The sequence below is a fragment of the Microcoleus sp. F4-D5 genome, assembly GCF_036704885.1.
Classification (GTDB): domain Bacteria; phylum Cyanobacteriota; class Cyanobacteriia; order Cyanobacteriales; family Microcoleaceae; genus Microcoleus.
Genome location: NZ_JAUBSX010000015.1, coordinates 58,423 through 114,733, shown reverse-complemented (window position 1 = coordinate 114,733; position 56,311 = coordinate 58,423). Strand labels below are relative to the sequence as shown.

The 56,311-nt window shown below is 46.5% G+C and carries 55 protein-coding genes, 1 tRNA gene, 1 other RNA gene and 1 pseudogene (1 of these 58 cut by a window edge); 24 read left to right on the top strand and 34 right to left on the bottom strand.

Annotated features, from left to right (window positions below; translation table 11 throughout):
* A pseudogene (locus tag QUA80_RS10160) lies at window positions 1-241 on the top strand (hypothetical protein); the annotation flags it as partial.
* Window positions 242-265: 24 nt separating this feature from the next.
* Window positions 266-706, top strand: a complete 441-nt coding sequence (locus QUA80_RS10155) for a hypothetical protein (RefSeq protein WP_333423762.1) — start codon at window positions 266-268, stop codon at window positions 704-706.
* A gap of 109 nt (window positions 707-815) precedes the next feature.
* Here QUA80_RS10155 and glnA read toward each other — a convergent pair whose 3' ends face one another.
* The gene (gene glnA, locus QUA80_RS10150) at window positions 816-2,237 is read right to left on the bottom strand and encodes a type I glutamate--ammonia ligase (protein WP_333423760.1); all 1,422 of its coding nucleotides are present in this window, start codon (window positions 2,235-2,237) and stop codon (window positions 816-818) included.
* A 340-nt stretch (window positions 2,238-2,577) separates the two neighbouring features.
* On the opposite strand from glnA, the gene apcB reads away from it, so the two are divergent.
* Window positions 2,578-3,087 carry an allophycocyanin subunit beta gene (apcB, locus tag QUA80_RS10145; RefSeq protein ID WP_333242076.1) on the top strand — a complete coding sequence of 170 codons (510 nt, stop codon included), beginning with the start codon at window positions 2,578-2,580 and terminating at the stop codon, window positions 3,085-3,087.
* Between the two features lie 252 nt (window positions 3,088-3,339).
* Here the strand turns inward: apcB and QUA80_RS10140 are convergent, their stop codons facing one another.
* Window positions 3,340-3,537: a hypothetical protein gene (locus QUA80_RS10140; RefSeq protein ID WP_333423758.1), complete on the bottom strand. Its 198-nt coding sequence runs from the start codon at window positions 3,535-3,537 to the stop codon at window positions 3,340-3,342.
* Window positions 3,538-3,801: 264 nt separating this feature from the next.
* Here QUA80_RS10140 and QUA80_RS10135 point away from each other — a divergent pair, with 264 nt between their 5' ends.
* On the top strand, window positions 3,802-4,644 hold the full coding sequence (locus QUA80_RS10135) for a TlyA family RNA methyltransferase (protein ID WP_333423756.1): 843 nt from the start codon (window positions 3,802-3,804) through the stop codon (window positions 4,642-4,644).
* 136 nt (window positions 4,645-4,780) lie between these two features.
* The gene (locus QUA80_RS10130) at window positions 4,781-5,470 is read left to right on the top strand and encodes a hypothetical protein (RefSeq protein ID WP_333423754.1); all 690 of its coding nucleotides are present in this window, start codon (window positions 4,781-4,783) and stop codon (window positions 5,468-5,470) included.
* A gap of 220 nt (window positions 5,471-5,690) precedes the next feature.
* On the opposite strand, the gene QUA80_RS10125 is transcribed toward QUA80_RS10130, so the two are convergent.
* From QUA80_RS10125 to QUA80_RS10100, 6 genes are all read right to left on the bottom strand, one after another.
* Window positions 5,691-6,338, bottom strand: coding sequence for a type I restriction endonuclease subunit R (locus QUA80_RS10125; RefSeq protein ID WP_333423752.1), 648 nt, complete (start codon window positions 6,336-6,338; stop codon window positions 5,691-5,693).
* Entirely contained in the window at window positions 6,335-7,783 is a 1,449-nt protein-coding gene (locus QUA80_RS10120; protein ID WP_333423751.1) for a GTP-binding protein, read from the bottom strand. Before QUA80_RS10120 ends, QUA80_RS10125 begins: the two co-directional genes overlap by 4 nt.
* Window positions 7,784-7,924: 141 nt before the next feature.
* Window positions 7,925-8,632, bottom strand: coding sequence for a PEP-CTERM sorting domain-containing protein (locus QUA80_RS10115; RefSeq protein ID WP_333423749.1), 708 nt, complete (start codon window positions 8,630-8,632; stop codon window positions 7,925-7,927).
* Window positions 8,633-9,069: 437 nt separating this feature from the next.
* On the bottom strand, window positions 9,070-10,518 hold the full coding sequence (locus QUA80_RS10110) for a slr1306 family protein (RefSeq protein ID WP_333423747.1): 1,449 nt from the start codon (window positions 10,516-10,518) through the stop codon (window positions 9,070-9,072).
* 258 nt (window positions 10,519-10,776) lie between these two features.
* Window positions 10,777-11,859: an ATP-dependent 6-phosphofructokinase gene (locus QUA80_RS10105; RefSeq protein ID WP_333423745.1), complete on the bottom strand. Its 1,083-nt coding sequence runs from the start codon at window positions 11,857-11,859 to the stop codon at window positions 10,777-10,779.
* 484 nt (window positions 11,860-12,343) lie between these two features.
* Window positions 12,344-12,586: a hypothetical protein gene (locus QUA80_RS10100; RefSeq protein ID WP_333242109.1), complete on the bottom strand. Its 243-nt coding sequence runs from the start codon at window positions 12,584-12,586 to the stop codon at window positions 12,344-12,346.
* 136 nt (window positions 12,587-12,722) lie between these two features.
* On the opposite strand from QUA80_RS10100, the gene QUA80_RS10095 reads away from it, so the two are divergent.
* Together QUA80_RS10095 and QUA80_RS10090 are read left to right on the top strand one after the other, a co-directional pair.
* Window positions 12,723-13,229 (top strand): hypothetical protein, encoded by a 507-nt coding sequence (locus QUA80_RS10095; protein ID WP_333423743.1) that lies wholly within the window; start codon window positions 12,723-12,725, stop codon window positions 13,227-13,229.
* Window positions 13,230-13,333: 104 nt separating this feature from the next.
* Entirely contained in the window at window positions 13,334-14,152 is an 819-nt protein-coding gene (locus tag QUA80_RS10090) for an FkbM family methyltransferase (protein WP_333423741.1), read from the top strand.
* Between the two features lie 463 nt (window positions 14,153-14,615).
* On the opposite strand, the gene QUA80_RS10085 is transcribed toward QUA80_RS10090, so the two are convergent.
* The 9 genes from QUA80_RS10085 to QUA80_RS10045 all read right to left on the bottom strand — a co-directional run bounded on the left by QUA80_RS10085 (window position 14,616) and on the right by QUA80_RS10045 (window position 25,741).
* Window positions 14,616-16,196, bottom strand: coding sequence for a glycosyltransferase (locus QUA80_RS10085; RefSeq protein WP_333423739.1), 1,581 nt, complete (start codon window positions 16,194-16,196; stop codon window positions 14,616-14,618).
* A gap of 133 nt (window positions 16,197-16,329) precedes the next feature.
* Window positions 16,330-17,772 carry a xylulokinase gene (gene xylB, locus QUA80_RS10080; RefSeq protein WP_333423738.1) on the bottom strand — a complete coding sequence of 481 codons (1,443 nt, stop codon included), beginning with the start codon at window positions 17,770-17,772 and terminating at the stop codon, window positions 16,330-16,332.
* 120 nt (window positions 17,773-17,892) lie between these two features.
* Entirely contained in the window at window positions 17,893-18,723 is an 831-nt protein-coding gene (locus QUA80_RS10075; RefSeq protein ID WP_333423736.1) for an alpha/beta hydrolase, read from the bottom strand.
* A 174-nt stretch (window positions 18,724-18,897) separates the two neighbouring features.
* Complete coding sequence (locus QUA80_RS10070) at window positions 18,898-20,403, bottom strand: mannitol dehydrogenase family protein (protein ID WP_333423734.1); 1,506 nt, start codon at window positions 20,401-20,403, stop codon at window positions 18,898-18,900.
* Between the two features lie 181 nt (window positions 20,404-20,584).
* The gene (locus QUA80_RS10065; RefSeq protein WP_333242102.1) at window positions 20,585-21,316 is read right to left on the bottom strand and encodes an HAD family phosphatase; all 732 of its coding nucleotides are present in this window, start codon (window positions 21,314-21,316) and stop codon (window positions 20,585-20,587) included.
* Window positions 21,297-22,802, bottom strand: coding sequence for a mannitol dehydrogenase family protein (locus QUA80_RS10060; protein WP_333423732.1), 1,506 nt, complete (start codon window positions 22,800-22,802; stop codon window positions 21,297-21,299). The genes QUA80_RS10065 and QUA80_RS10060 overlap by 20 nt, the downstream gene beginning before the upstream one ends.
* Before the next feature lie 1,060 nt (window positions 22,803-23,862).
* Entirely contained in the window at window positions 23,863-24,912 is a 1,050-nt protein-coding gene (gene ygfZ / locus QUA80_RS10055; RefSeq protein WP_333423767.1) for a CAF17-like 4Fe-4S cluster assembly/insertion protein YgfZ, read from the bottom strand.
* A 181-nt stretch (window positions 24,913-25,093) separates the two neighbouring features.
* Window positions 25,094-25,477 carry a hypothetical protein gene (locus QUA80_RS10050; protein ID WP_333423730.1) on the bottom strand — a complete coding sequence of 128 codons (384 nt, stop codon included), beginning with the start codon at window positions 25,475-25,477 and terminating at the stop codon, window positions 25,094-25,096.
* Between the two features lie 192 nt (window positions 25,478-25,669).
* Window positions 25,670-25,741: transfer RNA gene (locus QUA80_RS10045), tRNA-Val, on the bottom strand.
* Window positions 25,742-25,813: 72 nt separating this feature from the next.
* Between QUA80_RS10045 and QUA80_RS10040 the strand changes: the two genes are divergently transcribed.
* Both QUA80_RS10040 and mazG read left to right on the top strand, forming a co-directional pair.
* Window positions 25,814-26,443 (top strand): metal-binding protein, encoded by a 630-nt coding sequence (locus QUA80_RS10040; protein WP_333423728.1) that lies wholly within the window; start codon window positions 25,814-25,816, stop codon window positions 26,441-26,443.
* Between the two features lie 176 nt (window positions 26,444-26,619).
* Window positions 26,620-27,447 carry a nucleoside triphosphate pyrophosphohydrolase gene (gene mazG / locus QUA80_RS10035; RefSeq protein WP_333423726.1) on the top strand — a complete coding sequence of 276 codons (828 nt, stop codon included), beginning with the start codon at window positions 26,620-26,622 and terminating at the stop codon, window positions 27,445-27,447.
* Between the two features lie 127 nt (window positions 27,448-27,574).
* On the opposite strand, the gene QUA80_RS10030 is transcribed toward mazG, so the two are convergent.
* Window positions 27,575-27,976, bottom strand: a complete 402-nt coding sequence (locus QUA80_RS10030) for a helix-turn-helix domain-containing protein (protein ID WP_172192721.1) — start codon at window positions 27,974-27,976, stop codon at window positions 27,575-27,577.
* A 324-nt stretch (window positions 27,977-28,300) separates the two neighbouring features.
* Between QUA80_RS10030 and QUA80_RS10025 the strand changes: the two genes are divergently transcribed.
* Entirely contained in the window at window positions 28,301-28,585 is a 285-nt protein-coding gene (locus QUA80_RS10025) for a hypothetical protein (protein ID WP_333423725.1), read from the top strand.
* A 127-nt stretch (window positions 28,586-28,712) separates the two neighbouring features.
* On the opposite strand, the gene QUA80_RS10020 is transcribed toward QUA80_RS10025, so the two are convergent.
* Both QUA80_RS10020 and QUA80_RS10015 read right to left on the bottom strand, forming a co-directional pair.
* Window positions 28,713-29,198 (bottom strand): allophycocyanin subunit alpha-B, encoded by a 486-nt coding sequence (locus QUA80_RS10020; RefSeq protein ID WP_333423723.1) that lies wholly within the window; start codon window positions 29,196-29,198, stop codon window positions 28,713-28,715.
* 83 nt (window positions 29,199-29,281) lie between these two features.
* Entirely contained in the window at window positions 29,282-29,647 is a 366-nt protein-coding gene (locus QUA80_RS10015) for a hypothetical protein (RefSeq protein WP_333423721.1), read from the bottom strand.
* 23 nt (window positions 29,648-29,670) lie between these two features.
* Between QUA80_RS10015 and rlmD the strand changes: the two genes are divergently transcribed.
* The 6 genes from rlmD (at window position 29,671) to QUA80_RS09985 (ending at window position 35,528) form a co-directional block, all read left to right on the top strand.
* Complete coding sequence (gene rlmD / locus QUA80_RS10010) at window positions 29,671-31,083, top strand: 23S rRNA (uracil(1939)-C(5))-methyltransferase RlmD (protein ID WP_333423719.1); 1,413 nt, start codon at window positions 29,671-29,673, stop codon at window positions 31,081-31,083.
* 153 nt (window positions 31,084-31,236) lie between these two features.
* Window positions 31,237-31,407: a GNAT family N-acetyltransferase gene (locus QUA80_RS10005; RefSeq protein WP_333423717.1), complete on the top strand. Its 171-nt coding sequence runs from the start codon at window positions 31,237-31,239 to the stop codon at window positions 31,405-31,407.
* A complete protein-coding gene (locus QUA80_RS10000) occupies window positions 31,389-32,657 on the top strand; it encodes an SPFH domain-containing protein (RefSeq protein WP_333423715.1) in 1,269 nt (422 codons plus the stop codon). Before QUA80_RS10005 ends, QUA80_RS10000 begins: the two co-directional genes overlap by 19 nt.
* Window positions 32,658-33,079: 422 nt before the next feature.
* Window positions 33,080-33,397 (top strand): YkvA family protein, encoded by a 318-nt coding sequence (locus tag QUA80_RS09995; protein ID WP_332978828.1) that lies wholly within the window; start codon window positions 33,080-33,082, stop codon window positions 33,395-33,397.
* 142 nt (window positions 33,398-33,539) lie between these two features.
* The gene (gene lpxD, locus QUA80_RS09990; RefSeq protein ID WP_333423713.1) at window positions 33,540-34,580 is read left to right on the top strand and encodes a UDP-3-O-(3-hydroxymyristoyl)glucosamine N-acyltransferase; all 1,041 of its coding nucleotides are present in this window, start codon (window positions 33,540-33,542) and stop codon (window positions 34,578-34,580) included.
* Between the two features lie 78 nt (window positions 34,581-34,658).
* A complete protein-coding gene (locus QUA80_RS09985; RefSeq protein WP_333423711.1) occupies window positions 34,659-35,528 on the top strand; it encodes a CPBP family glutamic-type intramembrane protease in 870 nt (289 codons plus the stop codon).
* A gap of 167 nt (window positions 35,529-35,695) precedes the next feature.
* On the opposite strand, the gene cbiE is transcribed toward QUA80_RS09985, so the two are convergent.
* Together cbiE and QUA80_RS09975 are read right to left on the bottom strand one after the other, a co-directional pair.
* Entirely contained in the window at window positions 35,696-37,012 is a 1,317-nt protein-coding gene (gene cbiE / locus QUA80_RS09980) for a precorrin-6y C5,15-methyltransferase (decarboxylating) subunit CbiE (RefSeq protein ID WP_333423710.1), read from the bottom strand.
* A 261-nt stretch (window positions 37,013-37,273) separates the two neighbouring features.
* Window positions 37,274-38,014, bottom strand: coding sequence for a DUF1868 domain-containing protein (locus QUA80_RS09975; protein WP_333423766.1), 741 nt, complete (start codon window positions 38,012-38,014; stop codon window positions 37,274-37,276).
* Window positions 38,015-38,190: 176 nt separating this feature from the next.
* Here QUA80_RS09975 and holA point away from each other — a divergent pair, with 176 nt between their 5' ends.
* The gene (gene holA, locus QUA80_RS09970) at window positions 38,191-39,168 is read left to right on the top strand and encodes a DNA polymerase III subunit delta (protein WP_333423708.1); all 978 of its coding nucleotides are present in this window, start codon (window positions 38,191-38,193) and stop codon (window positions 39,166-39,168) included.
* A gap of 326 nt (window positions 39,169-39,494) precedes the next feature.
* A complete protein-coding gene (locus QUA80_RS09965) occupies window positions 39,495-40,535 on the top strand; it encodes a hypothetical protein (RefSeq protein WP_333423706.1) in 1,041 nt (346 codons plus the stop codon).
* Window positions 40,536-40,806: 271 nt separating this feature from the next.
* On the opposite strand, the gene QUA80_RS09960 is transcribed toward QUA80_RS09965, so the two are convergent.
* The 6 genes from QUA80_RS09960 to rpmI all read right to left on the bottom strand — a co-directional run bounded on the left by QUA80_RS09960 (window position 40,807) and on the right by rpmI (window position 45,592).
* On the bottom strand, window positions 40,807-43,002 hold the full coding sequence (locus QUA80_RS09960) for a diguanylate cyclase domain-containing protein (RefSeq protein WP_333423704.1): 2,196 nt from the start codon (window positions 43,000-43,002) through the stop codon (window positions 40,807-40,809).
* The gene (locus QUA80_RS09955; RefSeq protein WP_333239774.1) at window positions 42,999-43,607 is read right to left on the bottom strand and encodes a chemotaxis protein CheC; all 609 of its coding nucleotides are present in this window, start codon (window positions 43,605-43,607) and stop codon (window positions 42,999-43,001) included. Before QUA80_RS09955 ends, QUA80_RS09960 begins: the two co-directional genes overlap by 4 nt.
* Window positions 43,604-43,981 carry a response regulator gene (locus tag QUA80_RS09950; protein ID WP_333335224.1) on the bottom strand — a complete coding sequence of 126 codons (378 nt, stop codon included), beginning with the start codon at window positions 43,979-43,981 and terminating at the stop codon, window positions 43,604-43,606. Before QUA80_RS09950 ends, QUA80_RS09955 begins: the two co-directional genes overlap by 4 nt.
* Window positions 43,982-44,219: 238 nt before the next feature.
* Window positions 44,220-44,750 carry a tetratricopeptide repeat protein gene (locus QUA80_RS09945; RefSeq protein WP_333239778.1) on the bottom strand — a complete coding sequence of 177 codons (531 nt, stop codon included), beginning with the start codon at window positions 44,748-44,750 and terminating at the stop codon, window positions 44,220-44,222.
* Between the two features lie 268 nt (window positions 44,751-45,018).
* Window positions 45,019-45,375 carry a 50S ribosomal protein L20 gene (gene rplT, locus QUA80_RS09940; protein ID WP_006634165.1) on the bottom strand — a complete coding sequence of 119 codons (357 nt, stop codon included), beginning with the start codon at window positions 45,373-45,375 and terminating at the stop codon, window positions 45,019-45,021.
* 19 nt (window positions 45,376-45,394) lie between these two features.
* Window positions 45,395-45,592, bottom strand: a complete 198-nt coding sequence (gene rpmI, locus QUA80_RS09935; RefSeq protein ID WP_006634164.1) for a 50S ribosomal protein L35 — start codon at window positions 45,590-45,592, stop codon at window positions 45,395-45,397.
* Between the two features lie 431 nt (window positions 45,593-46,023).
* On the opposite strand from rpmI, the gene QUA80_RS09930 reads away from it, so the two are divergent.
* A complete protein-coding gene (locus QUA80_RS09930) occupies window positions 46,024-46,173 on the top strand; it encodes a BrnT family toxin (RefSeq protein WP_333423702.1) in 150 nt (49 codons plus the stop codon).
* Complete coding sequence (locus QUA80_RS09925) at window positions 46,154-46,396, top strand: hypothetical protein (protein WP_333423700.1); 243 nt, start codon at window positions 46,154-46,156, stop codon at window positions 46,394-46,396. The genes QUA80_RS09930 and QUA80_RS09925 overlap by 20 nt, the downstream gene beginning before the upstream one ends.
* Window positions 46,397-46,587: 191 nt before the next feature.
* On the opposite strand, the gene QUA80_RS09920 is transcribed toward QUA80_RS09925, so the two are convergent.
* The 4 genes from QUA80_RS09920 to QUA80_RS09905 form a co-directional block, all read right to left on the bottom strand.
* Window positions 46,588-47,367: a glutathione S-transferase family protein gene (locus tag QUA80_RS09920; protein WP_333423698.1), complete on the bottom strand. Its 780-nt coding sequence runs from the start codon at window positions 47,365-47,367 to the stop codon at window positions 46,588-46,590.
* Window positions 47,368-47,491: 124 nt separating this feature from the next.
* Window positions 47,492-47,917 carry a thioesterase family protein gene (locus QUA80_RS09915; RefSeq protein WP_333423696.1) on the bottom strand — a complete coding sequence of 142 codons (426 nt, stop codon included), beginning with the start codon at window positions 47,915-47,917 and terminating at the stop codon, window positions 47,492-47,494.
* Window positions 47,918-48,055: 138 nt separating this feature from the next.
* Window positions 48,056-48,475: a hypothetical protein gene (locus QUA80_RS09910; protein ID WP_333423694.1), complete on the bottom strand. Its 420-nt coding sequence runs from the start codon at window positions 48,473-48,475 to the stop codon at window positions 48,056-48,058.
* An 85-nt stretch (window positions 48,476-48,560) separates the two neighbouring features.
* Window positions 48,561-49,148, bottom strand: a complete 588-nt coding sequence (locus tag QUA80_RS09905) for a TetR/AcrR family transcriptional regulator (RefSeq protein ID WP_333423692.1) — start codon at window positions 49,146-49,148, stop codon at window positions 48,561-48,563.
* A 295-nt stretch (window positions 49,149-49,443) separates the two neighbouring features.
* On the opposite strand from QUA80_RS09905, the gene QUA80_RS09900 reads away from it, so the two are divergent.
* Window positions 49,444-50,631 (top strand): RNA-guided endonuclease TnpB family protein, encoded by a 1,188-nt coding sequence (locus tag QUA80_RS09900; RefSeq protein ID WP_333423690.1) that lies wholly within the window; start codon window positions 49,444-49,446, stop codon window positions 50,629-50,631.
* Window positions 50,632-50,666: 35 nt separating this feature from the next.
* Window positions 50,667-51,305: an MrcB family domain-containing protein gene (locus QUA80_RS09895; RefSeq protein ID WP_333423688.1), complete on the top strand. Its 639-nt coding sequence runs from the start codon at window positions 50,667-50,669 to the stop codon at window positions 51,303-51,305.
* Between the two features lie 364 nt (window positions 51,306-51,669).
* Here QUA80_RS09895 and ssrS read toward each other — a convergent pair.
* Together ssrS and QUA80_RS09885 are read right to left on the bottom strand one after the other, a co-directional pair.
* Window positions 51,670-51,857: non-coding RNA, 6S RNA (gene ssrS, locus QUA80_RS09890), on the bottom strand.
* A gap of 50 nt (window positions 51,858-51,907) precedes the next feature.
* A complete protein-coding gene (locus tag QUA80_RS09885; RefSeq protein WP_333423686.1) occupies window positions 51,908-53,170 on the bottom strand; it encodes a 5-(carboxyamino)imidazole ribonucleotide synthase in 1,263 nt (420 codons plus the stop codon).
* A 337-nt stretch (window positions 53,171-53,507) separates the two neighbouring features.
* Between QUA80_RS09885 and purD the strand changes: the two genes are divergently transcribed.
* Entirely contained in the window at window positions 53,508-54,791 is a 1,284-nt protein-coding gene (purD, locus tag QUA80_RS09880; protein WP_333423684.1) for a phosphoribosylamine--glycine ligase, read from the top strand.
* A gap of 172 nt (window positions 54,792-54,963) precedes the next feature.
* A protein-coding gene (locus tag QUA80_RS09875; RefSeq protein ID WP_333423682.1) for an ATP-binding protein crosses the window boundary here: on the top strand, window positions 54,964-56,311 show its 5' portion. It continues 821 nt past the right edge of the window; 1,348 of the gene's 2,169 nt are visible here — the first part of the coding sequence; it begins with the start codon at window positions 54,964-54,966; its stop codon lies beyond the right edge, outside the window.

Here is a 56,311-nt window from a genome sequence, read left to right as displayed (position 1 = left end):
TATCGCTCATATTTCTGTCTCAAAAAAGATATCTGATGTTCTTTTACCACAAAATGTTACTATTTTGGAGATGTCTATTCAACCTTTTACTTTATTTAATCTCATCTACCCTTGGTTAACAGTTTTCCCTATACCTCAATTAACTGTGGGTTTTTCTAAACTTCAATCTATTATTTATTATTTCACAGATTCAATTTCTCTATTCCTGACTCACCCTGATTTATACTTTTCCTCTGCCTAAAGTGACAAAACAGGGATAAATACGGTGAATCATTTCAATATTTTGGTAATTTTGACTGTTAGTGCAGCGGTTCTCGGTTTGGGAAAAAGTGGGGCGCTAGCTGCTGTCTTGAATATCTCTGAGACTAACTCTGGTTTGCAGCTTCACAGCCTGCAAATAGCAGAAAAGAGCGATCGCAATTTAACCAACTCAAAAGGTACCTTAAAAGAAGGTAGTGCCATCTCTATCGATCCTGATGAAGTTACGGGCATACCAAAAGCTGAGGCGCGGCAGCGTTTCATTCTGAATAAGATATATCGGGTTCAGGAAGGCACTACCCCTGACGATTTGTTTATTGTTGATGAGAAAGCAAATAAATGGGCTGTAGAGGATGTCTCTGAGGCTACAATGGGTGCTACTACTAACAGCGTTGCCCAGATAGTCTCGGGTAACGGGAGAGTCTGGGCGTTGATCCAGCAGTTCTAAACTCCAAAAAAACGCCGCTTTTAAGGGCGGCGTTCTTAGTAATTAAAAATCCTCGGTTAAAAATGGTAATTATACCATTTTTAACTTTTAATTTTTAATTATTAATTTTCTAACAGTCGTAGTAGAGAGCAAACTCGTAGGGGTGAGGACGCAGCCGCATCGGGTTGACTTCATTGTCGAGTTTGTAGGAAATCCAGGTTTGGATGAAGTCTTCGGTAAATACACCGCTTTCAGTTAAGAAACTGTGGTCTTTTTCTAACGCTTCTAAAGCGCCTTCCAAGGAACCGGGAGTCGAAGGAATTTTGCTCAATTCTTCCGGCGAAAGGTCGTAGATATCCACGTCCAAAGGTTCGCCCGGATCGATTTGATTCTTGATGCCGTCAATGCCGGCGCACAGCATGGCTGCAAATGCTAAATACGGGTTGGATGTGGCATCGGGACAGCGGAATTCTAACCGCTTGGCTTTGGGGTTGGTTCCCGACAACGGAATCCGCACTGATGCCGATCGGTTTCCTTGAGAGTAAGCTAAGTTTACAGGTGCTTCAAAGCCCGGAACCAATCGCTTGTAGGAATTGGTCGTGGGGTTGGTGATTGCCAAAAGTGCCGGTGCGTGCTTGAGAATGCCGCCGATGTAATGCAGTCCCATTTGACTGAAACCTGCATATTGATCCCCTGCAAATAGAGGTTGGCCGTCTTTCCAAATCGACTGGTGAACGTGCATCCCGGAACCGTTGTCGTTAAACAGCGGTTTGGGCATGAAGGTGATGGTTTTGCCGTATTTTTTGCCGACGTTTTTGATGACGTATTTGTAAGTCAGCAAGTAGTCGGCTGCTTGTACTAAAGTGGCAAAGCGGAAACCGAGTTCGCACTGACCGCCGGTGGCGACTTCGTGGTGGTGCTTTTCGATGGGTACGCCGCATTTTGCCATTGTCAGCAGCATTTCCGTTCTCATGTCTTGTGAGGTGTCGGTTGGTGCTACTGGGAAATAACCTTCTTTGTAACGCGGTTTGTAGCCGAGGTTGCCGCCTGCTTCTTCTTTGCCGGAATTCCAGCGACCTTCGATCGAATCTACGTAGTAGTAGCCGGCATTTTGGGTTTGGTCGAAGCGAACGTCGTCAAAAATGAAGAATTCTGCTTCCGGGCCAAAGAATGCTGTATCGCCGAGACCGGTTGAAAGCAAGTAGTCTATGGCTTTTTGGGCAATGGTGCGGGGACAGCGACTGTAAGGTTCGCCGGTGCGGGGTTCTTTGATGCTGCAAATGAAGCTGATGGTCGGTTCTGCCATGAACGGGTCCATCCAAGCTGTGGTCGGATCGATGACCATCGTCATGTCTGATTCGTTGATGGCTTTCCAGCCCCGAATGCTGGAACCGTCGAAGGGTACGCCGTCTGTGAATGCGCTTTCGTCGATTTGGTCGTGGTACAGGGAAAGGTGTTGCCAGATCCCCGGCATATCGATGAACTTTAGGTCAACGATCTGGATTTGATTTTCTTTTATGTAGTTTAAGGCTTCTTGGGGTGTCTGGAACATGACTTACTCCTGATATTGGTTGTGTCTTGGCGATCGGCCGATTTCAGACTGTTTGGGCGATCGTAGGCCTTCAGTATCCACTATTTTGTAGCCGTAGATACAAAATTTTGAAATTGGGGCCCAGTGTGGCCGGGCAGTTAGTGATTCTTGCCCTGTCGATTTTTCGGCTGCTGAAGATACAAGGCAAACGGCTGAATTTTTCGCCCGTTTGCCGGGGATAGACTACCCTTCGTGAAAATCCCATCTCAAATCTTAATCAAACGCCGATTTGTAGTAGTCTACAATAGGCGGTCTGTCTCAGATAGCAAAGTATTGATAAAGATTTTTGGGAGAGAAACTTATGCGCGATGCAGTGACGAGCCTGATTGAAAATTATGATGTTGCTGGTAGGTATTTAGACCGAGATGGTATCGATCGGTTGAAATCTTATTTTGCAACGGGCACGGCACGGGTACAGGCGGCGGCGGCGATTAACAGCAATGCTGCGACAATTGTCAAGCAAGCTGGTATTCAGCTATTTGCCGAACAGCCTGAATTGATCCGTCCGGGCGGAAATGCCTACACGACTCGCCGCTACGCGGCTTGTCTGCGCGATATGGACTACTACTTGCGCTATGCCACTTACGCTTTGGTGGCTGGAAGTACCGACGTACTAGACGAGCGCGTGCTGCAGGGTTTGCGCGAAACTTACAATTCTCTAAGCGTTCCCATTGGCCCGACGGTGATGGGGATTGGCATTATGAAGGAGATGGTTAAGGCTCAGGTGGAAGCTGCTGGCTTGTCTGTGGGGCCTTTTTTGGAGCAGCCTTTTGATTACTTGATTCGCGAATTGAGCGAACAAGATATTTAAGTCAATTTGCTACTTCTTTTAACAGCAAATTGCTTTTCTAGCTTGCAGTTAGCAACAGTTGGATCGATCGCTTTTTTGGCTTCGCAGCCTCAAGCGATCTTTTTTTATGGGTTATGACATTTGAGATTAAAGATTTGAGATTAAAAATTTTATATTTTAAATTTTATATTTAAAGGATTGAACAATTGGGAATGACTGATGAATTAAGGGTTTGGAGCTTCCCTACAGTTGCATTCTTTCTTGAAACTGGTGTTAAAAATCGCCAACACGTCCCCAAACGAGGCATTTGTCTAGGGAATTTTTGGTTTGGTGCCGCTCGACTTGTTCGGCGGTTCTTGCTTCTACTTCCCCGTTGGGGTAAACAATGTGGATGATGTCACCGCTGAGGAAAGCCCAGGTATTTTCTTGACAATGAGCCGGATTTCTGATAGGAAAGTTAATTGTTTTCATGGTCGATCGCCCTAATAGTATTTGTAGCGCTTTTAGCTGCATCTAAAATCATCCGCTAGTCGCCAAAGTTTTTGTGTGATTCTACGGATATTTATCTGTGATTGAAATACACAATCAGAGCGATCTCAGTCACATAATGTGAGGTGGGGCGATCGCCCCGCGACGATCGCAAAACCAAAATGCTCGCCAAAAATCAGCAGTCGGGCTTGTGCGTAAGTGCTAATCTGGTACAGTCCTTAACCCTATTCGTACAGATTAAAGACCTTGGCTAAACAGCGACTAGACACACTATTGGTCAGCCTAGATTTGTGCAGTTCCAGACAGCAAGCTCAGGCATTGATTCGGACGGGAAAAGTATCTATCAACCAACAGGTAGTTGACAAACCGGGCACTGAGGTTGACATTGCAGCCCAAATTCAGATAAAAGAGCGATCGCGCTATGTTTCTAGAGGCGGCGACAAATTAGCCAAAGCTTTAGAAGTTTTTGCGATCCCGGTAGCAGGCAGAATTTGTCTCGACGGCGGCATCTCCACAGGCGGTTTTACTGACTGTTTGCTGCAAGCCGGCGCCGCCCTAGTCTACGGCGTAGATGTTGGCTACGGTCAAGCAGATTGGGGCTTGCGCAACGATCCGAGAGTAATTTTGAAAGAACGCACCAATTTGCGGTACATGACTGCTACTGAGCTTTACGGCGACTCTGCGCGAGCAGATTTGGGGGTAGTAGATGTGTCGTTTATTTCCCTGGATAAGATTTTACCGTCGCTGTGGGAATTGTTGGCACCGCCGCGAGAAGCGGTGTTGCTGGTAAAGCCGCAGTTTGAGGTAGGGCGCGAGAGAGTCGGAAAAAAAGGCGTAGTGAGAGACTCAGCAACTCAAGCTGATGCGATTTTTCAAGTGTGGAAGGCAGCCGCAGCTTTAGGATGGCAGGAACGCGGCTTAACGTGGTCGCCTTTACTTGGCCCGGCGGGTAATATCGAGTATCTTTTATGGTTGGGGATCGATCGCGAACTGGAATCAGACCAGAGGGCGATCGAAGATGGTGTTGTGAAGGAACGGATCGCACAAGTCACAAAAGCGGCCGCCCGGGAACTTGTCGATCGATTGTAGATTGTAGATTTTAGATTGATTTCAAGATGTCAAGCTAATCAATTTTAAAAGTCAAATTTGGAACTCCAGATTGCTCTAAAATTTCAAGTTTTTTTGTCAATCGGACTCCTCAACTTTCACAAGAGTGAATAATTCCATGCAATCATTCAAACAAGCCGGTTCGATTTTACTGTACGTTCTAGGTGCCATCGGGTATGTGGCGATTGTAGCTACTATTGTAGGCGTTTCAATTCTGATCAAATGGGCGGCTCTGCTACTGGCAGACAAATTATTATATACAATTCTGATTATCGGCGATTTGTTGAGAGGCATCGAAATTATAGAACTGTTAAATATATTGGTATTTGCTTTTATCGGTATGGGAGTGGGTGTGGCGACAAGGCTTCTACCCCCTCAATACGGTCGTAAAATTAGTGCGGCTTTCTTGATAGTTATAGTTCCCTTAGTTTTCATGATTACGCCAGCCATCAGATATAATTCTTGGCTGGAAAAAGTAGAGGAATCGGATAACTTATCCCCTTCAGAAACTGCAACATTAACTAACTCATTTTTGAAGAGAAAGGTAGGAGTACCGAGTTTTATCGGTTATTACGTATATACTGGTCAGTTTCCGGTTATTCCGACCAAACAATCTGAGATGAAAGACCTCGACAGTTTTGAAAAAAAAGTTAATTCCCGATTTGTACAGTTCACAGGTATTGCTCCGACTATTGTTTCTTGGTCAATGCGGATTTGTTTTTGGCTGATTAGAATATTTTACTTTTCTATAGCGGTAATTGCGACGATCGCTCATTTTAGGGAAGGTGTTATCATCGCGAGACGGTAATACGATTTTCGATTTTCGATAGATCCTAGCTCTTCGATTCTTAAGAAATAACGCTCTTCTGACCGAAAGCATCCAGGATAGAATCTCCCGGATTCATCCGTCCAGAAATAAAAAACCTGTATCCGATAAAGGAGCCCCTGAATTTCTCTGCGGGGTCAATGCTTCAATCTAAAATCTAAAATCGCGCAATCGATTGACGCACCCTAGTAAACTGCGATTTTTATGGCTGAACAATCAGTTGACCAATTTTTATCAAGACTTGAAGAACCGTATAAAGTTCATTCATTAGAGGAACAGGTGAAAAAATTCTTGATAAGTCATATTTAGGCGGATTCTGAAAGTCTAGCTTGACGAATACAATTTCACTGCCATTTGTCATCGCCGCAAAACTCGGTCTATCCTTACGGGGATTGGCGGTCATGTATGCTAGTGTTTGGGGAAGTGCAGACATTACTGAAATTGTGGTGCGCTTCGACTCTAAGAGTGTCACCCAAAACTGATTTTGCATCACTAAAACATCAATCCGTCCCTTGAGAGTTTCTACTTCATCATCCTCGTCATCTAAAACAATTTGTACAGATTTTTCAGCCATCCTTTTAAAAGGTGGATCGTAAAAATCCGCTCGTTCCAATAGAGGCGAACCCATGATTAGCGTAACGGTTCCTTCTGTAAGGCTTCCATCATTTAAATGATAGAGATATCGCCGCCGAATTAAATTGAGGGCAGCTTTATCGACTTCTGTAATTTCGGGTAAATCTGCATACCATTCTGGGAAAAATCCCTCCGATTCAGTTCGCGTAATATTGAATCGAGATTCAACATCTGCTAAAGTTTGGATAATTTCAGTAATGGCTGTTGTTTGTGTCATATTTTAAACTCTTGCTGCAAGCGATCGATAATTGTATTTCGCTCGATGGTGGCGAGAATTTCTTGAATTACCGTATCTTGTCCCAGCGGGCCCCAGGTGCAGCCTTTTTCTAAATAAACTTGGGCGGCGCGACCGACAGCGTAGGTTCCGTAAGCTGCTAAACTAGCTTGAGTGACAGCGACTCCGGCGAAAGTAGAAAAGCCGATTTGCGGGGCCGCAACGGCCGCACTTTTGCCGAATCCCAAGAGGAAACTGCTGCCCAATTCTCCCAAAAGTACGCCGCCAGCGCTGGAGAAAATAGTCTGCCAAAGTTTCCCCGCTTCGTAACCAGTCATTGGTAAGCCGTAAAGTCTGGATAAAGAGCGAATTAAGGCTAAATCTGCGACAGTTGCTCCCATTACATCCAAGAATGCGACTGGATTTAAACCAACAGCCAAAGCTTTATATTTTGCAAATTGCCAGATTAAATCTTCGGCTTCTGTTTGTCGCAATTTGAGAACTTGACGGGCAATATTTGCTTCGGCATCTCTAGCTTCAACTAAAGCATTTAGAGCGAGGAGCGATCGACCTTCTCTGTTAAGAATTGTGAGAATTTTATGTTTGAGTTCGTCTATCTGCGCGGGCGGCGACTCCCATTCGTTAGTTACTCTTCCGTCTGACCATTCCACCCGCACTTGCACCGGCGCAGGTTCGGCGGCTACCATGACTATTTCTAAAGATTTGGCAGTTTTAGGCGGTGATTTTGCAGTAGATTTATGAGATGGGTGGTTGGGGTCGGACAAATTTTCGCTATCTGTTTCATCTGTTGCCACAGCGGCTGCTAACTGTTCAGAATTTCCCAGCGCTTGCAAACTTTGGTAAATAGCTTTTCTGTCTAATTCTGGATAAAGGTCAGTTTTATTAAAAACTAAAATCACCGGTTTTTGAGCTGTTTGCAATTCGCACAGTGCTTGATATTCAGTGCGGGTGATATCGCCTGCAACGACAAACAAAATTAAGTCAGCTTGGCGAGTTACTTGTTTGGCCATTTCGCCGCGCACTTCGCCGCCAACTTCATCAATTCCCGGAGTATCAATTAATTCTACTTGGATTTTTTCTCTGTCTTCTGTGGCGGGAAGATAAGGGATAGTCCAGCGCACGGAACGCGGCCACTGGGTTACGCCGTTGAGAGGGCCTGTTTGCAGGATTTTTTGACCTAACAGCGCGTTTAATACGGCTGATTTGCCGCGGCTGACTAGGCCGAAAGTAGCAATGCGAATGACGTTGTAGTCGAGTTTTTCTGAGGTGGAAGTTAATATATCTAACTGCTTTTGCAGGGTTGCTTCTAATTCTGTATTATTCGAGTTTTTTTTGCCTTGGCGCAGGTGGGAATAGCGCGCCAGGGATTGGCGCAAACTGGCGCGGGCTAGGGATAAGCGATTTTCTTGAATGGAATTGTCAGCCATTGGCGATCGGCTTTTTTAAGCAGGTATAATTGATCGTCGAATTATAAGTCCTATGTATCCGCTCAATAATCCGGGGTAAAGCGCTCAACGATGCACCTCAAATGACGCAAAATCGTTCCTGAGTGGGTACTCCGCCTCGAATTATTGAGCGGATACTATTTTGTCGTACTTGATTTTTTTTTTTCGTTTCAACCATCCTGCTACACCCAAGGCTATAGCTGAACCAAAGATTGTGGTCGGTTCAGGCACAGGCTCTGCAACGTCCGCGGTTTCAATTATCAGCCGGGCCTCGGTAAGGTTGGCCTTACCCAACGAGTTTGTGGCCCGAATGCCAAACCCCGCAAAAGCATCCTTGTTGTTAATTAGCTCACTAATAAACGGAGCCACATAATAGGTAAAAATTTGCGATTGTGAGGATTGTGAGTTAGTCGTCGTAACGTCTGGGATATATTTTCTTAAGTATATTCCAGCCTCAAAATCGGATGCGTCGGCTTCTCCGTTTCCTCTATAACCGAATAGTTCCGCCCAAAAATAACGATGCCTTACCGTGATAGGATTAGCCCTAACCTGAAGAACAGCCTGGGTAATAATTGTATTAGAGGTAAGAGATAAATTGGCAATATTAAATTCGTATAAAGCTCTAAATTCCGCAAACTCCCCTATTTCCAGAAGATTATCTAAACTATCATGAGAAAAGTCTCCTAGCCCGTCACGATTATAATCAGCAGCGGAATATCCATTGCCTACCAAGGTAATTGTAGCTGCTTTAGCTTCGGGGCTTGCTCCCAAGGCAAAGCCTAAAGCGGTGCAAACAGAGGCAAATGCGATTGTGTGGTAGAGGTTTTTCATAAAAACTCAATTTCCTTTTATAATAAAAAGTCTGGCTAGAAAGTATCCGCTCAATAACTCGGGGCGGACTACCCACTCAGGAACGATTTTGCGTCATTTGAGGTGCATCATTGAGCGATTTACCCCGGATTATTGAGCGGATACAATCCTATTTCTTATTTTAATACAATTTTTCATAAATTTATAATTTTTTATTGTGAATTAGGTAGGGACACGGCACTGCCGTGTCCCTACGGATATCCTGGGCCACCGACCGGATTTAATATCAGATATCCTGGGCGATTGATAGGATTTAATATCAGATGCTGGACTAATTTTAATTGACCCCTGAATTAACGGTTTCTTAATCGGCTGCGGCTAGGACACGGCACTGCCGTGTCCCTACGGATATCATGGGCAATCGACCCAATTTAACAACATCAGATGCTGGACTACTTCTAATTGACCGCCGACTTAACGGTTTCCGGCCCAGATACCTGAGATGAAAGGCGACTCGCCACTTGATTGATGAAAGATTGCAAGAAGGAAACTTGCTGATTTTGCGTAAATACTGCTTGCAAAGTTTTAGTCAAGTGGTCGATATTTAAAATGCCTTTTGCAGCATTTTCCAGCTCTCGACTTTGGAAATATTCAATTAAACTCAGTCCCGCTATTCTGGTAAAATATGCTGCACTAATTCCCTGCACCGCGCCTCCTGCTACATAGGTGACGGCATTGCTTTTCAGCAGTCCAGTAATAGTTTGAGTAGACAGTTCTACTAATCCCAGTTTGAACATTTGATTGGCCAAAGTTGCTGCTACTGTCTTAGCTTGGTCTAAGGAAAACTTTTGCTGGTAGATAGCGCCGAGGTCGATTACGAGTTGGGTGCTGATGGCGGTTGTTGCTAGCAAGTCTAAAGCGGGAACCGGGTTAGTAAAGACGGCGGCGGCGGCGATGTACTGATATTGTTCGATAATGGGAATTGCCCGATCGCGCCTGACTGCATTTAAGAAGGTTTTCGCTTCTAATTTGATACTTGCAGCTTCGCGCACTGCACTCGCCCAGACTAACTGTTGCCGTTCTTCAGTTAAGATTTTAGTCAATCTTTCCGTCAGCGCGTCGAGTTGAGAGACTTGATTTTCAATGCGTTCTTGAACAGTGCCGTCAGCTTGGTGCTGCCGCACTTTAATAGACTTGGGAGAAGCTGCGATCGCAATTATATCTTCTGTCCGCAATATTCCTTGCATTTTCTGCTGCAAAGAATGCAAAACCTGCGACTGCTGTTCTGGCAAATATTGGTCTAGTTTGTTCCAGACTAGCAACACCCGCTGACCTGCTGAAGCTAGCTGAGATAATGTTTTAAATTCGGAATCTGTGATGTCGCCCGCTATCACAAACAACACTAAATCACCGCCGATTTTGGCATCGGTATTTGTATTAGCAAACAGCGGTGCTGTTTCTGGGAAACTCAACTTTTGCGGGTGTTGAGATACCCAATTGGAATTTAAAACTTGAATTAAGGCAGTTTTGCCGACAGCTTTGCCCCCAGTGACCGTAATCCGCAAATCTTGTCTGTCTAATTCGGTTCTGAGCCGATCGAGCTTTGCTGTTAGATTAGCAGGATGTGCGGAGTTTGGAGCTTCTGAAGCCAGCAAATTAATTGCGGCTTCCGAAGCCGCGATCGCTTTTTCGGCTGCTTCCCGGTCTGCCAGGGGTTGCGGGAGTGCGAGTTCGAGTTTGGGGGATTGTTGCTTCCACCACCAATACCCCACACCGGCAGCCGCCAAGCCGATGAGTGCCGTTTCGCCCATTTCTGAACCCGAATGCTGTAGACTTTCCAGCAGCCACAGCGCTGCTGAAAGTCCTATTCCGCCTATTAAAATCGGTCGCCGCAAGTTAAGTGTCATTTTTTCCTTCCTGTGGGTATTGTCACCAAGCTTAACCTTTGCGGGCTTGGCCTCCCTCCCTATATTCCATCGTACCTCTGCCGCATCCAAACTGGCAGGCGGGCGATCGGGATTTTGGGCGAATTACACCCTAAACATTTTTCACAAGTGCAAAATGTTTGTAGTAAGGAAGTCCGTCCTTGCTGTTGAGTTGGGAAAGAAAGGAGTTTATTCCTCACTACAAACTGTTAATCTTTGAGAAATCGGACGGGTAATTGTTTAGTCTCCCAGACAAATTCCCAAACCGCGGGCAGTTTTAACCAGAGTACCATTGAAGTCTACAGGACTGTATCTGGCGATCGCCTTTTCCAGGGGAACGCTCACAACTTCCCGCTTTTGCCAAGATACCATGCAGTCGTATTTCTCTTCGGCAATTAAGTCAACTGCTGCGACGCCAAAAGCAGAAGCAATTAATCTGTCTAGCGGTGAAGGAGTTCCTCCGCGTTGAATATGTCCCAAAACGGTGACGCGAGTTTCTGCACCGCTGCAGTCAGAAATTCTATCAGCTAAATACTGACCAATTCCGCCTAATCGACTTTGACTTAAGCGATTTGTGTGCATTACTAATTCGCCTGCTTCCGTGCGAACTGCCTCCGCTACTATAATTAAACAGTAGTTTTTTCCCCGGTCTTGGCGTTCTTGGATTTGGGCACAGATTTGGGCAATTGTGTAAGGGATTTCGGGAATTAGAATTATATCAGCTCCCCCAGAAATTCCGGCACTAATCGCAATATGTCCAGCGTCGCGTCCCATGACTTCAACAATCATGACGCGACTGTGACTGGCCGCAGTAAAATGCAAGCGGTCGAGTGCTTCAGTGGCAATATTGACAGCCGTATCAAAACCGATGGAACGCTCGGTAATTCCAACATCATTATCTATAGTTTTAGGAATAGCAACTAAATTCAAATTGCCGTGTTGAGCAATCTTCCTGAGAATGGCGAGACTGCCGTCGCCACCAATGCCAATTAAGGCATCCAGACCTAGTTGATGATAGCCTTCGATAATGTCGCCAGAACGATCGTGTAGAGTCCCATCCGGCATCGGGAAAGCAAAAGGGTCGCCCTTATTTGTCGTGCCTAGCATCGTACCGCCAATGGTGAGCCACGAGTCTACTTTCTCAATATCCAAGGGAATTGCTTCAGGGGGACGACTCATCAATCCGTTGGTGGCTTGACGAATCCCCATCACTTTCCAATTGTAAGTTCCCGTTGCGCGGTAGACAACGGCTCGAATAACTGCATTTAAGCCTGCACAGTCACCTCCGCTGGTGAGGATACCGATACATTTTTGTTCTTCCATAATAGACCTCTTGCAAAATAATTTTGTGCTATTATGAAAAGTTTAGCCAATTTTATAATCTAGCCGGCCCGGCAAGTTTAAGGAGATGCCAATCCACCCAAGAATTCCAAGTTTGACCTAAACTCGAGCAAACTTTTAAGGATAAGACATATTTTTTTTGCAAGAGGTCTAATTAATCCCCGACTTTTGTTACTCCGAATATGAGTTTATCTTTTTATATCCCGATCGTCCAATCCTAATTTTCGACAAAAATAGGTAGGAGAAAATAAACTTTACTCCGTTACAGAATGTAAAGCTATTATAACTTTTGTGATTGCTTTCATAAGATATCGCTCCTTTGGGGAGCGTTTCACTCGTTTTTGACTACTTATGTATTTTCAAGCTTCATCCACCTAATTGAGCGGCTCATCCGTGACGCACCCCACAAGTTCGATCGCTAACTTGCGTACCATCGCCCATCACCGTCTCCAACAAAACATCAATTTTACTTCTGATTGAGACGTTTAGAAACTTGGTTAATTATACCGCTGAGAATAGCACCGCCCATGAGAATTCCGAGGGCGGGATTAAATACGGGCTGCCACAGGCTGTACCACAAATCAAAACCTAGATTCACCCCGGTCGAGCGACCCGCTACTGCGATCGCAAACCAGCCAAAAATGGCAAACACGAAAAATACATCAGCTACTAGAATAAAGTTGAGCAAGTTGAGAAGTTTATCTTTCATATCGAGCGTTCCTTTTGAGTGCATATCTGTAAACTTTTGGCAAGCGGTTGGTAATGGAGCGGATTGATAGCTGCAACTGGCGATCGAATAAAGATAAAATATCATTCAATTGTTGTCGCGCACAGGCTGTCAAAATATGGTTCGCTATACACTTCCTCAAAGCCCCGAAATTATTTTAACTGTCAAAGGGAAAGATTCAGGCAAAGCCCGCGAAGAAGCTATGGATCGGCTGATGGAGCTCATGGATGATGGTAAGCTGCCTACGCAACTCCTGGAGGGATTTGGGCCCAAGCAGTTTGTTGAAGTTAAGGATATCGAAGATGCTGCGTCTGACGGCGAGGACGCGATTACTGAAGCAGTACAGATTTTGAGCAATTTGGCAAGTCTCAAATTGAAAGTCATGGAATCCCGCGAAGAAGCACTTAAAATCCGGGCGGCGATCGACATTCTGTTTACCGATGAGGCTGTGACTGCCGAGGAAATTGGTCGCTTGAAAGATGGTTTCAAGGTTCTCAAAAACTTTGCTCAAGCTAACGTCCGTTATCGAGAAGCTAGAAGTAAAGCCGAAGAAGCGCGCGCAATTCTCGACGAAGCTTTGCAATCTGTGGAACCCGAAAACAAGGTGCAGAAGTCTGCGAAATAAGGACAACAATAACGCACCTATTCTATCTGTAGGGTGTGCAATGCACACCTTACCTGCACAGGTATCTCAACCACTATCGCCTGATTCAAATCAGGATAAATATCATGAGCCAAGAACAAACAGGAATTCTCAGAAATACCATGTCAGGCAGCTTGTTGCTGGCGAAAAAGTTAGGTTTTGAACCAAAAACTGTGATTGATGTCGGCGCAGCATTGGGAACTTTTACCCTTTACGAAACTTTCCCCAATGCGCGACATTTGCTAATTGAGCCGATCGCCGAAAATGAACCTTATCTCGCCAAAATTTGCCGCAAGCTCAAAAGTGCAGAATACATTATTGCTGCTGCCACCAAAAAATCGGGAGTTTTCACCCTCAACGTCAGTCCCGATATGCTACATTCTTCGATTTCTGAAAATCGCGTTACTGATAGCAGCAATCCTTATTTGAGAAACATACCAGCAATTACCCTGGATGAAATATGCCGGGAAAGAAATTTGTCAGGCCCGTATTTAATTAAAGTTGATGTAGACGGACAAGAAGTAGATGTTTTAGCGGGAGCAACTGAGATTTTGCAGCAAACTGAATATGTAATTGTAGAAGTTACTTTGTTCGGTCAGATGTATGATGTAATGAGTTTTATGAAGTCCCAAGGATTCGCAGCTTACGATATTGTTGATTTGGGATATCGCCCGACTGATGAAGCTTTGTGGCAAGTTGACATGGCTTTTGTTAAGGAATCTGGTCAATTTAGAAGATATAGCAGTTTCGCAACCGGACAGCAGGATATCGCAGCCATTAACTCGTATCTCAAAGTTTACCGGGAAAGTTTCATGAAATACATTGACACTCATTACAACGACCCTGTAGAGCCAGAACCAGAGGTCAGTAAAGCTGTTGTGGGCGAGGATTATGTCATCATTTAACTCAAGTTGCTTCCATATAATACTAAATCAAGGTCGCACTTCGCACGCTTATTTAATTCATCCTCAACATCTAAAAAACAGGTTTTCTAAATGCTGCTATTGTTGTCTATAAGCTTGCAATCTCCTGTAAATTGGCTTTCATTGGATATCAAAAAGTAGGAATGCCCTAATGCGGGCCTCACTATGATAGAAATATCAATGCAACTAACTAAAAACATTAGAGATCGAGGTTTACGAATTTGAGACGTAGGGCATACCTCAGTAGCTTCTGGAAATAGAGTAAGACCAAGTAAAGGCACTGCTTTTACTTGGCATCAAACTGTCAAGGAAGAATTCCGCGTCAAGCTACGCTGTGACCGGGTAGTATCAACTACCACAATTAATCCCAAGGCGATTTTGTTGTGAATCGTTGAGTTGCTGGCGGTCGAAGCTGTCAACCGTCAACCAAAGGAGGCTTTCAATTCTAGTTCTTTAGCCCAAGGTATTGCTGCCAAAATATAGTAGATGTAATTTCCTGTGAAGCACTTTTCCACTGTGTACTTACTGATGACCATTCACTGCGACTTTGAGCCGCAACTTTAAACCACCTCGTCAAAAGCTTAAGACCAGCTAATTTATCTACTTCCTTTTGATTGCTATAGCTTTTACTCAGCTTGATAATGCTTGGGTGAAAGGTTTCTGGGTCAGTATTTTTGAGAAAATCTGGGCCTTTCATATAGTCTTCAAAAGCTTGTACGGCCACCAGTGCGCGATCGCAATCAAATGTTGCTAAAGCCTGAATAATGACTTTTGTAAGATGCTTTACTGCATCCGTATATCTGAGGGAATAGTGGATAGCATAAGCTATAAGATCGTTGCGAGTAAAATAATAATTTTCCCAATTTACGTTTTTGGCAGAAGCTGGTAGATGCCACACCGCCAGTGAGGGAAAAGCTACAATGTTTTTGCCCAGGTCTTTTATTCTTAAACCAAACTCTACATCATCTATTTTGATAAAGAAAGGCAGCGGCAATTTAATTTCTTCAACAAGTTCCTTAGAAAAAGAGAAAAACCAAAATCCGCCATAGTCTATATCTTCTTCCGTGAGCAAACTGTTGAGATAATTAGCATCTCGTAAATCGAGGTTATTATTTACAGGAGTTAATGAGCCAGGTCCAAATCCTCTATTTTTAGAATAGGCGTTGTACAATGCTCCTGCTTCATACAACATATGCTTGTTCTGTAAATCAAGCAGTGCGCCAGCTACTGCAAAATCAGTCTTGGCGTACTCGTACAAAGAAATTAACCTATAAATACATCCACTTTCTAACTCTATATCATCATCCATCAGCAAAAAATGAGAGTAGACGTTCTCCTCTAGAGATTCAACTAGCCCTCTGGTAAAACCACCACTTCCACCCGCGTTTATATTGGGAACCAGTTTCAGCTTTGGCTTGTTGAAATCCGCTTCGTCCAAAGTTCTACCATTATCAACAACAAATAATTTGAAGTTCTTAGTTTCTAGTAATTTATCTTGAAAAATCGCAGCCAATGTATTTTTTATATAAGTCTCTTTTTTGAAGGTGCAAATGGTAATTGCTAACGATACTTCTCTGGTTTTATTTTCATCAGTTGCTATCCACCCCTCTTTAAAGGCACCCCGTTCACTAGAACAGGTTATTTCAAAATAGATTCTGCCAGCATTTTCGCTTTGAAGGAGATTTATTGGTGAGATTTTTACAGGCTCTGAGAATTGACAGTTCTCAAAGTTTTGTTCAGAAATAATTTCTCTGTTGTTTTCTCCGTTAACTTCTCTATAAACAGAAACTTTAAAATCTCCTTCAAGTTTCAGCGAATAGTATATAGAGCTAAGAGTTGTATATTTAGTATAAAACTTTTCATAAAAGGAATTAAAGTAAGAATTTGAGGATACAATACCACCCTGACTTAACACAACTTTTTTTTCATCTTCCTGATAGTTGATAGATGCAGATTGATTACACTGTATGTATAAATCAGAAGCCTCGGCTGATTTGGGGAGATTTATTCCACTTACTATATTCATATAATATCTACCTACTATCTAGCTAAAATGTTCGTAATTTTTTTTTCTTTTATTTGACTGATATTAAGCAGTCTTAGCTTAAGAATAATTTGTAGATAGCTTTTAGCACGTCCTCCTTGAGGCATAACTCCTATCAAGTTTTTTTAAGTCGTGGATAAAGCGCTTGATATCGCATCCAAGCCTCTTCTAGGCTGGGATCGACTGATTGCGGAGTTGCAGCAAGCGTTGGTGTGGCTGCCAGTTTGATGGTGTCATTAGCATCTGCGTATATGCCAATTCCTATACCTGCCAGTAGAGCTGCACCACGCGCGGAAGCAGCAGCAACTGTAGTTGCATAGAGGGGTATTCTCAATACATCGGTCAGTAATTGTTTCCAAGGCATTTCTGCCGTTCCACCGCCTGCTAAACGCAGTTGTGTCGCTTTAAAACCTGTTGCCTCAAGTGCCTCAAAACCTTGTCGCAAGGCAAAAGCAACTCCCTCTAAAGCTGCCCGCATCAAGTGGGCCCGTGTGTGATGAAGTCCCAGCCCTACCCATGCGCCGCGTACATAAGGGTCAAGGTGCGGAGTTCGCTCACCTGTGAGGTATGGCAAAAATGTCAACCCTTCACATCCTGGGGGAACAGAAAACGCTTGAGTGTAGACCTCCTGCCAGCTCAAGCCGAGGATACCTCGCACCCATTCCAGCGCTAACCCAGCATTTTGCATTGCTGCAAGGGCGTACCACTGGTTAGGTACGGCGGCCCGATAGAGATGTGTACGACCGTGACGATCGATAATGGGTTGCGATCGAGGTGTAATGATTTGAGCGCCTGTGCCGATGGTTAGTTGAACCAAACCAGGCTCTAGTAGTCCGTTGCCAAGTGCCGCCGCTGCGGTATCCGCAGCACCAGCGATAACGGGTAAGCCAACTCTCAAGCCAAGATGTTCTGAAGCAATAGTTGTTAGGTAGCCTGCGATCGCACTAGAGGGGATAATTTTTGGCAACCAATCACCGCGTAGATTCAGCGCCCAGATCGCATCCTCTGCCCAGTTGTCCGACACAACATCGTAAAGCAAAGTACCGCTAGCATCAGATGGTTCGGTTGCGACTTCTCCAGTCATCCGCAACCGCAGCCAATCTTTTGGCTGGAGTGCCCAACGCGCTTCGGTGCAAACAGCAGCCTCGTGTTCTCGCAGCCACAACAAAGTGGGGCCGGCCATTCCAGCCGTAACCGGGTTGCCCAATCGCTCTAGAATAACGCCATCGATCGCATGATAAGTGTTAAGCGCGGCACTAGAGCGAGTATCTGCCCAGAGGATAGCAGGACGCAGGGGCTGACCCGACTCCGCAGCTAGGACAACACCGTGCATTTGCCCTGAAAGTGCGATCGCCTGTACCTCTTGAGCGTGATTTCCTACAGCCTTCCTCACAGCCGAGGCAACAGCTAACCACCAATCTTCTGGTTCCGACTCAGCCCATCCGGGGTGGGGTGCACGAACAGGATAAGAGCTTGACGCTTCACCCATAACGGTTCCGTCTGTCGCTAGGAACAATGCCTTAGCAGAGCCTGTTCCTAAATCTATGCCAAGCAACATTAGGTTATCCTCAAATACTTAAAAGTCAAGCCGAGAATTTCTATCTGCGGTTGAACTCAGGCGAATAGCCGGGCAGATAGACAATTTGGGCACCATCCGCTTCCAGCAACAGGGCAGTAGTTATTCCTGTGTGGATCTTAGGATGCGTTGTCTGTGCTTCGCCAGAAAATCAAGCATGACCTTCGCTACAGTATCCGCCGACTCTACCACAAAGGCGTGACCGCCTTGCTCGAGGATAGTTAGTTCAGCATTGGGAATACCTTGAGCTAATTGCTCCGAAAATTTGACCGGAGTAAGAAGGTCTTCTTTGCCAACCGTAACGAGTGTAGGGCAATGAATGTTTGCAAGCCGATCGCTGGTATCACTGCCAAGAATAGCTCGGCTTTGGTGATACAGTCCATGAGGTGTCGGCGCAAATGGTTGATTCTCAATCCAGGTGATGAGTTGTTCCATTACCTCTGGAATCGAGTAAAACGCATCGGTAAACAGCCAAGGCAAGATAACCCTCTGATAAAGCGTTCCCTCTAATTTCTGTGTCAAGTCGCCAAACAATTTGATGAGTGAATTAAACTTTTCATCTCCCTTTGCCCAAGATGAGAGAAGTATCAAACTTTGGATTTTTTCTGGATATGCCAAAGCCAGTTCTTGAGCAATCTGTCCACCCATTGAATGACCTGCCACATGGACTTGAGAAATGCTCAAGTAATCCAACAGCGCGGCTGCATCAGCCGCCATTTGTTTGATGCTGTAAGGACTGTCTGGCGCTGCACTTTGCCCAACTCCTCGGTTATCAAAGCGAAGCACCTGATACTGCTTAACTAGCGATCGCATCATGGCAGCCCAAGTTGAACTGTCACTGTCAAACCCCGCTATCAGCAGTAATGGCTCGTTTTCGCTAGAACCTTGAATGTTGTAGTACAAATCAATTCCGTTGACCTGAATTACTGACACAGACTTTTCTGGAGACTACAGACTTCAATTGCTTGCATCGCTTTCTGGTCCAAGTGATAACTGTAAGGTTTTGCCATGACAGGTTGCTGTGAGACTGCTACTGTATAGTTTATGTCTTAATGAAACTGGCAACAGCTATAAAGCTAAAAATCGCAGCTTAAGTTGATAATGCCATTACTGTGCCTGCGAGGATCGGACAAGCGTTCCTTTAGCACCAAACTCATGCAAACTCCTCAACTTGTCAGCAACAGTCTCGACGAAACGCGGCGACTCTACTAAATCGCCAAAAACCTCAAATATGCTGAGCAAGGGTCTGGGATCTGTTTTACCTGAGCGGACTTGTTCGGTGAGGATATCAGCTAAGGGGTCATCAATGGAGATAGGACGGTTCTGGTCGTCATAACCATTGAGATAGCGACACCAAGCAGCAATCGTCAAACTTAGGTAATCGATCGCACCTCCAAGTTGTAATTTATCGCGGATCGATCCTAAAACAAACTTAGGAATTTTGGCCGATCCATTCAGGCACAGCCGCGGAAGCCGATCGCAAATTTTAGGATTAGAAAACCGTTCAATTAGAGTCTTTTTATAATCGTCTAAATCAATCCCAGGAACCGGTTGAAGCGTTGGTGTCACCTCATCCATCAGGTTAGCGACTGCTTGCTGAAACAAGGGATCGGCCATGACTTCATAAACGTAGGTATAACCTGCCAGAGAGCCGAGATAGCCAATCAACATATGGCTGGCATTGAGCAGCCGAATTTTCATCATTTCGTAGGGATGAACATCATTAGCCATCTGTACGCCAACGGATTCCCAATCGGGTCTGCCCGCACAAAAGGTATCTTCAATTACCCACTGGGTGAAAGGCTCCGCGACGCATGGAAACGCATCATCTATACCAAACTGTTGGGCCACCATGTTGATATCTGCTGGGGTTGTCAGCGGAGTAATGCGATCGACCATGCAGTTGGGAAACGCAACGTGTTCAGCAATCCAATTTCCTAAATCTCGATCGCGCATTTCGGCAAATGTCGTTAGCATTTTCCGCACCATGTTGCCGTTGCCCTGGATATTGTCGCAGGACAAGACTGTAAAGGGTGCCAACCCCTGTTTGCGCCGCTTTTCGAGTGCTGCTGTCAAAAAACCGTATGTCCCGATTGGTTGGTCGGGATGTTGCAAATCGTGCTGCATTGTCGGGTGGTTTACATCGAAATTGCCACTTCCTTCAATGTAGTAGTAGCCGCTTTCAGTGACAGTTAGAGTAACAATTCGGCATTTGGGATCTGCTAATGCTTCAATAACTGCTTGACGATTGTCTGGTGCAAACAGGTATCGAGTTATTGAACCGATGATTCGAGCGCGATCGCCTTCTTGCGATCGCTCAACTAAGGTATACAAACAATCTTGGGATTGAAGCGCATCCCGCATTCGCCTGTCGCAGTCGTAGTCGAGCAATCCAACACCGCAGATTCCCCAATCACTAGCAGGATGCTGATGGAAATAATCATCGAGATAAAGCGCTTGGTGCGATCGATGAAATCCGCCAACCCCAATATGCACAATGCCATTAGTAATTTGATGGCGATCGTAATTGGGTACGCGCACGTTTCCAGGTAAACGAAACAGAGATGCTTCATTCAGCTTGATTGTTGAGCCGGTGCCGGTATTGCTGTTCATCTTAATTTATGACCTTGTGATGACGGCTTATTCTCAGTATTGCAAAATGGGTAAAAAAGGTGCAGTCAATTTTGGCGAGTCTGCATGGCAAGTCGATCGCCAAACGCAAAACCGATCCCCGACGAAGTTGTCGCCCAAGCTATTCTTGGCAAAAGCTGATTTTTCACCCCTCCTTTTACGGTCATTTCAATAGCTCAATCAGATCGTGCATCCGCTCAATAACTTGCTCGGCACCAGCCGACTTAAGAGCTTCTGCACGGCTTTTTCGTTCGTCCTCGCTTACATGAGTTCCCCCTACATAACCGATAATCCGCCCAATTCCAGCAGCAACGGCAGCCCTGATCCCACTGATAGAATCTTCAACTGCCGCGCAACCCGAAACTTCAGCGTCCAGACACTTCACTGCGTGTAGATAGATGTCAGGAAGCGGCTTGGGTCGCGGAACCGGGAGAGAGTCGTGAGCGCTAAATATCTGCTCGCTGGGGAAATAGTCAGTCACGGCTGCAGAAGTAAGGCAAGCACTCAGCCGCTGTAAGCTGCTGTTACTTACTAGCGCATATTTAAATCCGTCATCGCGCAGGTAAGACAGCACTTCGGGCGTTCCTTCAGTAGCTTTGGCCTCTACACTAAGCCGTTCAATCGCTCTCTTTTCTTCCTCAGCCACTAGCCTGTCAATATCTCGCTCATTAAGAGTAGTTAATGAGTCTGGATATATCTTCTTGAGTATTTCTCTGTAAGGTTTCCCGGCGAAGCTTTTAACAAACTCCTCAAGCTCATAGTGTTGAGCGCCAGGGAACTCGCGAGCCACTTCATTTGTCAGCCTCCATGCGCTCTCAAGTGCTATGGTTTCACTATCAACGACAGTTCCGTCATGATCGAAAAGCACCACCAAATCATGCTGAAACGGTTTCATTCAAAACGCCTCCCTCACTGTAATTCTTAAGCGCAGCCAATAGTCCGTGGGTCTGGATATCTCGCAAAGCTTGTTGGCATTCATTATCTACGACCTCTGTCTGTTGGCAATTCTCCAATCCCAGAATCCCGCTAATTACTGCGCCTTCTTGAATCGCTGTAATTGCGCTTTGGCTATCCTTGGCATGATAGGGTTGACCAGACTCGCACGCCTCTTCTCTGACTGCAAGCAGCCACGCAGCAACGGGAAGTATAATCCGCTTCATGCTGACCTTGAGGTTATAAGCATCCTGAAGTATCGGGAATATATACTTGCCTACTTTCCTGCTGGTTTCTGAAGAGATTCTCTCAGTAGTATCGGGAAGATCCTCGTTACTCAGCCTGAGTAATACCTGCTCCGTATATTGTTCGCACATCTCGCGAGGCACTGGTGTTGCTGCCGCTATATCTTCCATGAGAAGCCGAGTAAACAACTCGAATTCCGGTAGGGCGATCGCCTCGTGCATGTACTTTATACCTGCTCTTACAGCTAAGCAGGCTATGAAAGAGTGTACTGCATTCAAGAATCTCGACTTCATATACAAAAAAGGAGTGATGTCGCCAGTCATAATCACCCCCGTATCTTCCCACTTGGGTCGATCGCCTGTGAAGTTGTCTTCCACGACAAACTGCCAAAATGGTTCCGTTACAATAGGTGCGCGATCGCGAACTTGCAACAGTCTGCTGGGGTAGTTATAGTCGGATTCCTGCTCTTGAGGCACAATCCTGTCTACCACTGAATTAGGGAACGTGGCGTTATCCCTGATGTATTCTGCAAGCTGAGGATCGATCTCTTCAGCGTAAGCTAGCACTGCTTTTCGCAGGATTTCCCCGTTTCTTGGGAGGTTGTCGCAAGAAAGGGTGGTGAACGGTGTCATTGAGCGATCGCGTCGTCGCCGTAGCGCCTCTACTATAAAGCCAATTGCAGTTGTTGGAGCGGAAGGATTTCGCAGATCGTGCGCGATGTCTTCATTCGCTGTGTCGAGGTTAAAATTCTTGTCTAGATGGTAGCCTCCTTGAGTAATTGTCAGAGTCACCAGATGCACAGAGGGAGACGCCATCTTTTCAAGCACATACTCGCACTTGTCTCTACCATTAACGATTTCCCTGATAGAACCGATCGCTTCGGCTTCCTCGCGATTTTGAGCGCAACTAGAGTGTTTGGTCAAAGTGTAAAGGAATCTCTGCGGTTTCAACCTAGCAATGGTTTGTTGACTCTTGAGGCTAACCCCGCAAATCCCCCATCTCTGCTCTTGAAACCCCTTCTGTGCAAGATAGTTATGTATTATGCAGGCGAGGTGGCCCCTAAAAAAACGACCAGGCCCGAAATGGACGATACCAGTCTTAAGCGCCCTCCTGTCGTAAAGAGACTGTTGCCTCCACAAACCAGTTACAGTACCGAAGCGAGAACTTGAAGAAACACTGGGCGGTCTGAGTAAGTTAATCATGAGAATTCTTAAATAAGTTTGATAAGGTAAAATGAAAAATGGTCAGTCTGGGTATACCCAATGACCTACAAGCAACACAAATTTCTCAAACTGCGAAAATTTCGGATATCCTTTGCGCCATCTACAAAGAAGCGTATTACCAGATGGTAATTAGGGTGTGACAGATAGAGCAGAGAAACAAAAAATCAGGTAAACCTAATTAAGAATCAAAGCTCTATTGGTCATTAACCTGAAGTAAGGCACGAGAGTAAGCGACCTACTGCAACTTTGTTCAACTTGGGCAAGTGCGTAAGCCGAATGTATGTCCTATAAGGCGCAAATAGAGTGCTTTTAATTCAGGCTTGAGATTCCCCAAGAACTCTGTAGGATTTGATGTTATTTCCCTTGGTCGCTGCTATCCTCCGCCTTCAGGAGAATCTACAAACAATTATTTAGAGGGATTTATAACAACAGGGTAAATAGAGTCTGACAGGTAGAACAGAGAAACAAGAAATTAGGTAAACTTAATTAAGTATCAAATATCAAGCAGTCATTAACCTGAAGTAAGGCACAAGAGTACACCACATACTGCCACTTTGTTTAGCTTGGGCAAGTGGGTAAGTCGAATGTCTTTCCTGTAAGGGGCAAATAGACTGCTTTTAAATTATGCCTTTAGATTACCTAATAGCTCTGTACACTTTGTATGTTATTTACCTTGGTCGCTGCTATCATCTATCTTCAGGAGAATCTACAAATAATTCTTTAGAGGGACTTATAACCACAATCAAGCGTATACTTCGCTACAAGCAGTTAATACCAATTTTAAACGAAATAACAGTATTCTTGTTCCCCCCGCAATGCAGCGGGAGGGCTAGGGGGGTCGAAGAGTGTTGCACGATTTTAGAAAAATGGTATGAGGAACGGATAGCCGAAGTGCAGCGGGATATGAGAGTCCATTAGTCAGAGGTTGCCATCAACTTGCTGGGATTGTGGGAACACAGAGGGATTGTGGAACTGTACTTCAAACACCGCTACAAAGCGTTTAATTATCGCAAGGGCGCCAACAGGCGATCGAGCGCAACTACGAACTCAAGAAAGGTACATTTACTACTTCCCCTGACACCGATCCGACTTGCACTTTCAGTCCTTCCCCGCCCGCTTTTGTGCGGATGTAAGCAAGACCAAAAAAGCCGGATTCAGTTTCCGTAAAACTGGTCAGTTTGCCGACTTTTTCTTCTCCGATTGTGACTGCTGTTCCGGGTTCAACCGCACCGCTCAACTGCACGCCCCAAAGTTGCTGTTTGACTCCTTTGTAGGTGTTCAACCGAGCAATTGTTTCTTGACCGATGTAGCAGCCTTTGTCATAGGTAATCGTGTGTAAAAGGCGGGCTTCTAAGGGGTTGTAATCGTCTGTGAGTTCAAAATCGGGGGCGGGGCGTCCTTGTTCGATTCGCAGTTGTTCCCAAACTCGATCGCCCATCGGTACGGCCCCAGCTTTGACTAATTCCTGCCACAAGTGGGCTGCACCGCTTGCGGGCGCAATTAACGTGTATCCGGGAGTTGCTAAACCGCTACCAACCGCCACTCGGACTTCCACACCTGCAAAATTTATCAATTTGTGAGTAGCGTAAGGTTGATTTTCCAGTTCGGTAACTCCGATTTTTTCTAATAGTTGAGTGCTTTCCGGGCCGAGGAAACTGAAAGCAACAGTTGTATCGGTTAAATCTGTTAACTCGACGCGATCCATTGGGAAAATATAGCGATCGAGCAATTCCAGCAGTTGGCGGCGGCGGTTGGGCGAAACTAGCAGCAGTACGGCATCTTCTGTAGCGTAAGCGGTGGCGAGGTCGATCGTCCGGGCGGTGGATGTGACGAAAACGGTATCGCAACCTTGACCGGGTTTGAGTATATTAAAGTTATTGGTACTTTGATTGTGCAAGAACCGCAGTCGATCGCTGTCTGAGATTTGAATGCGTCCCCAGTGAGTCCGATCGTACAAAGCCGCACCTTGTTTAGTTGCTGCGATCGCTTCTGCGTCGTTACCAAAACTCACTGGCACAATTTCTTTGGTTGTTAACTCTGAAAAAGTAGCACCAGCCGCTGCTTGAATGTCGTGCAATTCTTGAATCAGCATAGGATTTGAGATTTGAGCGTTTATTGAATCATTAATGCTTGGTTTGAGTTCGCGATCGCACTCCCCACGCCTAGAAACCGGGTTTTTTTCGGAATCTGCCTGCCCCAACGCGTCTTGTCGTGAAAAAAACCCGGTTTCTGACCACCCATGCGTCCCGGACTAAGTTTATGACAACTGACTATTTGCCCAAATTAGCGAATATTGCTTGGATTAATTGACTGGCTTTGGCATCAAGACGATTCCAATCTACATCGCCAGTCTCGTCATCAATCAAGCTAGTATCAATTACAACTTCTTGGCTTTCGATGTGAGTGTGGGCGGGCTGGTAGTTGACAAAGCAGACTCGATAGCAAAGTTCCCAAATATCGACGGATATTTGCTCGCCTTGATGCTCTAAAATTAGTTGATAGCCCGGAATCGGAATCTGCACTTCTTTATAAGTGCCAGTCCAAACTGACTCTTCTAATTGTTTGCGGATGTTGTCGAGCACTCGGATCATCGCTGGCTGCATGAGCAGTTCAGCTTGCTGCCACGCGATCGGGCTAGTTATTTTAGGCTTCATATACACGGTTCTAAAAAAGAAAATCAATAAATTAATTTTCTAGCATTGGGTGCCAACTTTTGAGACATTCGCCACAGAATGTTAAATTTAGCCGTCACCAAATTCAAAAGTCAACCCTCAACAGCAAAAGTTAGAGCCGTTCTCGGCTTGACGGCTAAAAACGGCTGAAACTGTTGATATTGAGTTATTGGATGGGTAATGTAGGATTTGAACCTACGGCATCCTGCGTGTAAAGCAGGCGCTCTACCACTGAGCTAATCACCCAATTGCACTCACAAGGATTTATCATATCACAGTAACTCAGAAAGATCAAGTAAAAAAAATCCTAAACTTTAAATGCCCTCTGGCCACACCCACGATCGAATAACCATGTGGAGTTTGCCCGCTGTGGCAGCCCTCACCTTTGGCCAGACTCAGAGCAGCAACCTGACTTTGCTCGTTTCCGGCAGTTTCTTATTCGGCGGGCTGATGTTTGGTCCCGACTTGGATATCTACTCTTGCCAGTATCAGCGCTGGGGATGGTTAAAACCAATTTGGCTCCCGTACCAAAACAGCCTGCGCCACCGCTCTTTTTTGTCCCACGGCCCTCTGATCGGCACTGCTTTGCGAATCTTGTACCTCGCTATCTGGATCGCGGTTTTCGGAGTGTTGGGATTGGTAATTGCCGAAAAAGTCGGGAACTTAGCCGGGAATTGGCAGGATGTGGTTTTGAGTTGCGGACGATCGATCTGGGAACACAACATCGAAATTTTAGCCGTTTACATCGGTCTAGAATTGGGCGCTATGAGCCACTATCTGAGCGATTGGGGCGGCTCGGCTTACAAAAGATTCAAAAAGAAAGGATTGAGCGGGTTGCGGCATCCTGGAACAATTAAGAGGCGCAAACGCCAACCAACCCGTCGCACTTCCAGCAAATCCATAGGAGAAGGAAGAAGGAAGAAGGAAGAAGGAAGAAGGAAGAAGTAATACAATCAGCAGAAGGAAGAAGGAAGAAGGAAGAAGGAAGAAGTAAGAAGGAAGAATTAATACAATCAGCAGAAGGCAGAAGGAAGAAGGAAGAAGGAAGAAGTAATACAATCAATGGTTGGAGCCATTAACAACGTTATAACCGTCTTGGCGGTTGATATAAAAGGTAAATTATTATGTCGAATTCTGAAAGTCGATCGCTCACAGCACTCGAAGAACTCATAGAAGTTGTGGCTAAATTGCGATCGCCAGACGGCGGATGTCCTTGGGATTTAGCCCAAACTCCCCAAACTCTAATTCCTCACATAATCGAAGAAGCTTATGAAACCGCCGACGCGATTCGCAAAGGAGATAAAGATGCGATCGTCGAAGAATTGGGCGACTTACTGTTACAGGTAATTCTGCAAGCTCAAATTGCCAGCGAATCCAATCAGTTTACCCTCGCCGAAATCGCTGCGGGCATCACAGACAAACTAATTCGGCGACATCCCCACGTCTTCGGCGATGTCGAGATCAACAGCGTCGATGAAGTCAACGAAAACTGGGAAAAAATCAAAGCAGCAGAAAAAGGCACGACTTCGGAAAAGCCGGCAACTTTAGCCTCGAAAATGAGCCGTTATGCCAGCACTTTGCCGCCGATCGCCGCCGGGATGAAAATCTCTCAAAAAGCTGCGGAAGTGAGTTTTGATTGGGACAGTGTAGACGGCGTTTGGGATAAATTTCACGAAGAAATGGCAGAATTTGAACACGCTCTCAAACACGAGGATAAGGCAGCGCAGGAGTCAGAATTGGGAGATATTATGTTTGTGTTGGTTCAATTAGCCCGCTGGTACGATTTAGATCCGTCGGCTGCTTTGCAGGGAACAAACGATCGCTTCGTGCAGCGGTTTGCGAAGGTGGAGGCTGCGTGCGATCGACCTTTGTCGGATTATGCCGCAGAAGAGTTAGAATCTCTGTGGCAGCAAGCTAAAGCTTTAATTGCTAAACAAAAGGGCGATCGGTAATCAATCACCGCAGATAAACACAGATAAAATCACATCAGCGTTCATCAGCGTTCATCCGCTAATATCTGCGGTTCAAAACTCCCAATCTCAAGAATTTGGTTGCATCAGTTCAGATGTCAGCAATCAACTACTCGTAAAGCTTAGCGTCATTATACGGCGGATGTTCGCACGCGATATAAAGCGCATTTGTAGGTTCCAGGGCTTCCCCTGTCACCGGATCGATCGGCTTGAGCACAAAGCATAACAGAGAGAGCGATCGCCAATCCAAATTATCCAGCTTCCCGCGTTCGTAACGGTTGACTGTTGCGGCACTGATACCCACATCTTTGGGTACGGGTTGATTTGTCGCTGTGAACAGCGCCTCTTCGTATCCCTTGGTTTTAAACTCTGTTTCGCTGACAGACCAGCCTGTTGTCTGTCTTGCTGCTTTTAAAATCTTCCCCAAACGCATCCGCCCCGTTTCAGTGAAGCGAACGGGACGCAATTCCTGCTCTTTGTCCACCACAGCCTTGTTAGAGAGTCCTGACATTTTTCCCACCTACGTTAACTCTCAAACTAGCACAGCATCAATGATTGAGGGTTGCACGAGCAACATCTGAGCTTAAGAAGTTTAAATTAAATCTCTTTGCACAAGTGCAATAAGACTCTGATATAGTAATATGTAATTGACTCTCAACAGAACTTGCCTCTCAAACTCTGAGTATACAGCTATGACAGCACTGTTTCGCCGCATCCAACCCTCGAAAAAGCTCCGCATCACACTCAGGTCGTAGGCGTAAGCCGGGGCGTAGCCATCGCCCAACTGCTCAAAATCAGCCAAAATCAAATTAAGCGAGTCGAATCCTGGGCTTTCGTGGTTTTCGTGCACCGGCGGGACAGAGGCGGCCTGTTTGTCAGCTACCGGAGGCTGGAAGAATGGCAAAATGCGTTAGCGAAGCCCTCGAAGAGGATCGCCCATCACATCCAAACCTGCCCCACTCTTAGAGAACTCTCGCAGCTCAAAACATCTATTCACTACGACAGCCGGAAATTCAAAAAACAATGTCTCCCAAAAACACTTGACTTTTTAAATCAAATGTGCATTGAAAGACAAGACGAACTCAACATCTGGGAAAGCTTAAACAGCATTGCTTCCTAACAGAAATTAGGCAGATTTCCTTGCCCAAAACAGAAGCGAAACATTTGCGAGCAATTGCGAGATCGAATCACCCCAAAAATCACCCGCGAATGCTCCGCCACATCCATGAAAGCGATCGCCAAAGCAATTAAGACATTGCCTGAGCGATATAATCAAAATAAGGAGCTGCTTCCTTAGCATCCTCCTGATTGAGCAAAGCCAAAGAAGCTTCCTTCAAACAGCGGATAGCTTCGACCATGCCAGGAACAGGAACGCCGAGAGAATTATACATTTCCCGAACGCCAATCAAACCGATGCTTTCGATCGGCTCCTTGTCACCGGCCAAGATACCGTAGGTAATCAGGCGCAAGTACCAGCCGTAGTCGCGCAGACACAAAGCCCGTTCGCGCTGACCGTAAGCATTGCCCCCAGGAGAGATAAAATCAGGTCGTTTTTTCCAGAGTTTTTTACTAGCTTCTTCAACAATTTTCTTCTCACTGTCAGACAGCGCAGTAGCAATACGCACCCGCTGTTCTCCGGTTTTAAAGAAATCATTGATACTTTGGAGTTCGCCGGTACTGGGATAACGAAGTTCGTCGTCGGCTTGGAGAATTAATTGGCTAACTACGCTCATTGTTATTCAAATTTGAGGATAACATTAATAAACATTCCCATCTGTTGGCGACGGGATTCTTGGTTCGCAGACTTGCCTTGCTCCTAACATTTATCAATCCTAGAAGTAGAGGGTAAATCTCCCCAAGCGTTATGCTTGATGTTCAAGCCAGTTTCCTTGTGTTCCAGGGTACTGCGGGAAAAACTCAAAAATTGCGAGTGAGAGTTTTGATGTCGGCAGGCACTTTGACTGTTTAACCAGTTTTTGCTAAATCGCCCCAACAGCAGATCGCACTGACGACGATATCGAGGCAACTCGTGACAAGCTGGACTCCCCGGTTGAAGCTTGGCTTTAGCAGCAAGACTTTCAGCAGCAGGAAGACAGCCTGCAATTGAGTTTGAGTGCGATGGCTTGCGCCCCGCTTCGCTACGACTTATCTCAGGAAAGAGAGAGCGATATTGCATTACCATATTAAATCCTACCACGACTACTTGTGACCAAATCTAAATTCCCGACCCCAAACTCGACGAAATTGGCAAACCCTTGCCAGCAAGGTCAACTGATTGAGATAGAGATTACCGACTTGACAGACACCGGCGACGGAGTTGGTCGTTTTGGTGAGTTAGTGGTGTTTGTGCCCGATACCGTGACGGGCGATCGAGTCCTTGTCCGCCTCGTGCAAGTCAAATCCACCTATGCTACAGGCAAGCTGGACACACTTCTCGAAGCATCCGAACACCGCATCCGAGCTAACTGCATTGTCGCCGACAAGTGCGGCGGCTGTCAGTGGCAGCACGTAGACTATCAATATCAGCTTGCAGCCAAGCAAAATCAAATCATTCAAGCCTTAGAACGGATTGGCGGATTTAGTAATCTGCAAGTCGATGAAATTTTAACGGGAAAAATCGAGGGATTTCCCCAATTTTTGGGATACCGCAACAAAGCGACTTATCCCGTGGCAATATCTGCGACAGGTCAAGTTCAAGCAGGTTACTATCAAAAAAGCACCCACAAATTAGTCAATCTCAATCAGTGTCCGGTGCAAGATCCGCGCCTCAATCCTTTGTTAAAAGAAGTCAAAGAAGACATCCACTGGCGGGATTGGCAAGTCTACGACGAAAAGAAACATACAGGAGAATTGCGTCACTTGTCCTTGCGGATCGGACGGCGCACCGGCGAGATGCTGCTAACTTTAATAGTTCGCACTGGAGAGTTGCCGGGACTAGAAGAGCAAGCATCAGAGTGGCTGAAACAATATCCTCAACTGGCAGGGGTTTGTTTGAATATAAATCCGGCTCAAACTAATGTGATTTTTGGTACTGAGACTCGCTGCATTGCGGGTCGTTCATATCTGCGAGAAAGCTTTGCTGGTTTGAAATTTCAGCTAAGAGCAGATACTTTTTTCCAGGTTAATACAGAGGCGGCTGAAGCGTTGTTAGAGACGATCGTAGGGGAATTGAATTTGCAGGGAAACGAAATTTTGGTTGACGCTTTCTGCGGCATTGGTACTTTTACTTTACCCCTGGCAAAACAAGTAAAAATAGCCATTGGTTTAGAAGTGCAGCCGGCGGCGATCGAACAAGCCAATTTAAATGCTGAGTTAAATGACGTGAGAAATGTCGAGTTTCAGGCCGGAACTGTAGAGAATTTGCTGCCTTCGTTGGGATTGACACCTGATATTTTGCTGCTAGATCCGCCGAGGAAAGGGTGCGATCGCGCGGTTTTGGAAGCTATCAAAGAAATCAAACCAAATCGCATTGTTTATGTTAGCTGCAAGCCTGCTACTTTGGCTCGCGACCTGAAGATTTTGTGCGAAAATGGGGATTATAAGTTAGCGCGAGTGCAGCCGGCGGATTTCTTTCCTCAGACTTCTCATGTTGAGTGTGCGGCTTTTTTGGTCAGGTGAATGAAAGGGCGATCGGGCTACTAGACTTATTGCATAAATCTTTGATTGATAGGGAAACCGCAGATGCAACGCAGATAATTTAAATATTTTTTGCGAATGTATGCAAGTTAAGCCGAGTGAGTAAGTGAGTACAAATAGATATAAGCTAGGGGCGTGAGTTCGGTAACTGAAGCAGCGTTTGCTATATTAGAATACGGGTTTCAAACTCTCGGACTCGATCGCATTGTAGCGATTTCCAAAGCGGCAAATATTGCTTCGCCGCGCCTGATGGCAAAAGTGGGAATGCAGTACAAACAGAAGGTAGATTGCTGGGGTACAAGCTAGATCCAGTCCGGCCTGAATCGGGGGGAGTCCAGAAGTATAGAATAGAGGTTGCGGAATCGGCACACCGCCCGATCGCTCGCCCCCAGCAATTTGTTACCCTAAAAATAGAATCTCCCCTCCCTCAACTGCATCCCATGAACAACGCTTCTCCCCTGATTCAAACCGTGACTCCAGAACGCTGGGCCGGGTTTAGTATGGACTTTATAGGGGCGGGTTACACGGGTTTGTTGGTCAAAAACGGCCGCGTCGTGCGTACCCTAAAATCCGGGCGGCATTTCAGCTTCGCCCTTCCCCTGCTAGAACAGTGTCAAATTGTCATCGTAGACACCAAACTCCGCAATTTGGAGGTACAGTCGCACGGAGATTTTTTGTCTAAGGATCGATTTTTAATTGATGCCACTCTGACTGTTATTTATCAAGTTATAGATCCGAAACGAGTAGCTTTGGAATTGTCCGATCCTCTAGCTGTTTTAGCAAGTGCAGTTAAGGATTGTATGGGCTTAGCGATCGGGCAAATACCCCTACAACAGCTTATCAGTCAAGGACGGCTGTTGCTGCGCCAAAATTTGCTCGATCGCGTCCAAGATTTTTATACCCTAGGTTTTAACTTAGAAGACGTGCGAATTGGCGATGTCAGCTTTCCCGAAACCAACGGAGTTATTCGCCAAGTTGAGGGAATGAGTGCCCGACAGGAAGCAGAAAATGCCGCCGCCCTGCAAATGAGAATTGCCGAAGCCGGCCGTCCAATTGTTCCTCAATCTCCCGTACAGCAGTTAAACTTAATTTCAGGTAATTCTCCTGCGAGTCTTCCAGCTTCTGACACAGCAGCAGGGTTCGATCGAGATTTAGAACAACTGACACAACAACTTGCTCAAAATAGCCTCCCTGCTGGGAGAAATCCTCCCCAACTTGCACCAACCGTACTCGCAAGCAGCGATCGCAAAACAACCGCATATTTAATCTACAAACTTTCTGGAGAGGCGATCGCCCTAACAGCCAATCCCTTTACAATTGGACGCGAACCAACCAACACTTTAGTATTGCAAGATCCGCAAAGTTCCCGCTACCACGCTCAAATCCGCCGGGCCACTGACGAACTTGGCAAACAGCGATATCAGCTTGTCGATAGCGGCAGTTCCAACGGCACTTTTGTGGGTGGGCAGAGGCTGGCTGCTAACGAGCCTTTTTGGCTGCCAAATGGTTGCGAAATAGCGATCGGCGACCAAAAATGGATCTTTCAAAATTCGTGAGTGACAAATATGAAGATGTTTTTAAACAGCAGATAAACACAAATGAATCCCATCAGCGTTCATCTGTGTTTATCTGCTGACATCTGCGGTTAAAAAAAACCCAATCTCAGTAACTTGCTTTAATCACAATATACAAGTAATAGATGCCGAATCTACCGTCAACAAGAGGAAAGTTTTTTTACCGCAGATAAAAATAGATAAACGCAGATAAACGCAGATTAATTTCATCGCCTTTCATCAGTCAGGTTTCTGTAGGGCGTTGTCACGAGTCCCCGCCATTCCGACACAGCTTGACAACTTCTCCCTCCCCAATTCCCTATACTCCCAGGTAGAAGTCTCTTGCCAACCCTAGGGGGGATATCTCCACAAGCATTTCGAGCGAGAATTTGTCAAGATTGAAAATATAAGTAGAGGACAACCCCATGAACTTTTCTATACAATCTGTTTACAACTGGTACCGCGACACCCTCCGCAACCCCAAATACCGCTGGTGGATTATTCTGGGAACCCTGGCATATCTGGTAAGCCCGATCGACATTGCCCCAGACTTTCTCCCCGTCGTCGGACAAATTGACGATGTGGCCATTGCAGTCTTGCTGATTTCGGAAGTGTCCCAAATGGCGATCGACTACTTTAAATCCCGCCAAACAGAGACAGCTTCAGCATCCGAAGCCACCGGTGCCCCTTATTCTGAAGCCAAAGGCAGCACCGTTGACGTAGATGCAGTTTCTGTAAAATAATTTTGCCAAAAATAATCGAGCGCTACAACCCCGACTTCTTCAAGAAATCGGGGTTTTTGTTTTTTAAATGGCAACTGCTCAGATCGTGCTCCAAAGCTGGTAATTTTAACTATGATCCATCTGTGCTAACAACAAATTTTTGATGAAGTTTAGCGAAATAGTACAAAAACTTAATTTAGCCACCAGTCGCAGCCTCACAGCGTCGGTTGCTACCGATCCAGAAATTACAGGCGCGGCCCCTGTTGATGAAGCTGCATCGGGTACTATCAGTTACATAGAAGGTGCTAAATTTGCCGCTCATACAGCCACTACAAATGCTTCGGCTTTAATTTTACCCTTAGATGAAAGCCTCCAAGCTCAATGTACCGATCGCAACATTGCTTGGATTGCCGCAGCAGATCCGCGATTGCTGTTTGCTGAAACCATCGCCATTTTCTATCAACCGTTTCGCCCAGCATCCGAAATTCATCCCTCAGCAGCCGTTCACCCCTCAGCAGAAATTGGTGAAAATGTCTATATCGGCCCCCACGCCGTTATTCAAGCAAAAGTCAAAATTGGCAGCAACGTTTGCATTCACCCAAATGTTGTAATTTACCCAGATGCGGAAATAGGCGCCGGCACAGTTTTACACGCTAATTGCGTCATTCACGAACGTACTCGCATCGGGGCAAATTGCGTGATTCACAGCGGTGCGGCGATCGGCAGCGAAGGTTTTGGGTTCGTGCCGACAGCCTCCGGGTGGGTGAAAATGGAGCAGTCTGGCTGCACTGTATTAGAAGAGGGCGTTGAGGTTGGCTGTAACAGCACGATCGACAGGCCCGCTGTCGGAGAAACGCGCATCGGCCAAAATACAAAAATTGACAACTTAGTACACGTAGGTCATGGCTGTCAAGTAGGAAAAAATTGTGCGTTTGCCGCTCAAGTCGGCATGGCCGGCGGGGTAAAAATTGGCAACAATGTAATTTTGGCAGGTCAAGTGGGAATTGCCAATCAATCGAAAATCGGAGATGGGGCGATCGCCACTGCTAAAGCCGGAATTCACAGCGATGTTGCAGCAGGTGCGATCGTGACGGGCGTTCCAGCAATTCCCCACAAACTATTTCTCAAAGCCGCAGCAATCTACAACCGCTTGCCGGAAATGTACCAATCTTTGAGGCAAATTCAGCGCAAGCTCGATCGGTAGTCAATTGGCAGTTGGCAGCAGTCAGCAGTCATTAGTTAACAGTTAACAGTCAACAGTATTATAGTTGCAACCCATTAAATGTGGAATAGTATAACTAACCTGCGATTGCTGTCGCCGTCAATACCAGCAATTGTCAAAATAATCTTGTTTTTCTCAACTTGGATTGTTGTGTGGCTTCCCGCAGCGATCGTCCTGGCGATCGCCCTCAAATGGCATCCACCCCAACCCCTGGGAAACAAAAAACTACCTTTACTAGCTTCTCTCTACCTGATTGTCCCCTTCATTTTATGGGCGACAAGTTGGATCGAAAACGCATCTTTTACTAACTGGGGTTGGGATTGGCAACCCGCAGTTTTGATGTCATTAATGCGGGGATTAGGATTAGGAATAATCAGCTTAGTAATTTTATTCGGTCTGCAATTAACCGCAGGCTGGATCGATATAAAACAAAGCGAAAGTTCCCCTGAAACAGGCGAAATAAAAATTAAGTTTTGGAGTTTAATTTTTAACCCTGCTAGTCTGCTGACTCTGTTATTAGGACTGTGGATAAGCGCCACAGAAGAGTTAATCTTTCGCGGCTGCTTGCAAACAATCCTCCAGCAAGATTACTCAGTGCTAATTGCAGCAGCGATCGCCAGTTTCATTTTCGCGATCGCCCATCTAATTTGGGCAGCCAAAGAAACTCTACCGCAACTGCCCGGATTGTGGCTGATGGGGATGGTTTTAACATTAGCCCGCATCGCCGACAATGGCAGTTTAGGATTGGCGATCGGCATTCACGCAGCTTGGATTTGGGGTATAACTACCGTAGATACAGAAGGCGCAATTAATCCCACAGGCCGCGCACCGGAATGGATTACAGGAATAGCAGCAAAACCCCTAGCAGGTGCAGCCGGAATTTTGTTATTGCTAGCAACAGCAGCCGTGCTTTTGTTAATTAAAAATTAAAACCTAATACCCCAAACCCCTTTAAAATTACCTCTTCTCTTCCTCTGCGCCCTCTGCGCCCTCTGCGGTAAAAAAAGATTAGATTCAATCAAGCGAGAACTAAAACCACAAAAAACACAGATAACACAGGCATTAATCTGCGTTAATCGGCGGTTAAAATTCAGACATTAATTCAAGTGTCGATCGATCGTCACAATCGAAACTGGCCGCAGCGCGTCAAAACGAGTTGAATTCCCCCCAGCCACAGAACGCGATAACTGCACTTGCAGAATTCGGTAACTCCAGTGCGGTTCCCGGCGCACCCGATCGCCCATCCAGCTCAAAACAGTAGCAATATCCTCAAAAGCATCCAAAGCCAACACGATCGAGCCTCCAGGGAGCAGCCGCAGCGCGCAAACGCCCAAAATTTTAGTCAATCCTCCGCCACTGCAGCCAATAAAAATCCGGTGCGGAGGACGCAAGCGGTGCAAGATTTCCGGGGCGGTTCCGTAAATCGAGAACACATTTTGCAGCCCAAAACGGCCGTAGTTGAACTCGATCGCAGAAGTACCAGAAACCGTTTTTTCGATCGCGTACACCTCAGACTGCGGGAATAAACGAGCAATTTCGATCGACACAGAACCGTTGCCAGCACCCACATCCCAGATAACATGTCCCGGTTGCAAAGCCAATTGTGCCAGCACCAACACCCGCACTTCCCGTTCAACCGTCAAACCAGGCTTGTCGCCACAACCGATAAAAGCTGCATCCGGTATGCCCAACAAAGGCAACTTTTCCAAATCCAAAGGTTCTGCCCTCGGCGGGGACTCCCGCAGCATCACAACCACGCTCAGCGGTGCAAAAGACTCTCCCAGCAAAGCAGACAGAGAACGGAGGCCCACCCGCTCGTCGTGGGCCGAACCCAAATTCTCGCAAACCCAAAACTGGTAGCGTGCAGGCAAATCTAGAGCTTTCACCAAATTGGCCAGGGCCGCCGGAGTATGAGTTTCGTCGGCGAGCACTGCAATTTTCTCGACACCGAGTTTGAGTTTTGCAGTCAGTTCCTCAAAATAACGTCCTTGAGAGCCCACAAAATGAGCGTCTTGCCAAGGGATTTGCAAGCGGTTAAAAGCCAACTGCACAGAACTGACGTGGGGGTGAAAAGTCAATTTTTCTGCAGGCAATTGGGCAATTAACAACTTTCCCCAGCCGTAGAACAGCGGGTCTCCCTCCACCAAAATTACAATTACTTGAGAGGAGGAAATGGGGGTTTCCAACGTCCCCGCATCCGGCTCTAAATCCGCCTCCTGAGCCAACCAGCGCCGAATTTCGACAATTGCGGTCGTCAAATCTGCTAGCACCCAGCGCTCGCAGGAGAGCTGCGGAAAATAGCTCAAATGTCGATCGCTCCCTACTAGCAGAGCAGCCATTTCTACAACCTGCAGCGCCGAGGAACTCAGCCCAGCAGCTCCATCTAAACCTATACCAACAACGTGTACTGCCACTTTTTGAGCAAAGCTGTTTTTTTCTGATTTTTCATAATAAGTTTTTTGCTTGACTTTGTTGCCAAGCCCAAATAATTAAAGCATTTAATAGGCAATATTCTGAGTGTTGTCACAGGGGAGAGGGGAGAAGGGGAGAGTCGGCGAGAGAGTGGGAGATGGGGAGGGTGGGATAAGGGAAAAAATCTTCCTTCTTCCCTCTTCCTTCTTCCTTCTTCCCTCTTTTTACCCGCTCAGCTTCGCCGGTATAGCCCTCTTGCTTGGTTAAAACTCAAAAACAGGCCAGTCTGGTTGCCGGAGGTAGGTGGCCATGTCCTCAAACTTCCGCAGTTCCACTCGGTGTACGGACTGTTCTTGCGGCGTGTCCAGCCATTGCTCGTTTAACTCAGACAGCAAAGTGCACAAGCGCTCGCGGTCTAGGTTCGGCCCGGTGTCCCCAAAATAAGCCAGAGTAATGTGTGCCGTAAAATGATATTGCTGTTCGATTCCTAAAGCAATTAAATCGGGATTTTGATAGATCGATCGGCGAAACTCCAGAATTTGCTTGTAAGAGTTTTCGTCCGTCGGTGCCAAACAAACACCCACAGCTCTAGTCATCACCATCAACCCCAGCACTATCCAGCGAATGGGACCGCCGCCCGCCAAGGGTTTGCAGGCGGCAAAACGATCGGCCATGCGCGAGCGCAGTTGCTCCTCAAATTCTGGATTTTTATCAGAGGCATCTTGAAAAGCGCTGCTCCAAATCAAATCGGCTACGGTTAAATGGAAGGTATCGGGAGGCAGTGCCACGAGCGCACCCTCCGCTATTTCCTGCAATAGCCGTTGTTGGATCGACTGCAAATTACTATAAAGTGCAGCATTTTCTGCATCTTCCCCAGCAGGCGGCGTAATCACCGAATAACCCGGAAAAGGTACAGGATATCTGTGACCGGCTTCGTCGGGCTTAAATTTTGGAGATTCCTGAATGTGTTCCACCTGGGACTTGTAGGAGTCCAGCAGCGTCATTCGCGCCACCCGATTTACGTAAGCTTGATAAGTATCATCCAATCTTGATTTCCTCGCGGTGACAAACTCCCACACCAAATTTTATATTATGCTGCGGGCATCCAACAGTTCCATTCAGGATATGTTGGACTTGCCTAACGTGCAACTCTGATTTTTTTGGATACTGAGCCTTTTTGATGCAAATTTACCTGTTTTGGGGGGAAGACGACTTTGCCATGGCGCAGGCTGTGACAAGTTTGCGCCAAACAGTCCTCGACCCCAACTGGGCTAGTTTTAACTATGACAAGGTTATTGCCGATTCTGCCGGAGCTGTGGTCGAAGGGCTCGATCGAGCCTTAACGCCCCCCTTCGGTACCGGCAGCCGTTTTGTCTGGCTGGCAAATACGACTGTAACGCAGCAGTGCTCTCCAGAACTGTTAGCGCAATTGGAACGGACGCTGCCGGTGATTCCCCCTACCACCGTGCTGCTGCTGACATCCGTCAAAAAACCCGACAGCCGGCTCAAATCTACCAAGTTAATTTCCCAGTCCGCCCAAGTGCGGGAATTTTCGCCGATTCCGCCTTGGAATGACAAAGAATTAGCCCAGCGGGTGCGCCAAGTCGCGGGCGAAATGAACGTCAAATTGACGGCCACGGCGATCGAACTTTTGGCCGAATCCATTGGCAGCGATACCCGCCAGCTATACAGCGAACTCGAAAAATTGCTGCTGTTTGCGGGCAACCGCAGCCAACCTCTGAACCCGGAGGAAGTTGCAGCACTGGTGCGCTGTCACGCCCAGAATACCTTCCAGCTAGCCGATGCGATTCGCGAGGGCAATACGTCCGCGGCTTTGGATTTACTGGCCGGCTTAACTGGCCGCAGCGAGCCTGGTTTGAGGATTGTGGCGGGCTTGACTGGTAAGTTTCGGACTTGGCTGTGGGTAAAGGCGATGATCCAAGCGGGCGATCGCGATGATAAAATAGCTCAAGCTTTAGACCTCGGCAATCCCAAACGAGTATACTACTTTCGCCAAGAAGTCAAGAACGCCAGCTTAGAAAAACTGCAAAAAAGTTTGCCTTTGCTGCTAGACTTAGAAGCTTCTTTAAAGCGGGGCCGGGAAGAAATCTCAACCCTGCAAACCAAAGTTATAGAACTTTCTAGCTTGTTTAGCTGATGTCCGACAGCGCAGCGGGATGGGATCGTCACTGTAAATTTTTACAACAAATTTCGAGCGCTGGTATGTGCTTGATCCCCGATCGGCGGTCAAAAGGTTTTGAATAGATAGTGACATCCTCCCTCACTAAATTCGTCATGGCCCTAGCTTTGATTCACGCAGGGAATCGAAGATTATGGTGTGGGGTATCCCGCCGAGTTAGCTAGAAATACTCTCAGAATGCGACAGTAGAAGTTAATGTGGTAAATACATATTGTCCGCCGCCGAACGCCGATCGGTTAATATTATTTGCCGGCTCTCCACCCCCCCCAAAAAGAGCGCTACCCATGACACAACAGAACCTGCGGGAACTTCTCAAGCAGGGCGATCCAAAAGCGATCGCATCTAGCATCAACCGTACACTCAAACCCAAAGGCATCAACGCCGATGTGACGCGGGATAACGGCTGCCTCCACATAATTCTGGAGTCAGACAAAGTACCGAGTCAAATGGCATTGGTCGATTTCATCCGCAGCGGGATGACGAATTTGGGAGTCGAATCAATTCACACTGTAAAGGTTTACGGGCGTCGAACAGGTGACGGCTCGCCTGCGTGGGAAGATGAAATCGATCTGATGCCCGCGGAGCAAAGGCTTTACGCCTCCGAGAGTGGAATGCCTGACGACTCTGTAGGTTTAGATGATGTCGAGCCCGAAGGCGAAGACTATTATCAAGATCGAGAATTCGATCGAGATGACGAAGACGAAGACGAAGAGGAAGAGGAAGAGGAAGCCCCGCCTCCGAAAAAACAATTCCCCAAATGGGTAATACCTGTGGGTATCTTAGTGTTTCTGGCGGCGATCGCAGGGCTTTTCTTTACTAAAACTTTCCCCTTCGGCTCGAACCCAGAGCCGACGGTCCCCGAAGCTGCTTCCCCCTCCCCGAAAGCCCCATCTGCCGCATCTAAAGCAACCCCATCCTCTCCGGGCGCATCTCCCGGCACCCCACAGGCCGCCTCTCGGGTTCCCGCAGCTACTCCCAATGCTGCTGCAGTACCCGCAAGCCCAGCTCCGGGGACATCTCCAACACCCAAAGCTGCACCGGCATCTGCGCCGCCCAAGCCAGCCTCTCCTGCACCAAAAGCTGCCGCGCCTAAGCCTGACTCTTGGAGGGAAGCCGTGAACAAAGCTCAGAATGCAGCAATTTTAGCCCAGACGGCTCAGTCTCAAAATGAGTGGATTGCAGTAGCAAGCGAGTGGCAGAAAGCGGTTGCGCTCATGAGAGCAGTGCCGTCAACTAGCCCGAACTATCAAAAGGCTCAGCAAAAAGTCGCAGAGTATCAGGCTAATCTGATTGTTGCCAACCGCAGGGCGGCGGCAGCGCCTTAAGAGTTTTGAGTTGAATACTCGATATGTAAAAAGTCAAAAGTAAAAAGTAAAAAATCTTGTTTTTACTGACACCTTTCTTACTTTTGACTTTTTACAATTTTACTAAAAAATTCAAATAATTTAGCGGGTGTCCCGTAGCATCGTTCTTATATGAATAACATTGATTGAAAATCCGCCGCTGACATTCCTGGAAGTGAAAATATCCCCGATGCCCACTTTACTCCTGCAGGACAGCTCGTAACTACTCCATACGCACAAACATTGGAATAAGTCAAGCGCTTGTGGCAGACGGCAAATTAGTGTTGGGTATAGAAAAATCCACAGGAAGCAGGGGAGTGACTGTCCCGTTCGGCTTGCCAGAAGCAGGGTCGGGCTGATAAAGTTCGATACGATCGCGCCCGAGTCGTTTAGCTTGATACAGCGCTTGGTCGGCTGCGGCAATCAGAATTTCGGGCCCAGATTCAGATGCAGGAACAATACTCGCTACGCCGAAACTTACAGTGACGTAGGGGCTCACCTGACAACCAGCGTGAGGAAGCTGCAAAGCTGCGATTTTGAGCTGTATGTGTTCGGCTACCAGCACCGCCCCTTGAATTGCGGTATTCGGCAAAATAACCGCAAATTCTTCGCCTCCGTAGCGAGCTACTAAATCAACGGGGCGATCGACTGCATTGCCGATCGCCCCGGCGACTTGCCGCAAACATTCGTCTCCCCCTGGGTGGCCGTAGGTATCGTTGTAACTTTTAAAAGAATCAATATCGCACAGAATCAGGGACAGAGGCGTTTGTTCCCCCGCCTGTCTGCGCCACTCCATTTCTAAATACTGATCGAACCGACGGCGGTTTGCTAGCTGCGTGAGTTCGTCTAAAGTGGCTAAGCGCTCTAACTTGAGGTTGGCCGCTTGCAACTGCTGGTATAGTTCTGCTTGCTTGATCGCGATCGCCAACTGTGCGGCTAAAGAAGACAGCAACTCTACTTCCAACTGCATCCACTGCCGGGGACTGCACTGGTGGGCCATCAGCAGCCCCCACAACTCGTCTCCTTGCACTAGCGGTACCACCAAATAAGCTTTCACCTCAAATTGTGCGAGCAAGTCAATTTGATCTTGTGGCAAATCGGCGGCGCATACATCGGCGATGGGTCGGATCGCCCGATGTTGTCGCGCTTCGAGATAAAACTCGTCAAAACAGAAATTTTCCAGGGTTTCTCCCAGCATCGGCCGGCAGTTGGGAGCTACAGATTCCACCGTCACCGCCCCCGTCGCGGGTGCAGTGGACAGACACCCCGTATAGAAGTTGAATCGGACGATCATCACTCGATCGGCTTGAAGGAACTGGCGCACTTCTGTCACAGTCGTGTTGAGCACTTCGCCCAAGTCCAGAGACTCGCGGATGTGCTGAGTTATCGTCGCCATCAGCAGTTCTCGTTCGTTTTGCTGCCGCAGCGCATCCTCTGCCCACTTGTACTCGGTAATATCTTGAGCGGTGCCGAAAATTTGTTTGGGCCGGCCGTCGGCTGTGCGGGCGAACACTTGATCGCGACAGCGGAACCAGCGCCATTCGCTCGATCGATGTTTCAGTCGGTACTCCAACTCCAAAATATGCCCGTCTTGGGCCCGGGGAAATTTTTGCAGGTGCGCTTCCACCCTCTCCAAATCTTCTGGGTACACCAAACTGGAAAACAAAGCCATTTCCATCTGTAAAATTTCTTGAGGAGTGTAGCCGAGCAATTTAGAAGCTTGACCGTTGACGTAGACGTTGCGGCGTTGGGTCAAATCGTATATGTAGAGCAAGTAAGGGGCCGCGTCAGCAATCTGCTGGATGAAAAGCTGGCTCGACCGCAATTTTTCCTCTACCTGCTGACGCACTTTCACTTCCTCTAAAGCCTGATCCCGCAGTGTCCGGTAAGCTTGGATGCGGTGCGTGAGGTCGGTAACGTCCTGAATCACCAGCAGCGCGTAGAACGAGGGGGAATTGACCCCCGGCCATATTGATGACGAAACTGAGGGTCTATATTCCCCAGACAAAAAAGCACTTGTTGGTTCTCCGACTCCGAAAGTACCGTCTGGTTCTAACTCAAGAGTCTGGAGAAGCCAGTCTCTAATCTCCTGTTCTGCAACGCCAGCCTCCAGGGCCGGCACAGCAGTCACAGTAGTTTGCTGAATTCGCTGCTGCCCGTCTTGGCAAGTTGCCGGAATCAGGTGTTTGTGAATTTGAGAAGAAAAAATTGTTGGCGGGCCTCCTGCAAAGATTTGCTTGAAGCGAGTTGCGTACTTTAGTTGACTCAGGTGAGGAAAATGGGTTGTGATCTTTGTTCCCAATATTTTCCTGCGAGGAATTTTTGTCCACTCTTCCAGACAAGTATTCCAAAACAGCACCACAAAATCATCTCGCAGTAAGCAGGCACCTACTGGTACGCTGTCGAGAACCCCAAACTTTTCCTTAATAGTTTTGCTCTCCTCGATCATAGACCCCCGGCAAGTTGATTGATAGCAGTCAACAAGGTGTCAAAGGAATTGACATTGAAAATGAGGATGATATCTCCTTCAATGTGAAGCCTTTCAATAATGAAACGGGTTTGGGCTAATAAAACAACTGTATCAGTAGCTAAACCGCCAGATGTCAGCAAAGTAGCGATCGTCCCTTCCATGTAATTAGGAATTGAGTAGTTCAGGCGTTGCTGAAGTACGTTGCTAATTGCACCCATGACCCCATTGATCACAATATTTCCCACTTCACTTAGCGTACCAATTTTGACTGAATCCAGGTCGTGAGTGCCAACCTCTTCCCCTGTCAGCATGGTAACGAGCATGGCCGCGCTGTTGGTAGGAAAGACTAGCTGAGCAATGCCTCCAAAGGAGCCTGTGAATTTGAGCTGGACGGCGGCGATTTGCTCGCCGTTGAGGTGAATCTCTAACTCTTGTTGCACGTCGGTGGGAGACAGGACTTGGAGCAAGGGGATTTGCAAGCGAATGGGAGACTCGATCATGTCGTTCAAAATCCCTGCTGCTTGACCGATCCCGATGTTGACGAGTTCCTGCAAAGCATCGAGCTGTCGAGCGCTTAATTTCATGGGGTGCTCTCCTCGCTGGCACTGATAGCTTTTTCGATCCACCCGATCAGTTCCTCTGAGTTGGGCATTTTGTGAATGACTGCGACGGCTCCGAGTTCGATGCACTCGGAGCGGGTGGTTGCTTGAATGTCTGCGGTAATTACGATGACTGGAATTTTATATCCTCGATCGCGCATGGCTTGCAGGACTTCCCGACCTTCCATTTCCGGCATCAGCAGATCTAAGAGCATACAGTTTGGGGTTTTAGTGCCTAGCAGTTCTAGAGCTTCCGGGCCGCTCGATGCTTCCCAAGTCTCGTATCCTTCTGCTCGCAGGATTTTGCAGATTACCCTGCGAGTCAACCACGAATCTTCGACAACGAGAATTGATGTCACTACGTTCTCCTCCTTCAATTGTTTAGGACCCATCGGCGTTGCAGGTACTGCTTTTATTTTGACAGCAGTTTAAACTGCTGGGACGGTCTGCGATCGAGCTTGACTCGGAATTCCTGTTCTTCAAAACTAACGCATTAACGTGTTGGATAGTTTAGTATCTTTGACTGTGGGAAGAAAAAACCCGGTTTCGGAATGAAACCAGGTTTGGGGGTATCTGTATTGCTTCTAATACCGATGCTCAATTATAGATTACCAAACGCTTCCGGAGGGACTCTATTCGCTGTTTGGCAGTGGCATTCTCAGGATCGCAGGCGAGAGCTTGTTCGTACATTTCCAAGGCTTGAGCTGTTAATTTCTTGCGCTCGTAAGCGTGACCTAGATTATTGAGAGATGTAACGTATTCGGGCTGCAACTTTAGGGCTTCTTTGTACTGGCGGATCGCAATGTCGTACTGTTCTTGACCGAAGTGTGCAAAACCGAGGGCATTGTAAATAGCTGCTTGATTTTCTTCGCCTTCTAAATCTTTGGCTTTCAGGGCTTTTTGAAACAGTACGATCGCCTGGGAGTAAAGCTTTTTATCTGCATAGATACTTCCTAATTCGTAGTATTCCTGTGCCGTTCCTTTTTCTGCAGTCAGCTTATTTTCTAAGCGTTCCAGAGACATTTCCAGCTTCCGAGTTTTGAGAATCTGGCGCACAATAAACCAGGAAGTGCTGCCGAGTATAGCGAGCAGAACTGACAAGTAAACAATCAGCAAATTACTATCCATGTTTTTTTTATTACGTAGGTTTGTGGAGGTTTTATTTATTTTAATGCGCTAGCAATCTTTGATATTTGCTTTTGCAACTGTATAAAAAACACGAAAAGCGCGAGCTACCAGCCCGATCGTCATTTCTGAATCAGTAACAATTCAGAAGTAAGAACAAAGAAGGAAAGTTTGTCTGAATCTCATAGATTTATCAGGAGTTTTCCTTCTCTGGCAGACAGTTAAATCTTTCTTACTTCTGCTTTCTGCCTTCTAAAAATCAAGCGAACTTTCAGGCTCCGGCTCGATTAGCCATTTCCACGACTTTACCGAATGTTGCGGGGTCAATAATCGCCATTTGTGCCAGCATTTTGCGGTTGATTTCGATGTTGGCTTTCTTCATGTTGCCGATCAGTCTGCTGTAGCTCGTGCCGTGCTGGCGCGATGCGGCATTGATCCGAGCAATCCACAGGCGGCGGAAATCGCGTTTGCGTTTTTTGCGATCGCGATAACCGTTACGCAGGGCCTGCATCACCCGTTGGTTAGCTGTGCGGAACTGTTTCGACTGTGCGCCTCGGAAACCCTTGGCTAATTTGAGAATTTTTTTGCGGCGCGCTCTGGCGACATTACCGCGTTTTACCCGTGTCATCTTTAATTTCCGTTAAACTTTACAAGTATGGAAGCATTAACCGCACGTTAGCATCGTTGGTCTCGTCGATGACGACCAGCTTAGAGAGACGGCTTTTGCGAGCTGAACTTTTGTGCTGTAGCAAGTGGCTTTTGTAAGCTTTGCGGCGCACAATCTTACCGCTGCCGGTCGCTCTAAAGCGCTTTGCGGCTGCTTTGCGAGTTTTGAGTTTTGGCATGAACTGGTGTTATTTGGACACAAGCTTATACCGTATCACGTTTGTGGTACTTTCTGCAAGGGAGATTTGTGGCTTGGGGGCAGTGCTGTATTTGGGGCAATATACATGATGCGCGATCGGCTAATCTTGACCGTGTTGATGAGCGATGGTTACGATCTGGGCATGGAGTTTGAGTGGGATGAGTCAATCGATTTTAGATTTAAGATTTTAGATTTTAGATTGAACAATTGACCCCACTGATAAATCCGGGGGCAAGTGAACAGGATTCGGAGCTTTTTTATCGCTCCACGGATGAATCCGGGGCCCCGGATTAAAAAAATGATTGTCAAAAGCAGCAGCTAACCGTGCATAAGTACGGTGTCAGCTTTGAAGAAGCCAAGACAGTCTTTGAGAATGTGCTGGCAGTTATTTTTGATGATGAAGCTCACTAAGTGGGTGAGAAGCGAGAGATTATTGGGCACTCCAGAAACAATTGCTTGCTGTTGATTTCTTTCACCGAACGTTCTAATACTATTCGCATTATCAGTGCCCGTTTAGCCACTCCAAGGGAGCGTGAAGATTATGAGCAAAACGCCTTTTGAGGAGTCACACAATTCAGATAACGAACTTCTAGCTGAGTACCACTTTGATTATAAAAAGTCAAAGCCCAACCGCTTTGCTGCTCAAAGTGGAAAGCAACTGCTAAAAGTTGGGCTTTTAGATGAAGATGTAGCTCAAGTTTTTACAACACCAGAGTCGATCAATAAGGTGCTAAGGGCATTAATTGAGTCTATGTCACAAGTTACAGACGGCGACACAGCCTAACATCGAATTGGCGCTGTCTGTGAGTAGTTTAAGAAGAAAACCGTTTAAGATACGGGAGCGTTAACCAAATTCGATATCGAGGACTCGATCCTGATTATCGCAATCGTTGTGTCGATCGGCTGATTGAGATTATCTTTGATATTGATGACTACAAAGGTTCAAGGAGACTTTTCATTCCATGAGACTGTTTATTACTGAACTCGGCGCTGCTCTCGATACAAGCGGAGGGCGTAAACTCCGGCGACAGTTGACTGCAATTCTTTAATTACTGTTGCCATGTCGCTCGGCAATTCTTCAATTTTCGCTACCAAAACCGGATGTTCCGGTGGCAGTAAAATCGGAGCGGCCAGCGCTGCAAAAGTTATGTCTGCTGCCGATATTGTATCGCCGACTAAATACGTTTTGCCGCCCGCTAATCTTCGATCGATAATCTCGAAAATTTCTTTGATTCCTTGCAGCGAAATGGCGGCGGAATCTGCTGTTATGTTGTAGACTTGCCGCACTTTGGCGCTAATCAACGGAAAGGCTATTTCAAACCCAACTCGCTCAAATTGAGGCGTACCGTTGCACCAAGCTTTTCGCATTGTTTTGCGATCGCCCGAGCGATAAAAATATCCCCAATTTCGAGTATCCGCTCCCAGTCTAGCATCAAATAACTCTTCAAGTTCTTCGACTTCTCGGCGCAATTCTGGCTCTTTCGGATACAAACGCTGACTTTCTGGACTTAGCGTATCGAGGTAATGCAAGATGTCTGTTGAATCGGTAAAGTTGCCAGATTGGGTAACTAAAACGGGAACGCTGCTGCCTCCGTATTTGCGGGTAGCCAAGCGGTGAAAAACTGGTACGTGTCTTTCTTCGATGTAGGGAATTTTTAGCAAGTCAAGGGCCCACCGCACTTTTTCGCTGTAGTGGCTGATAGGAATGGTGATGAAGCGGACAACTTCGGCATTGGCAATTGTTGAATGATTCATAAAGTAATTGAGATTTGTAAATGTTTGCAGTTTTTTTGCCTTGGCGTTATTTCGGACAAGCGGCGTAAAGTTTAAGGAATTCAGTCCTTACTACAAACCGTATTTTGGGTGAAAATTTATCGATTTATTGCTGTGCAAGATATGCTTGAGAAAGCTCAGCGGGAATCGGCACTGGTCTGCCAGTTGATAGTGCAATAAAACAACCAGATTGTTGGGCGATCGCAGCGACTTTACCAGCTACAATTATTTCAGCATCCATCATCCACTTAAGCGATTTCATTTTACTCATCCAAATTTTACCAGTTGGTTTATCGAAAATATTAATCGGCTGCTTGTATTCAATTGCTGTTTTCACCAGTAGCGGAGCCACACCGTTTTCCAGCATTTTTTGTACGGGAAAATAAGGAGCAGCAAGTGCGAGCCGCAAGTCTTCCAACCAGCGGATGTAAACAATATTGCTGACTATTCCCGCAAAGTCGATATCGTAAGTTTGTACGGGAAAGCTTAATTCTATTTCCAAAAGCCTTTTCTGTTCATTGGATGCTTGCATTTGAGGGAGAACCAGTTTATTTTTAATGATTGAAAAACTGCGATTTTCGTAGGTTGGCATTGCCCACAATTAGATGATTGAAAAACTGCGATTTTCGTAGGTTGGCATTGCCCACCATTAGATGTGCGAGGTTCAATCCTAATTAAAAAGCTTTTCCTTGCGCCATTCTTTAAGAATTAAGCACGACCAGAATATAAAACCTAGCAGCATCCATCCCGTCAATTCTTCAAACCAAATAAAAATGTGCATTTTTAATGAAAAGGCTGACAAAGAACCAAAAAAGTAATGCGCAATTCCCCCGATGCTAGTTACTGCCCACACGCACAGGCACAAATATGCAACCCAGAAATTTCCTTTTGCATATTGAATGTAACCAACTGCAGCAAATGGCGCTAATATCAGCCAAGCTATCCAGACTTGATGGGGGTGCATCCATACAGGTGCAGGGTAGTCGGCAAAAAAGATGAAGTTGTCGGTGTAGTGAAGGATTGTAGCAACTACATTCATGCTTAACCCAATTAGCAGCCAAGTTTGACGCGGGTTTTTTTCAATGTTCATTTCTGTTCCTCTACTTCTAATTAATCACCCGATCGCATTTTTGAGACCGAACGGTCTGTTTTATATCAAAAAAAATTATCCGGTTCTAAAGTTGACTGTCGAGATATCCGTGCAAATGCTGAACGGCTCTTTTGACATGAATTGCATCCCCGTAAAGTTTGCTCATCATCACTGCCCCTTCCAGCGTTGAAATCACAATAGTTGCGACTGCATCAGCTTCGACATTTTCTCGCACCTCGCCTTTAGCAATTCCTTTGTTAATAATTTTGCAAATCAAAGCGCGCCAACCGTCCATTGCTATTTGCACCCGCTGACGCAAAGCTGGATGAGCGTCATCGCTTTCAACTGCTGTATTTAACAGGGGACAGCCACCTGGAATTGGAGGATTTTCGGCAAAACTGCTAAATAAAGATATAACAGCTTTTAGCCGATCGACCGAATTGTGTTTTCCCTTCAAAGCTGTGAGGTATTGTTTTCGCATACATTCAGCAGCAAAATCAAAAGCCTGCAACGCTAACTCATCTTTGCTCTTAAAATGGTTGTAAATTCCTCCTTTTTGCAAGCCTGTAACGCGCATAATGTCAGACATAGAAGAACCTGAGTAGCCGTACTGGTTGAACAGTGCTGCGGCTTCCCTGAGAATTTTTTCTCTGGTTTCTTGAGCTTTTGACATTTTTATAGCGCTAACCGACTTATCGGTCTTTTTTAGAAAATAGCAGAACGAAGCGTGAATGGCAAGGAGCGATCGACAATTAATTTAAAATTTAACTTAAAGCCGATCGCCCTAACCGTCGCGAACCATCCAAACCAACATCCCCAGCAACGGTTCCACCGGGGGCACAGGATAGTCATCAAAAAAATGGGTTTGAAACCCCGTCCTTTTAGGACGGCTTTACATGAATTTTTGTTAAGACATACCATTTCACACAAGACGTGCTAGTCTGTGAAACAGCGTACTTAAGGTAAGCATGACACTAAAAGCCTTCAGCTATCGATTCTACCCAACACCCGAACAAGAAAGTTTGTTGCGACGTACTTTAGGTTGTGTTCGTTTGGTCTACAACCGTGCTTTAGCCGCAAGAACGGAAGCTTGGTACGCAGAACAGAAACGGGTAGGCTATGCTGAGACTTCTTCAATGTTAACCGAATGGAAGACAACCGAAGAACTAGATTTTCTGAACAAAGTTAGCTGCGTGCCATTGCAGCAATGCTTGAGACATTTACAAACGGCTTATACCAACTTTTTTGATGGGCGGGCAAAATATCCTAACTTCAAAAAGAAACGCAACGGTGGTAGTGCAGAATTTACCAAGTCAGCATTTAAGTTCAGAGATGGAAAAGTCTACCTAGCAAAAAGCACACAAGCGTTACCAATTCGCTGGAGCCGGACACTACCTGATGGAGCAACACCATCAACCATTACAATAAAGCTTGCACCATCAGGTAGGTGGTCAGTTTCTCTGCTGGTAGATGTTGAGATTGAAACATTACCTAGAACAGATAATCAAGTCGGTATCGACTTGGGCATTACAAGCCTGCTCACTCTAAGCACTGGCGAAAAGATTGCCAATCCCAAAGGATTCAAGGCAAAATATCGCAAGCTTAGAAGAGCGCAAAAATCTTTAAGTCGCAAGCAAAAAGGGTCAAACAACCGTCACAAAGCACGGCTTAAAGTAGCGAAAGTGCATCAAGAAATCACTGATGCAAGGAAAGATAATCTTCACAAGTTAACAACGCGGTTGGTGCGTGAAAACCAAACCATCGCCGTAGAAGACTTAGCTGTAAAGAATATGGGTAAAAACCCGAAACTTGCTCTAGCTATAAGTGATGCAAGTTGGGGGGAATTAGTCAGACAACTTGACTACAAGTGCGATTGGTACGGTCGTACTTTAATTAAGATTGACCGATGGTTTCCGAGTTCAAAACGGTGTGGTAATTGCGGACACATCGTTGACAAGATGCCGTTGAATATCCGGGAATGGGATTGTCCTAATTGCGGGACACACCATGACCGAGACATCAACGCAGCAAAAAACATTTTGGCGGCAGGGCTTGCCGTGGCAGTCTGTGGAGCGACTGTAAGACCCGAACAGAGTAAATCTGTTAAGGCTGGTGCGAAATCCCCTAGGGGACGGAAGCAGAAACCTAAGTCGTGAGTCTTAGGAATTCCCGTGCGTTTACGCCGGGGTGGATGTCAATTGCTAGTTATGTCAGAAATGTAGTGCCGAAATCAATAAGTGCTTCGTTGAAACTACCAGAAATCTATAGGGTAAAAGCTTCAGCAGGTAATGTATCTTGGGCTAAAATTCCTTGGATAGCCATATTTAACAAACTTGTAACTGATAATTTAAAGTCGGGGTTTTACTGTGTTTATTTATTTCGCGCTGACTTCTCTGGCGTTTATCTTTCTCTCAATCAAGGCATAGCAGATAAAAGAGATCGGTTCGGACTTGGAAAGTCGAGAGAAATTTTAAGGGTTCAATCACAACTATTTAAAGATCGGCTTGGTTCTGACAAGATCGGGGAATTTTCAGATCCTCTCGATCTTAAGCTTGATTCGATTCCAAAGACAACTACTTCTAGAAGGCTTGGACTTGCGTATGAAGCAGGAAACATAGCATCGAAGTTTTATTCAAAGGAATCACTTCCTGACGACGAGGAGTTGGTAGGCGATGTTAGGAAAATGCTTGAAATTTACTTCTCCCTGTTTGAGGAGGTTTCTTTGAAGGAGGAGGTTGATTCTGATTGGTTCAAGGAGGTTTCTTTGAACAACGACGCTGAGAACAATCAAGCAGAAAGAGAATGGTTTGAAGACCCGACTAAAGTATAGACTTCATCGAGTAACAGAACGAAATCAGACGTTATCTAGAAAAGTTAAGGAGTTGCAAGGATTTATATGTAAAGCTTGCGATTTTAATTTTGAGTCTCGATACGGAGAAATAGGCAGAGGATACATAGAAGCTCATCATAATGTTTCAATTTTCAACTTAAGTGGGGCAAAAATTAAACTAGATCCGCTTAATGATTTTACAGTCCTATGCTCAAATTGCCATAGTATGATTCATCGAATCAAACCAACGCCAACCCTAGAGGAGTTTAGGCAAAACCTGAAGATGTAGCATGAGTAAAGGCGTTTATATCAAAAAAAATAGGCTAGCCATATTTCACAGCGCCTATCTCAATTAATATTATGATGGCTCCCCGCAACGCCGTCTTACCTCAGCTTTTGACCTGGTATTTTACCAGGTGGGTACCGTTGGCTCGGACTTAAAGTTTCTGGGTACAAGCCCAGTTTACTGCTGTCCAAACATCTTGATTCCCGAGAGTTAAGAGTTATAGATCAAAAAAACATTATTGGCAGTCACCAACGTCGCAGTAGAACCTTTATTTAATATATACCAACTAACCAGATTTTGGCAAGCTTCGAGCAATTTAACTTGCATACCAGATAGATTCAACGGTTTGAGCGATCGCCAGTGCTTGCGATCGCCCCTGAGCTACCGATTCCCCGTCGAGCACAACTGTAACGTGACCGAGTTTGCGGCCCGGACGCGATACTTTCTTACCATACCAATGTACAAAACCACCGCTAATTTGTGCCAGTTGTTTTCGTTTTGTTAAATAATCTGACTGCGCCGACTCGTAGCCGAGCAAATTTACCATGACAGCGCCTGCACATTTCAAATCAGAATTTCCTAAAGGCAGTTGACAAACTGCACGCAAATGCTGTTCAAATTGTGAAGTTTCGCAAGCATCGATGGTAAAATGTCCCGAGTTGTGGGTGCGGGGTGCAATTTCATTGACTAACAGCTTATTATCAGCGGTTAAAAATAATTCAATGCCGAATACGCCGACAGCTTCTAAGCTGTTGAGGAGAGTGCGGGCGATCGCACAAGCTTCAGTTTTCACATCTAAACTAATATCAGCAGGCGCAATCACTAGGTGACAAACCTGATTTTGCTGCTGAGTTTCGACGATCGGATAAATCGCCATTTCGCCAGTTGCCGATCGAGCCGCAATCACTGCCAACTCGCGATCGAACGGCACAAACTCTTCCACTAGCAAAGACTGACCCTTTAGCTTAGCACGAATTGACTCAAAACTCCCCCGATCCTTAACAATAAAAGTACCTTGGCCGTCATAACCGTGGCGGCGAACTTTGACAACAAAGGGAAAGTCGATCGATCCAGCATCCGAGTCTCCTTCACTCTGCACGGTGTCAGAAACAGAAATTGCCGGAAAGTCGATCGCCACCGCCTTCAACAATTCGCGAGGCAAATCCGCGCTGCAATCCCATTCCCAAAACCTCGGAGTTGGCAAACCCAAAGCTTGTAAATAACAGCGCTGCACGTACTTATCCAACAAAGGAGAAAGCGAAGACAAACTCGGCTGAAATAACACCCCTTGCTGTTCTAGCGACCGCAAACCATCCAAATCCACAAACTCATTTTCAAAAGTAATAACATCGCAGTCATCCGCCAATTGAGCCGTAGCCAAAACATCATCAACAGCAGCCAAAATAGCACCAGCAGCCACAGAAACTGCTGGATCGGTAGCATTAGGAGTTTGCACTACCAATTCAATACCCAGCGCCCTAGCAGCATCCCCCATCATCGAAGCTAACTGGCCGCCGCCGACAACGCCCAGCCGCTTAAATTTGGCAGACGAACTCGCAGCGGCTTGATTTGATTTCATGTGAGTAAAATTCCTGGTGTCAACCTGCCTATTTTATCGCTATTTGTCCCCGGATGAACTACAGTAATTGAACAATTAAAAGCCAAAAAATAGTTTTAATTGCATCATTAAATCGAGGCAGAACCCAGAAAAATTGGGCGGTGAAAGTCTTTAATTATTGCACGAGCCCAGCCGTTGGGAAACAGCGGTAGAGTCCGACTCCTCCAGAAAAGTGCCACATCTAGCAATTCCCTAGCGCCAAGCATGGCATAATTGACAGCACTGCAAAAAGCAGATAGACAGGTACAAACACTGAAAATCAGATATTCAGGGAACAAAAGTTATAGGTGAGGATACTGTGAAAGTTTTGGTTGTAGGGAACGGAGGTCGCGAACACGCGATCGCAAAAAAACTGCTAGAATCTACGCGGATTAAACAAGTATTCTGCGTACCGGGCAACGGCGGCACAGCTACCACCAAAGGCTGTCAAAATCTGTCGCTCAACATCAACGACTTCCAAGGCATCGAACGCTTTGTGATGGTCAACAACATCGGATTAGTTATCGTCGGCCCCGAATTGCCCCTATCGCTAGGCATCGCCGACTATTTCCAACAGAAAAAAGTCATGATTTTCGGGCCCACCAAAGCCGGCGCCCAAATTGAATCCAGCAAATCCTGGGCCAAAGAATTGATGCTCGAAGCAGGCATCCCAACACCCAAAGCTGCCGTATTTACAGACGCAGAAGCAGCCAAAGCATACGTTCTGGAACAAGGAACCCCCATAGTCATCAAAGCAGACGGACTCGCATCAGGCAAAGGAGTCACCGTTGCCACCACCGTCAAAATGGCTCACAGCGCCATCAACACCATTTTCCGAGGCGAATTCGGCACCGACAACATCAGAGTCGTAGTCGAAGAATTCTTAACAGGTCAAGAAGTCTCGATTCTCGCCCTCACCGACGGCATCACAGTGGAACCGTTGCTGCCGGCCCAAGACCACAAAGCTATCGGCGAAGGCGACAAGGGAGCCAACACCGGCGGTATGGGAGCCTACGCCCCAGCGCCCATTGTCACTCCGGAACTCATGGAAAGGATTCAAGCAGAAATTCTCGAACCCACCCTCGCAGCACTGCAAAAACGCAACATCGACTACCGGGGTGTACTCTACGCAGGTTTAATGATTACGCCCGAAGGAGAACCCACAGTCTTAGAATTCAACTGCCGTTTCGGAGACCCCGAAACTCAAGCCGTTTTGTCGCTGCTGGAAACTCCTTTGGAAGATTTGGTGCTGGCGTGCTGTCAGCAGCGTCTCGGTGAATATTCCAACATTCGCTGGAAATCGGGGGCCTCTGTTTGCGTAGTTTTGGCTTCTGGGGGCTATCCTGGAAGTTATCAAAAAGGCAAAGTTATTACAGGTATCGAGGAAGCTGAAGCCAAAGGAGCAGAAGTGTTTCACGCCGGCACCCAGTTGAAGCAGCAGCAGTTGGTGAGCGACGGCGGCCGCGTTTTGGGCGTGACAGCAACGGGAGAAACTTTGGAACAAGCTATTTCCAAAGCTTATGCAGCAGTTGATTCGATCGAATTTGAAGGGGTTTACTGCCGTAGGGACATCGGTCGCCGAGCTTTGGGCGCTCAAAATTAGGAGTTGCGACATCGGCGGCTGTCCGAAAGCCAAGCAATCTCAATGTAGAAATGTAACAATGAAGTTTGGTATCTCTGCGGTGGCGGTAGCGGACAAGTCGCAGCAGAAAATTCGATCGGGAGAGCCAACGGAATTGATCTTGCTTTTAATATTGAACTGGTGAACTGGTGAAATGCTGGCCATACTAAACAAAATCGGAGAAATTATTGCCCGCTGGTGGTCGGATTTTACCCTCCAGACCCGCCTGATGGCCGGTGCTACCCTCGTAGTGTCGTTAATTATGAGCAGCCTGACATTCTGGGCGGTGAATACTATTCAGCAAGACGCCCGACTGAACGATACTCGCTACGGCCGTGACCTGGGTTTGCTGTTATCGGCAAATGTGGCACCGCTGATTGCCAAAAACGATCGCTCCGAAGTCGCCCGCTTTTCCCGCCAATTTTACAGCAGCACTTCCAGCGTCCGCTACATGCTTTACGCTGACGAAGCGGGCGATATTTTCCTGGGGATACCCTTTTCGGAATCTGAGGTACAAACTTCTCTGACGCTGCGCCGCCAGATCAAACTTCCCGATAATTTTCTCGCCGACATTGAGGCGAGGAATTTAACTTCTTTGCCTTTAGTGCGGCAGCACTTGACGCCAGACGGAGAAGTTACTGACGTATTTGTGCCGCTAATTCACGAAGACAAATATTTGGGAGTTTTGGCGATCGGCATTAACCCAAATCCCGCCGCAGTTATCTCTTCAAATCTGACTAGGGATGTCACTTTAGCAGTATTTGTAACCATTTGGGTGATGGTAATTTTGGGCGCTGTATTTAATGCCCTGACAATTACTCAGCCCATTAAACAATTAGTCTTCGGGGTCAAAAACATCGCGAGCGGGAATTTTAAGCAGCGAGTTAACTTGCCTTTGGGGGGAGAATTGGGCGAGTTGATTGGCAGTTTTAACGAGATGGCCGAGAAACTAGAAAGTTATGAAGAACAAAATATTGAAGAGCTGACAGCGGAAAAAGCGAAGTTAGAAACTTTGGTTTCAACTATTGCTGACGGGGCGCTGTTGTTGGATGCGAATTTGCAGGTAATTTTAGTCAATCCGACGGGCAGGCGGATTTTTGGATGGGAAGGTAAAAATGCGATCGGAGTCAATGTTCTGAACATTTTGCCTTCCCAAGTGCAGCAGGACTTGGCCAGACCCCTGCACCAAATAGCCGCAGGCGATCGCGAAGGCGGCGAATTTCGCATCTCAATGGGCGAACCAGTCAACCGTACAATTCGGATTGTTTTAACTACTGTCATTCTGCACAAAGCGCCCGGAGCGGAACCGCTGTGCAGGAGCTGCATTCGCGACGAGGAAAATAACTGTAACGAGTCCGAACGACCGGAAGCTGTAGAGTGTACTTTTTACGAGCAAACCTCCTCGAAAAATCAAGATTCCGGGCAATACCGCGAGAGTCTCAAAGGCATTGCGATGACTGTGCAGGACATCACTCGCGAAGTAGAACTCAACGAGGCTAAAA

Excerpts from the sequence above, each read along its gene's own strand:
- QUA80_RS10105 (WP_333423745.1), bottom strand. The coding sequence starts at position 11,859 with ATGGAAGAACAAAAATGTATCGGTATCCTCACCAGCGGAGGTGACTGT.
- QUA80_RS09925 (WP_333423700.1), top strand. The coding sequence starts at position 46,154 with ATGAGCAAAACGCCTTTTGAGGAGTCACACAATTCAGATAACGAACTT.
- QUA80_RS09985 (WP_333423711.1), top strand. The coding sequence starts at position 34,659 with ATGTGGAATAGTATAACTAACCTGCGATTGCTGTCGCCGTCAATACCA.
- QUA80_RS10060 (WP_333423732.1), bottom strand. The coding sequence starts at position 22,802 with ATGATTAACTTACTCAGACCGCCCAGTGTTTCTTCAAGTTCTCGCTTC.
- QUA80_RS10130 (WP_333423754.1), top strand. The coding sequence starts at position 4,781 with ATGCAATCATTCAAACAAGCCGGTTCGATTTTACTGTACGTTCTAGGT.
- QUA80_RS10085 (WP_333423739.1), bottom strand. The coding sequence starts at position 16,196 with ATGAATATAGTAAGTGGAATAAATCTCCCCAAATCAGCCGAGGCTTCT.
- QUA80_RS09885 (WP_333423686.1), bottom strand. The coding sequence starts at position 53,170 with ATGAAATCAAATCAAGCCGCTGCGAGTTCGTCTGCCAAATTTAAGCGG.
- QUA80_RS10140 (WP_333423758.1), bottom strand. The coding sequence starts at position 3,537 with ATGAAAACAATTAACTTTCCTATCAGAAATCCGGCTCATTGTCAAGAA.
- holA (WP_333423708.1), top strand. The coding sequence starts at position 38,191 with ATGCAAATTTACCTGTTTTGGGGGGAAGACGACTTTGCCATGGCGCAG.
- QUA80_RS10065 (WP_333242102.1), bottom strand. The coding sequence starts at position 21,316 with ATGAAACCGTTTCAGCATGATTTGGTGGTGCTTTTCGATCATGACGGA.
- QUA80_RS10020 (WP_333423723.1), bottom strand. The coding sequence starts at position 29,198 with ATGAGCGTAGTTAGCCAATTAATTCTCCAAGCCGACGACGAACTTCGT.
- QUA80_RS09995 (WP_332978828.1), top strand. The coding sequence starts at position 33,080 with ATGAACTTTTCTATACAATCTGTTTACAACTGGTACCGCGACACCCTC.
- glnA (WP_333423760.1), bottom strand. The coding sequence starts at position 2,237 with ATGTTCCAGACACCCCAAGAAGCCTTAAACTACATAAAAGAAAATCAA.
- QUA80_RS10070 (WP_333423734.1), bottom strand. The coding sequence starts at position 20,403 with ATGAACAGCAATACCGGCACCGGCTCAACAATCAAGCTGAATGAAGCA.
- QUA80_RS09920 (WP_333423698.1), bottom strand. The coding sequence starts at position 47,367 with ATGAATCATTCAACAATTGCCAATGCCGAAGTTGTCCGCTTCATCACC.
- lpxD (WP_333423713.1), top strand. The coding sequence starts at position 33,540 with ATGAAGTTTAGCGAAATAGTACAAAAACTTAATTTAGCCACCAGTCGC.
- QUA80_RS10110 (WP_333423747.1), bottom strand. The coding sequence starts at position 10,518 with ATGACACTTAACTTGCGGCGACCGATTTTAATAGGCGGAATAGGACTT.
- QUA80_RS09945 (WP_333239778.1), bottom strand. The coding sequence starts at position 44,750 with ATGGATAGTAATTTGCTGATTGTTTACTTGTCAGTTCTGCTCGCTATA.
- QUA80_RS10100 (WP_333242109.1), bottom strand. The coding sequence starts at position 12,586 with ATGAAAGATAAACTTCTCAACTTGCTCAACTTTATTCTAGTAGCTGAT.
- QUA80_RS10125 (WP_333423752.1), bottom strand. The coding sequence starts at position 6,338 with ATGACACAAACAACAGCCATTACTGAAATTATCCAAACTTTAGCAGAT.
- QUA80_RS09895 (WP_333423688.1), top strand. The coding sequence starts at position 50,667 with ATGTCAATTGCTAGTTATGTCAGAAATGTAGTGCCGAAATCAATAAGT.
- QUA80_RS09915 (WP_333423696.1), bottom strand. The coding sequence starts at position 47,917 with ATGCAAGCATCCAATGAACAGAAAAGGCTTTTGGAAATAGAATTAAGC.
- QUA80_RS10095 (WP_333423743.1), top strand. The coding sequence starts at position 12,723 with ATGGTTCGCTATACACTTCCTCAAAGCCCCGAAATTATTTTAACTGTC.
- QUA80_RS10030 (WP_172192721.1), bottom strand. The coding sequence starts at position 27,976 with ATGTCAGGACTCTCTAACAAGGCTGTGGTGGACAAAGAGCAGGAATTG.
- mazG (WP_333423726.1), top strand. The coding sequence starts at position 26,620 with ATGTCGAATTCTGAAAGTCGATCGCTCACAGCACTCGAAGAACTCATA.
- QUA80_RS09905 (WP_333423692.1), bottom strand. The coding sequence starts at position 49,148 with ATGTCAAAAGCTCAAGAAACCAGAGAAAAAATTCTCAGGGAAGCCGCA.
- QUA80_RS10050 (WP_333423730.1), bottom strand. The coding sequence starts at position 25,477 with ATGAAGCCTAAAATAACTAGCCCGATCGCGTGGCAGCAAGCTGAACTG.
- QUA80_RS09900 (WP_333423690.1), top strand. The coding sequence starts at position 49,444 with ATGACACTAAAAGCCTTCAGCTATCGATTCTACCCAACACCCGAACAA.
- QUA80_RS09955 (WP_333239774.1), bottom strand. The coding sequence starts at position 43,607 with ATGAAATTAAGCGCTCGACAGCTCGATGCTTTGCAGGAACTCGTCAAC.
- QUA80_RS09965 (WP_333423706.1), top strand. The coding sequence starts at position 39,495 with ATGACACAACAGAACCTGCGGGAACTTCTCAAGCAGGGCGATCCAAAA.
- rpmI (WP_006634164.1), bottom strand. The coding sequence starts at position 45,592 with ATGCCAAAACTCAAAACTCGCAAAGCAGCCGCAAAGCGCTTTAGAGCG.
- QUA80_RS10090 (WP_333423741.1), top strand. The coding sequence starts at position 13,334 with ATGAGCCAAGAACAAACAGGAATTCTCAGAAATACCATGTCAGGCAGC.
- QUA80_RS10040 (WP_333423728.1), top strand. The coding sequence starts at position 25,814 with ATGCCCTCTGGCCACACCCACGATCGAATAACCATGTGGAGTTTGCCC.
- QUA80_RS09910 (WP_333423694.1), bottom strand. The coding sequence starts at position 48,475 with ATGAACATTGAAAAAAACCCGCGTCAAACTTGGCTGCTAATTGGGTTA.
- xylB (WP_333423738.1), bottom strand. The coding sequence starts at position 17,772 with ATGTTGCTTGGCATAGATTTAGGAACAGGCTCTGCTAAGGCATTGTTC.
- apcB (WP_333242076.1), top strand. The coding sequence starts at position 2,578 with ATGCGCGATGCAGTGACGAGCCTGATTGAAAATTATGATGTTGCTGGT.
- QUA80_RS09975 (WP_333423766.1), bottom strand. The coding sequence starts at position 38,014 with ATGACGCTGCTGGACTCCTACAAGTCCCAGGTGGAACACATTCAGGAA.
- rplT (WP_006634165.1), bottom strand. The coding sequence starts at position 45,375 with ATGACACGGGTAAAACGCGGTAATGTCGCCAGAGCGCGCCGCAAAAAA.
- QUA80_RS09960 (WP_333423704.1), bottom strand. The coding sequence starts at position 43,002 with ATGATCGAGGAGAGCAAAACTATTAAGGAAAAGTTTGGGGTTCTCGAC.
- QUA80_RS10015 (WP_333423721.1), bottom strand. The coding sequence starts at position 29,647 with ATGGTAATGCAATATCGCTCTCTCTTTCCTGAGATAAGTCGTAGCGAA.
- QUA80_RS10115 (WP_333423749.1), bottom strand. The coding sequence starts at position 8,632 with ATGAAAAACCTCTACCACACAATCGCATTTGCCTCTGTTTGCACCGCT.
- QUA80_RS10120 (WP_333423751.1), bottom strand. The coding sequence starts at position 7,783 with ATGGCTGACAATTCCATTCAAGAAAATCGCTTATCCCTAGCCCGCGCC.